The sequence below is a fragment of the Pseudovibrio sp. WM33 genome (assembly GCF_001623165.1).
GTDB lineage: Bacteria > Pseudomonadota > Alphaproteobacteria > Rhizobiales > Stappiaceae > Pseudovibrio.
On record NZ_LMCK01000153.1, the window covers coordinates 1 to 56164 of the forward strand.

Annotated in this window: 54 protein-coding genes and 1 pseudogene (1 of these 55 cut by a window edge); 29 read left to right on the forward strand and 26 right to left on the reverse strand. The window is 52.5% G+C overall.

Annotated elements, in window-relative coordinates:
• Positions 1–138: 138 nt before the first annotated feature.
• The 5 genes from PsWM33_RS25785 to PsWM33_RS25805 form a co-directional block, all read right to left on the reverse strand.
• Positions 139–1551, reverse strand: a complete 1413-nt coding sequence (locus PsWM33_RS25785) for a 3'-5' exonuclease (RefSeq protein WP_063302144.1) — start codon at positions 1549–1551, stop codon at positions 139–141.
• Positions 1551–2072: a hypothetical protein gene (locus PsWM33_RS25790; RefSeq protein ID WP_057462084.1), complete on the reverse strand. Its 522-nt coding sequence runs from the start codon at positions 2070–2072 to the stop codon at positions 1551–1553. Before PsWM33_RS25790 ends, PsWM33_RS25785 begins: the two co-directional genes overlap by 1 nt.
• Before the next feature lie 116 nt (positions 2073–2188).
• On the reverse strand, positions 2189–4018 hold the full coding sequence (locus PsWM33_RS25795) for a DUF294 nucleotidyltransferase-like domain-containing protein (protein WP_063302145.1): 1830 nt from the start codon (positions 4016–4018) through the stop codon (positions 2189–2191).
• Between the two features lie 105 nt (positions 4019–4123).
• Positions 4124–5911, reverse strand: a complete 1788-nt coding sequence (locus PsWM33_RS25800) for a sodium:solute symporter family protein (RefSeq protein WP_063302146.1) — start codon at positions 5909–5911, stop codon at positions 4124–4126.
• A gap of 14 nt (positions 5912–5925) precedes the next feature.
• Complete coding sequence (locus tag PsWM33_RS25805) at positions 5926–6186, reverse strand: DUF4212 domain-containing protein (protein ID WP_057462081.1); 261 nt, start codon at positions 6184–6186, stop codon at positions 5926–5928.
• A gap of 1151 nt (positions 6187–7337) precedes the next feature.
• Between PsWM33_RS25805 and PsWM33_RS25815 the strand changes: the two genes are divergently transcribed.
• Together PsWM33_RS25815 and betC are read left to right on the forward strand one after the other, a co-directional pair.
• Positions 7338–7886, forward strand: coding sequence for an RNA 2'-phosphotransferase (locus tag PsWM33_RS25815; RefSeq protein ID WP_063302148.1), 549 nt, complete (start codon positions 7338–7340; stop codon positions 7884–7886).
• 157 nt (positions 7887–8043) lie between these two features.
• Positions 8044–9552 (forward strand): choline-sulfatase, encoded by a 1509-nt coding sequence (gene betC / locus PsWM33_RS25820; protein WP_063302213.1) that lies wholly within the window; start codon positions 8044–8046, stop codon positions 9550–9552.
• A gap of 121 nt (positions 9553–9673) precedes the next feature.
• Here the strand turns inward: betC and PsWM33_RS25825 are convergent, their stop codons facing one another.
• Together PsWM33_RS25825 and PsWM33_RS25830 are read right to left on the reverse strand one after the other, a co-directional pair.
• Positions 9674–11191 carry a multicopper oxidase family protein gene (locus PsWM33_RS25825; RefSeq protein WP_153040019.1) on the reverse strand — a complete coding sequence of 506 codons (1518 nt, stop codon included), beginning with the start codon at positions 11189–11191 and terminating at the stop codon, positions 9674–9676.
• Between the two features lie 159 nt (positions 11192–11350).
• Positions 11351–12541 carry an MFS transporter gene (locus PsWM33_RS25830; RefSeq protein ID WP_082827163.1) on the reverse strand — a complete coding sequence of 397 codons (1191 nt, stop codon included), beginning with the start codon at positions 12539–12541 and terminating at the stop codon, positions 11351–11353.
• 216 nt (positions 12542–12757) lie between these two features.
• Here PsWM33_RS25830 and PsWM33_RS25835 point away from each other — a divergent pair, with 216 nt between their 5' ends.
• Positions 12758–13666, forward strand: coding sequence for a DMT family transporter (locus PsWM33_RS25835; RefSeq protein ID WP_063302150.1), 909 nt, complete (start codon positions 12758–12760; stop codon positions 13664–13666).
• 6 nt (positions 13667–13672) lie between these two features.
• Here PsWM33_RS25835 and PsWM33_RS25840 read toward each other — a convergent pair whose 3' ends face one another.
• Both PsWM33_RS25840 and PsWM33_RS25845 read right to left on the reverse strand, forming a co-directional pair.
• Positions 13673–14638 carry a D-2-hydroxyacid dehydrogenase gene (locus PsWM33_RS25840; protein WP_063302151.1) on the reverse strand — a complete coding sequence of 322 codons (966 nt, stop codon included), beginning with the start codon at positions 14636–14638 and terminating at the stop codon, positions 13673–13675.
• 4 nt (positions 14639–14642) lie between these two features.
• The gene (locus tag PsWM33_RS25845) at positions 14643–15032 is read right to left on the reverse strand and encodes a winged helix-turn-helix transcriptional regulator (protein ID WP_063302152.1); all 390 of its coding nucleotides are present in this window, start codon (positions 15030–15032) and stop codon (positions 14643–14645) included.
• A 236-nt stretch (positions 15033–15268) separates the two neighbouring features.
• Between PsWM33_RS25845 and PsWM33_RS25850 the strand changes: the two genes are divergently transcribed.
• Positions 15269–15832, forward strand: coding sequence for a histidine phosphatase family protein (locus tag PsWM33_RS25850; protein WP_063302153.1), 564 nt, complete (start codon positions 15269–15271; stop codon positions 15830–15832).
• Between the two features lie 11 nt (positions 15833–15843).
• On the opposite strand, the gene PsWM33_RS25855 is transcribed toward PsWM33_RS25850, so the two are convergent.
• The 3 genes and pseudogenes from PsWM33_RS25855 to PsWM33_RS25865 form a co-directional block, all read right to left on the reverse strand.
• Positions 15844–16692, reverse strand: a complete 849-nt coding sequence (locus PsWM33_RS25855; protein ID WP_063302154.1) for an NAD-dependent epimerase/dehydratase family protein — start codon at positions 16690–16692, stop codon at positions 15844–15846.
• Between the two features lie 18 nt (positions 16693–16710).
• Positions 16711–17037, reverse strand: a pseudogene (locus tag PsWM33_RS25860) (DMT family transporter); the annotation flags it as partial.
• Between the two features lie 205 nt (positions 17038–17242).
• Positions 17243–18061, reverse strand: coding sequence for a TerC family protein (locus PsWM33_RS25865; protein ID WP_063302155.1), 819 nt, complete (start codon positions 18059–18061; stop codon positions 17243–17245).
• 314 nt (positions 18062–18375) lie between these two features.
• Here PsWM33_RS25865 and PsWM33_RS25870 point away from each other — a divergent pair, with 314 nt between their 5' ends.
• From PsWM33_RS25870 to PsWM33_RS25880, 3 genes are all read left to right on the forward strand, one after another.
• Positions 18376–18912: a Crp/Fnr family transcriptional regulator gene (locus PsWM33_RS25870; RefSeq protein ID WP_063296086.1), complete on the forward strand. Its 537-nt coding sequence runs from the start codon at positions 18376–18378 to the stop codon at positions 18910–18912.
• A gap of 76 nt (positions 18913–18988) precedes the next feature.
• Positions 18989–19603, forward strand: coding sequence for an NAD(P)H-dependent oxidoreductase (locus PsWM33_RS25875; RefSeq protein WP_063302156.1), 615 nt, complete (start codon positions 18989–18991; stop codon positions 19601–19603).
• A gap of 122 nt (positions 19604–19725) precedes the next feature.
• A complete protein-coding gene (locus tag PsWM33_RS25880) occupies positions 19726–20226 on the forward strand; it encodes an AAA family ATPase (protein WP_057462069.1) in 501 nt (166 codons plus the stop codon).
• 115 nt (positions 20227–20341) lie between these two features.
• Here the strand turns inward: PsWM33_RS25880 and PsWM33_RS25885 are convergent, their stop codons facing one another.
• The gene (locus tag PsWM33_RS25885) at positions 20342–20959 is read right to left on the reverse strand and encodes a flavodoxin family protein (RefSeq protein ID WP_063302157.1); all 618 of its coding nucleotides are present in this window, start codon (positions 20957–20959) and stop codon (positions 20342–20344) included.
• A 99-nt stretch (positions 20960–21058) separates the two neighbouring features.
• Here PsWM33_RS25885 and PsWM33_RS25890 point away from each other — a divergent pair, with 99 nt between their 5' ends.
• The 3 genes from PsWM33_RS25890 to PsWM33_RS25900 all read left to right on the forward strand — a co-directional run bounded on the left by PsWM33_RS25890 (position 21059) and on the right by PsWM33_RS25900 (position 24978).
• The gene (locus PsWM33_RS25890; RefSeq protein ID WP_208994757.1) at positions 21059–21961 is read left to right on the forward strand and encodes a LysR family transcriptional regulator; all 903 of its coding nucleotides are present in this window, start codon (positions 21059–21061) and stop codon (positions 21959–21961) included.
• A gap of 160 nt (positions 21962–22121) precedes the next feature.
• Positions 22122–22559, forward strand: coding sequence for a DUF488 domain-containing protein (locus PsWM33_RS25895; RefSeq protein ID WP_063302214.1), 438 nt, complete (start codon positions 22122–22124; stop codon positions 22557–22559).
• A gap of 199 nt (positions 22560–22758) precedes the next feature.
• The gene (locus PsWM33_RS25900; protein WP_063302159.1) at positions 22759–24978 is read left to right on the forward strand and encodes a TonB-dependent receptor domain-containing protein; all 2220 of its coding nucleotides are present in this window, start codon (positions 22759–22761) and stop codon (positions 24976–24978) included.
• 41 nt (positions 24979–25019) lie between these two features.
• On the opposite strand, the gene PsWM33_RS25905 is transcribed toward PsWM33_RS25900, so the two are convergent.
• From PsWM33_RS25905 to PsWM33_RS25915, 3 genes are all read right to left on the reverse strand, one after another.
• Entirely contained in the window at positions 25020–26615 is a 1596-nt protein-coding gene (locus PsWM33_RS25905; RefSeq protein WP_063302160.1) for an ABC-F family ATP-binding cassette domain-containing protein, read from the reverse strand.
• A gap of 137 nt (positions 26616–26752) precedes the next feature.
• Positions 26753–27967, reverse strand: a complete 1215-nt coding sequence (locus tag PsWM33_RS25910; protein ID WP_063287906.1) for an MFS transporter — start codon at positions 27965–27967, stop codon at positions 26753–26755.
• 185 nt (positions 27968–28152) lie between these two features.
• Positions 28153–28473 (reverse strand): DUF1330 domain-containing protein, encoded by a 321-nt coding sequence (locus PsWM33_RS25915; protein WP_063302161.1) that lies wholly within the window; start codon positions 28471–28473, stop codon positions 28153–28155.
• 237 nt (positions 28474–28710) lie between these two features.
• Between PsWM33_RS25915 and PsWM33_RS25920 the strand changes: the two genes are divergently transcribed.
• The 4 genes from PsWM33_RS25920 (at position 28711) to PsWM33_RS25935 (ending at position 30450) form a co-directional block, all read left to right on the forward strand.
• A complete protein-coding gene (locus PsWM33_RS25920; RefSeq protein WP_063302162.1) occupies positions 28711–29064 on the forward strand; it encodes a hypothetical protein in 354 nt (117 codons plus the stop codon).
• Positions 29065–29117: 53 nt separating this feature from the next.
• Positions 29118–29588 (forward strand): DUF411 domain-containing protein, encoded by a 471-nt coding sequence (locus PsWM33_RS25925; protein WP_063287909.1) that lies wholly within the window; start codon positions 29118–29120, stop codon positions 29586–29588.
• Between the two features lie 149 nt (positions 29589–29737).
• Positions 29738–29965, forward strand: a complete 228-nt coding sequence (locus PsWM33_RS25930; RefSeq protein WP_063296096.1) for a hexameric tyrosine-coordinated heme protein — start codon at positions 29738–29740, stop codon at positions 29963–29965.
• 209 nt (positions 29966–30174) lie between these two features.
• Entirely contained in the window at positions 30175–30450 is a 276-nt protein-coding gene (locus PsWM33_RS25935; protein WP_063296097.1) for a hypothetical protein, read from the forward strand.
• 347 nt (positions 30451–30797) lie between these two features.
• Here the strand turns inward: PsWM33_RS25935 and PsWM33_RS25940 are convergent, their stop codons facing one another.
• Positions 30798–32033: a hypothetical protein gene (locus tag PsWM33_RS25940; RefSeq protein ID WP_063302163.1), complete on the reverse strand. Its 1236-nt coding sequence runs from the start codon at positions 32031–32033 to the stop codon at positions 30798–30800.
• 727 nt (positions 32034–32760) lie between these two features.
• Between PsWM33_RS25940 and PsWM33_RS27235 the strand changes: the two genes are divergently transcribed.
• From PsWM33_RS27235 to PsWM33_RS25960, 4 genes are all read left to right on the forward strand, one after another.
• Positions 32761–33072 carry a hypothetical protein gene (locus PsWM33_RS27235; protein ID WP_063302164.1) on the forward strand — a complete coding sequence of 104 codons (312 nt, stop codon included), beginning with the start codon at positions 32761–32763 and terminating at the stop codon, positions 33070–33072.
• 310 nt (positions 33073–33382) lie between these two features.
• Positions 33383–35017: a peptide ABC transporter substrate-binding protein gene (locus PsWM33_RS25950; RefSeq protein WP_244276747.1), complete on the forward strand. Its 1635-nt coding sequence runs from the start codon at positions 33383–33385 to the stop codon at positions 35015–35017.
• 353 nt (positions 35018–35370) lie between these two features.
• Positions 35371–38823: an indolepyruvate ferredoxin oxidoreductase family protein gene (locus PsWM33_RS25955; protein WP_063302166.1), complete on the forward strand. Its 3453-nt coding sequence runs from the start codon at positions 35371–35373 to the stop codon at positions 38821–38823.
• Between the two features lie 562 nt (positions 38824–39385).
• Positions 39386–41416 (forward strand): methyl-accepting chemotaxis protein, encoded by a 2031-nt coding sequence (locus PsWM33_RS25960; protein WP_208994758.1) that lies wholly within the window; start codon positions 39386–39388, stop codon positions 41414–41416.
• A gap of 112 nt (positions 41417–41528) precedes the next feature.
• Here PsWM33_RS25960 and PsWM33_RS25965 read toward each other — a convergent pair whose 3' ends face one another.
• Together PsWM33_RS25965 and PsWM33_RS25970 are read right to left on the reverse strand one after the other, a co-directional pair.
• Complete coding sequence (locus PsWM33_RS25965; protein WP_244276748.1) at positions 41529–41735, reverse strand: DUF1330 domain-containing protein; 207 nt, start codon at positions 41733–41735, stop codon at positions 41529–41531.
• 190 nt (positions 41736–41925) lie between these two features.
• Positions 41926–42495: a TetR/AcrR family transcriptional regulator gene (locus PsWM33_RS25970; RefSeq protein ID WP_208994760.1), complete on the reverse strand. Its 570-nt coding sequence runs from the start codon at positions 42493–42495 to the stop codon at positions 41926–41928.
• A 142-nt stretch (positions 42496–42637) separates the two neighbouring features.
• Between PsWM33_RS25970 and PsWM33_RS25975 the strand changes: the two genes are divergently transcribed.
• The gene (locus tag PsWM33_RS25975; protein WP_057462307.1) at positions 42638–43138 is read left to right on the forward strand and encodes a DUF417 family protein; all 501 of its coding nucleotides are present in this window, start codon (positions 42638–42640) and stop codon (positions 43136–43138) included.
• An 84-nt stretch (positions 43139–43222) separates the two neighbouring features.
• Here the strand turns inward: PsWM33_RS25975 and PsWM33_RS25980 are convergent, their stop codons facing one another.
• Entirely contained in the window at positions 43223–43843 is a 621-nt protein-coding gene (locus tag PsWM33_RS25980) for a TetR/AcrR family transcriptional regulator (protein WP_063302169.1), read from the reverse strand.
• A 413-nt stretch (positions 43844–44256) separates the two neighbouring features.
• Here PsWM33_RS25980 and PsWM33_RS25985 point away from each other — a divergent pair, with 413 nt between their 5' ends.
• The 5 genes from PsWM33_RS25985 (at position 44257) to PsWM33_RS26005 (ending at position 47733) form a co-directional block, all read left to right on the forward strand.
• Positions 44257–45087: a universal stress protein gene (locus tag PsWM33_RS25985; protein ID WP_063302170.1), complete on the forward strand. Its 831-nt coding sequence runs from the start codon at positions 44257–44259 to the stop codon at positions 45085–45087.
• 237 nt (positions 45088–45324) lie between these two features.
• The gene (locus tag PsWM33_RS25990; protein ID WP_063296109.1) at positions 45325–45921 is read left to right on the forward strand and encodes a HupE/UreJ family protein; all 597 of its coding nucleotides are present in this window, start codon (positions 45325–45327) and stop codon (positions 45919–45921) included.
• 145 nt (positions 45922–46066) lie between these two features.
• The gene (locus PsWM33_RS25995; protein ID WP_063302171.1) at positions 46067–46975 is read left to right on the forward strand and encodes an aminoglycoside phosphotransferase family protein; all 909 of its coding nucleotides are present in this window, start codon (positions 46067–46069) and stop codon (positions 46973–46975) included.
• 54 nt (positions 46976–47029) lie between these two features.
• Positions 47030–47365: a hypothetical protein gene (locus PsWM33_RS26000; RefSeq protein ID WP_063302172.1), complete on the forward strand. Its 336-nt coding sequence runs from the start codon at positions 47030–47032 to the stop codon at positions 47363–47365.
• Positions 47362–47733 carry a nitrile hydratase subunit alpha gene (locus PsWM33_RS26005; RefSeq protein WP_063302173.1) on the forward strand — a complete coding sequence of 124 codons (372 nt, stop codon included), beginning with the start codon at positions 47362–47364 and terminating at the stop codon, positions 47731–47733. Before PsWM33_RS26000 ends, PsWM33_RS26005 begins: the two co-directional genes overlap by 4 nt.
• 19 nt (positions 47734–47752) lie before the next feature.
• Here the strand turns inward: PsWM33_RS26005 and PsWM33_RS26010 are convergent, their stop codons facing one another.
• Together PsWM33_RS26010 and PsWM33_RS26015 are read right to left on the reverse strand one after the other, a co-directional pair.
• Positions 47753–48496, reverse strand: a complete 744-nt coding sequence (locus tag PsWM33_RS26010) for a DUF4344 domain-containing metallopeptidase (protein WP_063302174.1) — start codon at positions 48494–48496, stop codon at positions 47753–47755.
• Between the two features lie 106 nt (positions 48497–48602).
• Positions 48603–48965, reverse strand: coding sequence for a VOC family protein (locus PsWM33_RS26015; protein WP_063302175.1), 363 nt, complete (start codon positions 48963–48965; stop codon positions 48603–48605).
• A gap of 225 nt (positions 48966–49190) precedes the next feature.
• Between PsWM33_RS26015 and PsWM33_RS26020 the strand changes: the two genes are divergently transcribed.
• The 3 genes from PsWM33_RS26020 (at position 49191) to PsWM33_RS26030 (ending at position 52534) form a co-directional block, all read left to right on the forward strand.
• Positions 49191–51020, forward strand: a complete 1830-nt coding sequence (locus tag PsWM33_RS26020; protein WP_063302176.1) for a sensor histidine kinase — start codon at positions 49191–49193, stop codon at positions 51018–51020.
• Positions 51001–51681, forward strand: coding sequence for a response regulator transcription factor (locus PsWM33_RS26025; RefSeq protein WP_063302177.1), 681 nt, complete (start codon positions 51001–51003; stop codon positions 51679–51681). Before PsWM33_RS26020 ends, PsWM33_RS26025 begins: the two co-directional genes overlap by 20 nt.
• Positions 51682–51913: 232 nt before the next feature.
• On the forward strand, positions 51914–52534 hold the full coding sequence (locus PsWM33_RS26030) for a chloramphenicol phosphotransferase CPT family protein (protein ID WP_063302178.1): 621 nt from the start codon (positions 51914–51916) through the stop codon (positions 52532–52534).
• Here the strand turns inward: PsWM33_RS26030 and PsWM33_RS26035 are convergent.
• The 4 genes from PsWM33_RS26035 to PsWM33_RS26050 all read right to left on the reverse strand — a co-directional run bounded on the left by PsWM33_RS26035 (position 52515) and on the right by PsWM33_RS26050 (position 55013).
• Complete coding sequence (locus PsWM33_RS26035; protein ID WP_063302179.1) at positions 52515–53144, reverse strand: LpxA family transferase; 630 nt, start codon at positions 53142–53144, stop codon at positions 52515–52517. The genes PsWM33_RS26030 and PsWM33_RS26035 overlap by 20 nt on opposite strands.
• Complete coding sequence (locus tag PsWM33_RS26040; RefSeq protein WP_063302180.1) at positions 53141–53833, reverse strand: ceramidase domain-containing protein; 693 nt, start codon at positions 53831–53833, stop codon at positions 53141–53143. Before PsWM33_RS26040 ends, PsWM33_RS26035 begins: the two co-directional genes overlap by 4 nt.
• Positions 53834–53920: 87 nt before the next feature.
• Positions 53921–54634, reverse strand: a complete 714-nt coding sequence (locus PsWM33_RS26045; RefSeq protein ID WP_193778482.1) for a sulfite exporter TauE/SafE family protein — start codon at positions 54632–54634, stop codon at positions 53921–53923.
• Positions 54635–54761: 127 nt separating this feature from the next.
• Complete coding sequence (locus PsWM33_RS26050; RefSeq protein WP_063302182.1) at positions 54762–55013, reverse strand: hypothetical protein; 252 nt, start codon at positions 55011–55013, stop codon at positions 54762–54764.
• A gap of 232 nt (positions 55014–55245) precedes the next feature.
• Between PsWM33_RS26050 and dsrO the strand changes: the two genes are divergently transcribed.
• Positions 55246–55965 carry a sulfate reduction electron transfer complex DsrMKJOP subunit DsrO gene (gene dsrO, locus PsWM33_RS26055; RefSeq protein WP_063302183.1) on the forward strand — a complete coding sequence of 240 codons (720 nt, stop codon included), beginning with the start codon at positions 55246–55248 and terminating at the stop codon, positions 55963–55965.
• A gap of 3 nt (positions 55966–55968) precedes the next feature.
• Positions 55969–56164, forward strand: partial view of an NrfD/PsrC family molybdoenzyme membrane anchor subunit gene (gene nrfD / locus PsWM33_RS26060; protein ID WP_063302184.1) — the beginning only. It continues 788 nt past the right edge of the window; the window shows 196 of its 984 coding nt (coding positions 1–196); its start codon is at positions 55969–55971; its stop codon lies off the right edge, out of view.

The window sequence follows — 56164 nt, forward strand, 5'->3', positions numbered from 1 at the left end:
CCACTTTCACAACCTGTCCAAATTTCCCGAGCCAGCTCTTAAATTGAAAGTATCAAGTGCGAACACAGGAAAGGTGGAGAGGCCGTAAGGTAAAATTTTCCTAGCTTCATAATAGTCGACTGGCCAACACCCACAAATCTAGTTCATATCCTTCAACAGCCGCCCATGTTTCCTCGTTTGCTCGATGACTTCTCCGAAGGTGTTGAGGCCGTGGGAGGATAGGAGGGGGAGGAGTTTGCAGAGGGCTTGGGCGGTGGCCTGGGCGTCGCCGAGGGCTGTGTGGCGCAAAGCTATGGGGATTTCTATGCCAAGGCGGGTGCAAAGGGCGTCGAGAGTGTGCACCTGATCTGCGCCGAAAACGACCGCAGACAAGAGGACCGTATCAAGGATCGGATGGTCCCAGGCATGGCCGGACAAGTGGCCGTATCGATGTAGGAATGCCATGTCGAACGGAGCATTGTGCGCGACAATGACGGAGTCTTTGGCGAAAGCATGGAACTTAGAAATTGCAGTGATCGGGTCTGGGGCATTTGCCACCATGTCATCTGTGATCCGGTGAACTCCGGTTGAGGCAGCCGGAATGGGTCTGCCTGGATTGACGAGTTGGTCCACTGTTTCACCGGGAATGACACGTCCGTTGACAACCCGCACGGCCCCAATCTGGACAATGTCGTCCTTGTTTGGCATGAGGCCAGTTGTTTCTGTATCGAAAACGACGAAGCTCAGATCACGTAGTGAGCGTTCCTCAATTTCCTTTTCAAAATGGTGCTGGGCCGCTTCAAAATCATAAATCAGAGGTCGCGGGGCCTCTGGTGCGATGCGGGCGGTCGCATCGTCAATCAGGATCATGTAGCCCGACATCCCTCTGAGTTTTTTAAGGCGCAATTGAAAATTGAGGTTGCCACGGGCTCCTTTCACATCAACAGCAATTTCTGTTTTCAATTCGATCAACTGATCGTAGGCAGCGCGCACCTCTTCCTCGATAAAATAATCAAAGATGGATGCACTCAAACGTGGAACATGAACCTGCTCAAGAATGTCTGCGGCTTGACCGTCATAAAGCATGATTTTGTGCGTAGAGCTGACGAGCACGATGGCGACGGGGATCTCAGTTAACAGCAAGGCCAGCTGCTCGCGCTCGCTCGCCAGCTGCGCCGTTGCATCAGAAACCAACTCATCAGTTTCTGCACTGTCATTGGTTAAACGCCAGGCAACCGCATGAGCCGCAGGCGCAAGGTCACCAAGGTATTTCGCTTCTTCAAAATCAATTGAGGCATCAACATTAGCATGAGCTGTCGTGCGGATGGCAGCGGAGAGACGTTGCACTGGTTTGGCAACATTTTCGTCAAACAGAAGCCAGATGCTGACTGAGATCGCAAGAAGACCGAAAATGGATAGAATACCGGCCAACAGGAAGCCTGAGGCCGGTGTTGTTTCTGCAATACGGGTGTATCCAAAATAAAGCGCAGCCCCGACAACGGCACAGCTTGCTGCGGCAACACCCGCGAACAAGAGGAAAATCCGAAATCGTAAACTGAGGCCTGTTAACATTACCCCGCTCCGCATATTGTTGAGGTGATCCTGTCATTTTCGGGCACTGACACCCACTGAGCCCCAGAGATGCTTCCACCTTCCTCAAAAATGATACCGTCAGCCAATGCTGCCCGTCGGCTGGTGGCGCAATCGGTAAGCACAGGAAGCTTGTTCACCGGAGACCAGCGGCCAAAGAAGTAAGCTTGCGCCAGTTTCATGCCCGGCTGCTCTGGATGTGTCTGGATCGTAGCAGTATCAATCGCGACAAATCTTTCCGTGAAGGGAAACAGATAGGTCCATGGACGATAGAAGGCTTTGCTTTCTACAGTTTCAGCAACCACTATGCCATCAGGGAGCGTATCTTTGGTGCGCGAAAACCAGCTGTACTCGCTGGAGATTGTTGCCAGCAACATGGCAGCACCGGCAGCAACCGGGGCAAACCAGCGCGGCAAACGCCCACCAAGAACATGATTGATCAACATCACAAGACCAGCTCCGGCAACGCCTGCAATGAAGGTCCCGATCAATTCAAGAAACATGTTATTCCTCCCAGGTGACTGTGGTCGCTTTTGTCTCACCACAGCTTTGATTATTATTGGTCTAGAGCGGAGCGAATTCTTGTTGCTTGATTGAATCCAATCAAACAGAACGCCCTCTAGCTTAGCATTCCACGGCCATGCCCAACTGCTGACTGCATGGTTTTAACAACAACAAACGCATCCCGGACATGGGAGCGTTCAAAATCTGACAGGCTAGAAGGCTGCAGAAAATTATCGGGTTGAGCGCCTTGTTTAACCAGATCGGCCTGATGCTGGATTCGCGTCTCGGCGATCAGGTCATAAGCATCCAGAAGATCTCCTGCGCCTGATTTGCTCAGTTGGCCACTCTCACGAGCTTCTTCCAGCCGTGCGCGGGTATTAACCGCCCCGATCTGTCCTTGCAGCGCATAGATCCGAGCCAGATCAACCACTGGCACCACGCCGTTATGCTTCATGTCCAACGTGTTCTTATGCTCACCAGAGCGGATGGTTGCCAATCCGCGCAGCAGGCTGAGTGGCGGCGTATGCTTCAACGAGTTACTGACCATGTGCGCCACGAAAATCGAGTTACGGCTTGAAGCTTCCAGTGTTTGTGTTTGCAGGTCCTCAAAGAGCGAGACTTCGCCGCCAATTGGCCTGAGGTCAAACATGACAGAACTGAGCATCTGCGCTTCTGGGTCCGGTTTGTTGATCCACCCTTCAAAATAGGTTTTCCAGACAGATAACGGCTGGCTCCAGCGCGGGTTCGTCGCCATCATGTCACCTGGGCAGTAGATGTAACCACTGGTGTTCAGGCCATCACACACAAACTTTGCCAAATCAGCAAAGTACCCAAGCCGTTGCTCGTCGGTAACGTGGTCATCCAAAAACAGACAATTATCCTGATCACTGACCCCGGTCTGTTCGCGGCGCCCTTGCGAGCCACAGGCAAGCCAAAGATACGGGACGGGCGGAGAACCAAACTTTTCTTCCGCCAGCTTCAGCAAGCGACGGGTTGCAGCATCAGCAATATCAGAGATCAACCGTGTGACTATTTCGTGCCGACTGCCACCTGCCACCAGCTGCACCAGCAGGTTGGGTATCCGTGCCGTCACCCGTGCTATGTCATAGGCATCTTTGGCCCTGGCAACTTCGCTGACCAACTCAGCTGAACTGATGGCCTGAAACCGTGTCAAATCCGTTTGCGTCACCATGCCGACGAGGCGCTCACCCTCCACGATTGGGACATGACCAATGCGCCGTTCCATCATCAAATGTAAAAGATCCGACCCGATGGCTGATGGTGCAAGCACAATGGGATTAGCCGTCATGACAGCTTCAACCGGTGTCTCAACTGATAAAGCAGATGCCAAAACCTTAAAGGAGAGGTCCCGCACCGTAATGATCCCGATCAGCCCACCTTTTGCATCTGTCACACACAGCGAAGAAACGCGGGCATCCCTCATCTGCTGGGCAGCATGTTGCACTGTGTCGTCAGGACGACAGGTAATCGGGTTGGGCGCCATAAACGATTCAATTGGAATGGCGGCCAGATCATTTTCGCGGGTCCGCGGCTTCTGAGTCCGGTCAAAGAAACGGGCAACGGGTTGATGTGCTGCGATCAGCTCTGTCAATAATGCAGGCGGGAGCACCAAAAGGACGGTTGGCTCACCGGCTTTTGCGGATGTAACCGCGCGTCCGTCCAGAAACAGACCGCGCTCCCCAAACGAATTGCGAATGCCAAGACGGCTTATGACTGCATCATTCTTATCCCGGATTTCAACGCCGCCCTCGTAGATGAGAAAGAGCCCCGGCAGTTGTTCTCCAAGCTCATAAATATCAGCGCCGTGGACACGCTCCCACACTGTTATCTGATTGGACAACGCCTCTTGATCTGTTTCTGGAAGAACATCATAGGGATGCACGGATTTCAGAAACTGCAGGACTTGCTCTGATGTAAGAGGCATGGCTCCGCCTTCAGCTGGAAGAAATAAAGTCCTGCCCAGCATAGGCCGGGCAGGACAGGATCAAAAGACAGCGGGTTACTGAGGTTCAGCAACCCGCGTCAGTTATCAATGGTCCTGAGCTGCACCGGCTCCACGAGGGATGCGTACGCTTTCCACGAGGTCCTTGATCACCTGAGGTGTTTCCTTCGTCATGCCTGCAACAAAGTAAGCAACAGCGAAGTTCACAGCCGCACCAATCGCACCAAACGATGTGGACTTGATCGTACCAAGCAGCGGATCAGCATCAGAGAAGCTGGCGGTTCCTGGAATGAAGAACCAACCCTTGTGCAGGAAGATGTAAACAAGGGTCACAACCAGACCAGACAACATACCTGCAACAGCGCCAGTGTTGTTGATGCGGGTTGAGAAGATACCCATCATCAGCGCAGGGAAGATGGATGCTGCAGCAAGACCGAAGGCCAGTGCCACCGTTTGCGCCGCAAAGCCCGGAGGATTGAGCCCCAGATAGGTTGCCACTACAATCGCAACCGCCATGGCCACTCGGGCAGACATCAACTCACTCTTTTCTGAGATTGATGGCTTAATTGCCCCCTTGATCAAATCATGGCTAACCGCTGAGGAGATTGCGAGCAAGAGCCCTGCCGCTGTTGAAAGGGCCGCTGCCAAGCCGCCTGCAGCGACAAGACCAATCACCCAACCTGGCAGGTTTGCAATTTCCGGGTTCGCCAGCACGAGGATGTCACGGTTGAACTTTGTCAGCTCATTTCCAACCCAGCCTTTTTCGCCGGCAAGAGTTTGCATTTTTTCTCTCTTGTCGTTGTAGTACTGGATTTTGCCGTCGCCGTTCTTGTCTTCCCAAGCCAGAAGTCCTGTCTTTTCCCAGGTGTGCATCCAGTCGTATTTTGGGTCGTTCTTAATCTGTGCAACTTCAACAGCACCACCATTAATGCCGCCGTTTGGCCACATCATATCTGTGATGTTGAGACGTGCCATCGCGCCAACTGCAGGAGCGGTGATGTAAAGCAGTGCAATGAACACCAGCGCCCAACCTGCGGACCAGCGTGCATCAGCCACTTTAGGCACGGTGAAGAAGCGCATGATCACGTGCGGCAGACCAGCGGTACCGATCATCAGAGACAGCGTGAACAGCACCATGTTGAAGGTGTCAGCATTGTTCGATGTGTATGAGTTGAAGCCAAGCTCAGTCACCACCTGATCCAGTTTGGTCAGAAGTGGTTCGCCACTTGCAACATCATTGCCGAACAGACCAAGCCCTGGAATTGGGTTGCCAGTCAGCTGCAGCGAGATGAAAACTGCTGGAATGGTATAAGCGGTAATCAGCACCACATACTGAGCGACCTGCGTATAGGTAACGCCTTTCATGCCGCCAAATACAGCGTAAGCAAACACAACACAGGCACCGATCAGCAGGCCTGTTGTGTTGTCAACTTCCAGAAAGCGGCCAAAGGCAACGCCAACACCCGTCATCTGACCGATCACGTAAGTGGTTGACGCAACAATCAAGCAAACCACAGCAACAATACGAGCGGTCTGACTGTAGAAGCGATCACCGATAAACTCAGAGACGGTGAACTTGCCGAATTTGCGCAGATACGGAGCAAGAAGCAGTGCCAACAGCACATAGCCACCGGTCCAGCCCATCAGGAAGGATGAGTTGTCATAGCCGGTAAACGCAATAAGACCGGCCATGGAAATAAAGGATGCCGCAGACATCCAGTCAGCTGCAGTTGCCATGCCATTGGTGACAGGATGGACGCCGCGGCCCGCAGCGTAAAATTCAGATGTGGAACCCGCACGGGCCCAGATCGCGATGCCGATGTAGAGCGCAAAGGAGCTGCCCACAAATAGCAAGTTGATAGTAAACTGATCCATGATCTGAAAAGCCCCTATTCTTCTTCAACGCCGTGTTCACGGTCGAGACGGTTCATGCGCCAGGCGTAGAAAAAGATGATCGCCAGGAAGACCAGAATGGAACCCTGTTGTGCGAACCAAAACCCCAGATCAGTGCCGCCAACACGAATGCCGCTCAGCAGCGGGCGCAGCAAAATGCCAAACCCGAACGAGACCAGAGCCCATATAACGAGGCTTATTTTGATGATACGCATATTGGCAGCCCAATACGCGTTGTTGGATGAGTTATCTGACATGCTCTCCTCCCGTTTGGGCCGGATGAAATTCAACCGGACGGCATATGCCCCCAAATCTCAAACTGGATTTGCTGTTGATGACCAGTACCTCCCACTGGTCAGCTGGCTTGGAGAGTATTTGTTGATCTTGTTTGGCCTAACAAACCCCATCAAGAAAAGCCGCTCAGATGACGTTGAATCCCATCAAAAACATCACCTTTTTTAGAATCTAAGCTTTACATTTGCGTAGAGTTACGAGCTCGCAGACTTACACAGCTAGCCACTTGCTCCCTTAAACCCGCCCCACTTCATCAGGAGGGCGTTGCGTCAGTTCCCCAAAGCCGGAACTGAGCTATCACAAGATCCTCCAACGACTCCCACACAAGCCACCTTCAGCACCCAGTTTGTTCCCCCAAAGTCAACTTGTACACGCCTACTTACGTAGAGAATACTTATGTATTACAACCAAAGACTTTGAAACTACTTGCAACTTGGCAATCTCTGTAGGGGGCATATGTAGGTGAGATTGGTGAAGAGGTTGTCGTGTAATGTAACAAAAAAATTCAGTCTGCTTAAAGTGATCGAGTTAATGCTGCGATTGGTAGAAAAGAGACAATTTTAACATTGGTGATGGATCGATACCATTCAATATTTGATCAAAGCGACGAAAATCCAGTTCCAAAAACGCTTGCTGACGGAGTCACTACGAAGTACGCTTCATAGCATTAGTGGAGGAGGAAGAGTGCCGAGAGACGGCATCCTTTCATCCATCGAATGCTTCTGAATGTGTGGTTGTTTATCGGGATCTGGTAATTTAAGTGGGTGGGGCACTGCAGGGAATTTATGTTTCTGACGATAATCGTAGGTAGGTGGTTTGCACCAGCGCACCCAGGTCATGTGAGGGCGTTGACCGGCCCATGATAAAAAACACGAGCATCAGAGTGATGCACGTGAGCAGGGCAGATCTCAGCAATGTCATTAAACGAAACGGCATGCAGCTGTCGGTCAACTCTCAAACAAAGAATGGCGCAGAATAGTCAGAGGACTATGGCAATACCATGGAACTTGGCAGAGAAAAAGACAGGAAAGTTGAGTGCCTTGGAAAACCCATGCTACCACGATAGCTTATCAATGATTCTCGTATTTATTGCCAAGAAAAAGTTAGAAGCTTCATGCCCAAAATAAACAATACCGATGCCGTTGCGGCCAGCAAGTACCTAAGTTTCATCCTTCGACATAAGCCAGAGGAAATCGGTTTGCAGCTTGACCCGGAAGGTTGGGCAAACATCAACGAGTTGATCGAACGTGCAAAACCTCAGATCGAGCTGACATTTGAAATGATTGAGCAGGTGGTGATTGAAAGCGACAAGCAACGTTTTAAGCTGTCAGATGATAAAATTCACATCCGCGCAAATCAGGGACATTCCGTCAAAGTGGATCTGAAACTTATCCCCGTGACGCCGCCAGCCGTCCTTTATCATGGTACAGCTGAGCAAAACTGGGACTCAATTATGAAGCAAGGCCTGAAGGCCCAATCGCGTCATCACGTTCACCTTTCCCAAGACAGAGAGACAGCGATCAAAGTTGGTCAACGCCATGGCAAGCCCATTGTGCTTCTGATCGATTCAGAACGAATGCATCATAGCGGTGTGCAGTTCTATCAATCCGACAACGGGGTATGGCTGACAGATGTTGTCATGCCCGAGTTTATCTCGAGATAACCTTCGCTTAGGGTCTCTATTCATCGCCCGACTGACGTTGTATGCATAGGGGGTATTACTGACTCGCGTTTCAGATCTTGCGCATGGCGATGATGTCAGAGCGCAGGTGATTGAGCGTGCAGGTCACTCCTTCTCACCAAATTTCAGCCGGTACCCAATGAGCAAACCAAACATTCTGATATTTATGGTCGATCAGTTGAACGGAACTCTGTTTCCTGATGGTCCGGCTGATTGGCTGCAGGCGCCGAACCTTAAGAAGTTGGCGGAGCGTTCGACACGCTTCAAGAATGCCTATACAGCGTCGCCGCTTTGCGCACCGGGACGGGCCTCGTTTATGTCAGGTCAGTTGCCAAGTGCTACTGGTGTTTATGATAATGCGGCAGAGTTTGCATCCTCCTTGCCGACGTATGCGCATCACCTGCGCCGGGCGGGTTATCAGACTTGTTTGTCGGGTAAGATGCACTTTGTTGGCCCTGATCAGCTTCACGGGTTTGAAGAACGACTGACCACCGACGTCTATCCGCCTGATTTTGGCTGGACGCCAGATTACCGCAAGCCTGGGGAGCGGATTGACTGGTGGTATCACAACATGGGGTCAGTGACCGGATCAGGTACTGCTGAGATCACCAATCAGCTGGAATATGATGATGAGGTTGCCTACCACGCCACGCGCAAGGTGTACGATCTGGCGCGGGGCAATGATGAGCGGCCATGGTGCCTGACGGTATCGTTCACCCATCCCCATGATCCTTATGTGGCACGGAAGAAATACTGGGATCTCTATGAGGACTGTGAGCATCTTCTGCCGCAGGTTCCTGCAATGCCTTACGAGAACCATGATGCGCATTCAAAGCGCATCTTTGATGCCAATGACTGGCGCTCCTTTGATATCAAAGAGGAAGATGTCCGCCGGTCTCGCCGCGCTTATTTCGCGAATATCTCGTACATTGATGACAAAATCGGCGAGGTCATGACTGCACTGGAGAGCACGCGGCAAGAGGCGATTATCCTGTTCGTTTCGGATCATGGCGATATGCTGGGTGAGCGCGGTTTGTGGTTCAAGATGTCGTTCTTCGAAGGTTCAGCGCGTGTGCCGCTAATGATTTCAGCCCCACAAATGGAGGCTGGGTTAGTCACGACACCCGTCAGCAACATTGATGTGTGCCCGACGCTGTGTGACTTGGCTGGCATCAGTATGGCAGAGGTGATGCCGTGGACTACCGGAGAGACGCTGGTTGGACTGGGTCAGGGAGGAACGCGCACCTCTCCCGTTGCGATGGAATATGCGGCAGAAGCCTCTTATGCACCTATGGTGTCACTGCGAGAAGGCCATTGGAAGTTCAACAAATGCCTGTTGGATGAAGATCAGCTCTTTGATTTGGAAGCTGACCCGCATGAGCTTCACAATCTGGCTCAAAACCCTGAATATCAGAGGGTCACAGACGAGTTCCGTACAAAAGCCGCTGCGCGTTGGGACCTGGAACGCTTTGATGAGAATGTCCGTGCCAGTCAAGCGCGCAGGTGGGTCGTGTATGAAGCGCTTCGTCAGGGCGGGCACTACCCTTGGGATTACCAGCCCCTGCAAAAAGCCTCCGAACGCTACATGCGCAACCACATGGATCTGAATGTCCTGGAAGAAAGCCAGCGGTATCCGCGGGGGGACTAAGTTCAGCCGAACAGACAAAGATCTGCACCGCATTATACCGGAGCAACTAAGGTCAGTTGAGTAGCCCGATGAAAACGAGTTCCTCGGGCTATTCGATCAATCAATACACCTTAAGTGCAGATCAGACTGCTACGGGAGCTGAGTAGGGTGTGGCATGATCTTCAACCGTGAACTGACCCATCATGCCGCAATCCTCATGCTTAAGGATGTGGCAGTGATACATATACGGGGTCTTGCTGTCTGCTTTATGGTCGAACTTGACCAGAAGCTCTGAAACTGAGCCGGGAGCAGCATAAATCATATCCTTCCAGCCACTTGCGTAATCAGGCGGGGTAACGCCCATTTGCTTCAAAATGCGGAAGGAACACCCGTGAATGTGGAATGGATGGGCTCCATCTTGTGAGGTTACTCTCCAGATTTCGTATTCACCTGTGGGTACAGCTTCATTGATGAAATTCATGTCCATCGGTCGGCCATTGATCCCCATTGCGATTTGGTTTTTGCCATAACACCGATTGCCAAGGGTTGGAGCGATGGACGAAAAACGCTGAGGCACGTTTTCGCTTAGGTCAAAGCTGCGAATACGTTGAGCTGCTTTCGGTTCTGCAGCTGGCAATACGGAGAGATTGGTTGGGAGCGAACCTGTAAAACCACGTTTGTTTTTATCCGGAACGAGTGCGACAGCCATTACAGGTGTTGTTTTTGACGTTGTATCGACAATGCCTGGCTTTGCGATGATTTCCTCATCGTCAAAACGAACGGTCATCAACGAGACAGGATGACTCGCATCCACCAATATCTCATAGCGTTCGCCCGGAGACAGGATGATGAAGTCGGTGCTTACTGGTTTAGTCAGAAAACCACCGTCTGATGCAATGACATGCATAGGCTGATTTTCTGAGAGGGACAGTTTAATAAATGCGCCGTTGGAGGCGTTGAGAACGCGCAAGCGCACGAGGCCGGGTGCAACTTTCTGAAGCGTTGGAGCAAGGGTGCCATTCACCGCAAGTGTATCGTTGACGTTGGATGGTGAGAAAACAACACTGCCCGTTGAATCCAGCTTTTTGTCCTGCAATACGAGCACAAAATCATCGACACCCATCGTTTTGGGCAGGTCCGCTGCAAGGCTGTTATCATCCTCCACAATGAGGACGCCTGCTAAGCCTTGATAAACCTGATAGCCCGTGCTGCCATGTGTGTGGGCATGGTAAAAGTTCAACGATGCAGGATTGGCAATTGGCAAAACAGGTTTCCAGGTCGCTCCCACCTCCAGGGCCTGATGAGGGCCGCCGTCTAAACTTCCGGGAATATGCAGACCATGCCAATGGATTGCGGCTGGCTCATTAATTTTGTTGGTCAGCTCAAATGCAGTTTCCTGCCCTTTTCTGACGCGGACGATAGGCCCTAGGTATGTGCCGTTGATGCCAAACGTGTCAGAAAGCGTGCCATTACCAAAGTTGTGCTGTGCCATTTGCAGGTCAAGCCGGACAGGTGTCTCCGCAGAGTTCAGTGTGTCAATTACAGGAATGGGTTTGAGCGAGTGGTGACTGTTGTTGTTAAACGCCCAGCTTCGAGTTGCCAGCAGGCCACTTGTTGCAGCGATCCCGGCCATGAATTGGCGTCTTGTTGTTGTAATCACGAAGGTCTCCGTTCTAATCTTAATTGAGGTCGATAAGAAATGAAGGTCGACCCGCGAATATCGGTAAGGATGTTTGCCGACGGTGATTACAATGACCGTGAAGCTTAAGTGTATCTTAAGTGCTCGTTACCTTGGGCTTGCTTGAGAAACTGCTCATATTCATGCGTGTTCCTCGCGCACCTCTAGTATTTGGTTGTTTGTAATGAACAGCAAAATGACATGCCCTAGAAGTCCACAGGCACTTATGGCGAAGACGAACCAGTAGTAGTTTGCTGCGGGAAACCCAACGATGAGCAGGGAGAGCAGGAAGCCGAAGAGGGTTCGTTGGATGTAGGTCAGGGAGCTTATTACGGACAGGTAGCTGCCAAAAATGTCCTTTTCAACCATACTCATAACATATGTATTGAAAGCGACGCGTTCGGCAGATCCCATAGCACCAAGTATTCCCATGCCAATTACAATGGTCGGTAGGGTTGGAAACAGGCTGATTGTGAGTAGCGTTAGGGTATAGATAACTAGGCAAATTCTCATGGTCATCAGAGCAGATTGAGTGGTAACGATCCGGCTAACGAGAAAGCCAGAGAGTGCTGCACCTAAGCCAAATGAGATAGAGAGTTTAGCAAGGTCGGAAATATCCAGTTTGAGTACGCTGCTCAGATAGATAGGGTGCACTACGTTGAGCATCATAATAGCAACGTATGTAATGTTGGCGCAAATCCCAAGCAGTACCAAATCCTTCCGTTTGAGAATACTGCGGAAGACCATGCGCGAAACGCGTGCACGGGCCGGTCTTGCTTGCTGTGTATAAGGAATGAAGCACAGCAGAAATGCGGAAAGCAACATCAGGCCGCTGTTCAGCTGCAATAGGAACTGGAAGTCGTTGCTGTTCACGGCGTAGATCATCAACAGACCCACCACAAAGGTAGAAACCTGCATTTCCACCTGCATCCAGCCGTTGACTTTTCCGCGCTCACTTTCCGCAAACACTTCCTGAATGAACGCTGTCAGGGCGTTGTAGAAGAACAAAAAGAAGACCTGTGAGGCGAAGTAGAACACGCTCAAACTGGCGACTTTAAGAAATGAATTGCCATAGGCGACGGATGCAATCTGTAAGACAATCGCCATCATCACGATGCAAACCATCAGGGTTGATCGTCGTGAAAATCTGTCCACCACTCTGCCGGAGACCGGTGCTAGAAAGATCAGTAAAGCAGTGGCATAGGTTGCTGTAAAGGCGAGAACTTTCTCACCGCCAAGTGACTTCGAGAGCTCCCAGGGGACGACCGTAAGTGCGATCCCCATGGCAATGGATGCTATAAAATTCGAGAAGGTTAAAACAAACAATTTCATATCGACGTCCCCCTGCAGCTCAAAGGAACACATTTAGAAAGAAAAAACTATCTTTATTTGATAAAAATGATATCTCACACTAAAATATGACCCGAATAATTGTTCTATATTTCTCAATAGTAAGTGAGTTTGCGGACTGTTCAGCCTCAAGAAACCTATGGAGTCTATAGGCCCCTGTCCCTTATGCTGGATGTGTTGGGTTGAGGATATATCAAAATGGAACTTTGGATTCCGATCACCATTGCAGCGGCGTTTAGCCAGAACTTGCGTTCGGCGCTGCAAAAGCATCTAAAAGGTAAAATCGGAATCACCGGAGCCACGTTTATCCGCTTTGGCTTTGGTTTCCCCATCGCGGTGTTTTATCTTGCGGTGATCCTCAAGATAACCGGAGAGTCGGTTCCTGATGTGGGAACGACCTTCTACTGGGCCGCCGCGTTTGGTGGCTTAGCGCAGATTATTGCCACCTTTTTGCTTGTGCACCTGTTCTCCTATCGCAATTTTGCAGTCGGCACGGCGTATTCCAAAACAGAACCGGTTCAGGCAGCGTTGTTCGGCTTCATCTTGCTGGGAGAGCAATTGACACCGCTCGGCATGGGCGCGATTGCGTTGGGGATCATCGGCGTGTTGTTCATCAGCTTTGGCAAGCAACGTCCATCGGGTTCTATGGTGCTGTCTACGCTGGTTGGTAAGCCAGCGTTGATTGGCTTGGCGTCAGCTGCATTCTTTGGGGCATCGGCTGCGTTCTACCGCACAGCTTCACTCTCCGTTGAAGCCGACTCCTTCTTGCTGCAGGCGGCATTTACGCTAGTGTGTGTGACGGCCTTTCAGACCGTTGTCATGGGCAGTTGGATGACTGTGACGTGTCCTGCAGAGTTACGCGCAGCGATACGAAACTGGCGCTTGTCAGGTCTGGTTGGGCTTGCGGGCATTGCCGGGTCCATCGGCTGGTTTACGGCAATGACATTGCAGCAAGTGGCGTATGTGCGCGCGCTGGCTCAGATTGAGCTGGTGTTTACGCTGGCCGCATCCTGGATGTTCTTCCGTGAGAAGATTACGCCGATTGAGCTGGCAGGGTGCGTGCTTGTTGCCCTTGGTGGTGTCGGCATTGTTATTGCTGCCAGCTAAAGGGCTTTAACTGCCTGTACGACCAACAGCGTTGGTTGGCGTGCCCTTCTGGAAGCTTTCCATGTGAGAGATCAGCTGATCCCATAGGGTCTGCATGGCTTCTTCTGAAGCCCAGGCTACATGTGGGGTTACGATCACGTTTGGCCGCTCCAGAATGCTGAGCAGGGGATTATCCTCCTGCGGTGGTTCTGTGGTGAGCACGTCAAATCCCGCTGCTGCGATTTTCTGCTTGTCGAGCGCCTGAACCAGTGCAGCTTCATCCACCAGTCCGCCACGAGATGTGTTGATGAGGATTGGCTTTTGAGGCATCGCCTCGAACTCAGGCGTGGAGATGATACCGCGTGTTTCTGGAGTTAGCGGCGTGTGCAGGGAGATGACATCACTGCTGGTGATCACCTCTTGCCAGGCGGTGTAACCAGAGCGAACCTCCGTTGCACCCTTACGCTCGGCAAACACAACGTCCATGCCAAGAGCTTCGCCAATGCGTGCGGTGCCCTTGCCCAATGTCCCCGAGCCGATTATGCCTAAGCGGGAGCCTGCGAGATCCTTGATCGGGTGATTGAAGAAGCAGAACTTCCCGGACTTCTGCCATTCGCCGTTGATCACGTCTTCGCGGTATCCCGACAGCGAGCGCCGCAAAGCGAAAATGAGAGCGAAGGCATGTTCCGGAACGGTGTTGACCGCGTAACCGCGCACGTTGGACACCACGATGCCCAGCTCGTCACAGGTTGCGATGTCCACCTTGTCGTAGCCTGTTGCTGCAATGCAGATCAGCTTCAGGTCTGGCAGTTGCTTCAACACGTCGGCGGAAAGAGGCACCTTGTTGGTGATGCAGATCTGAACCCCGTGCAGCTTCTCCAGCACTTCCTCAGGAGAGGTGTTGTCATATTCCACCCAGTCATGCGGAAAGGTTGGTTTGGAGGTGTGGACGCTTGGTCCAATGGTCCCGCGGTCCAGAAAAGCAATCTTCATATGGTTACCCTGAAAATGTTGGAAGCAATGCGTCAAAGATGGAGGATGGTTCGGTGCTCTCATCATCCACGCCATTGCGGGCCTGCCCCCAATCGCTCAGGGCGTTGAGAACCGGAATAAGCGACAAACCGTCTTTGGTCAGCGAATATTCCACGCGCACGGGCACTTCAGCAAATACCTCACGGCGGACGATGAAGTGTTCTTCCAGTTCTCGAAGAGAACGGGTCAGCATCCTGTCGGAGGCGCCGGGCATCAGTTTCTTCAACTCGGAAAAACGCTTGGAACCGGTTACGAGATGGTAGAGCAGGATCGGTTTCCACTTGCCGCCGATGATTGCTACGGTGGTGGCGACTGCTTCTATTGAGCCGATATGAGCTGCACTGTCACTTGTCATTTTTGCTTACACGCTTGTTCGTATCACTCGTCATGCGGGTAGGACGCACACTTACAGGTGCTATATCAGCTTTTAATCAAAATCAAACGAAGTTTCAGTGAGCTAGAGCTGAATAAGCTCAGCCTAACAGTTAGCCTTGCGTAAGGCTTGAGCCCTCTCAAAACGCTCTGGACACGCCTTCAGGTTCCCGCCAATATCCGTAGCTTCGATTTATATGATTTGAGTTGGATGGTCCTTTGACGAGATACCCGGAAATTTTCGTGCTTCGGCATGGTCAAACAGAATGGAACGTAGCGGGCAGATTTCAGGGGCACCAGAATTCTCCACTTACGGAGAAGGGCAAGGAGCAAGCTCTGCTGCAAAACAAGCTGCTCTCAGGTGTTGAAGCCCTGCCAGCCACTGCGTTCGTCAGCCCGCAGCCCCGCACGGTGCATACAGCACAGCTTGCTCTGGGGCCTCAGGTTGAGCAGAAGCTGGATGATCGACTGAAAGAAATCAACTTCGGTGCTTGGGAAGGGCTGACCAAGCAAGAAGTAAAAAGTCTGGTCGGAGATGACTTCGAAAGCGGCCTCTGGCATTTTCAGAGCCCGCAGGGTGAAACCTTTGAGGCGATCTCAGGCCGCGTTCAGCATTTTCTGGAGGAGCTGACCGAGCCGGCCGTTGTTGTCACACACGGCATCACCTCCATCATCCTGCGCGGGCTCTATATGGGGCTCAACACACTGGAACTCCTGCAACTCCCCCGCAAACAAGGCTGCATCTATCACCTTTCCAACGGGTCAGAGCAGGTGCTGGAATAAGAACCTGCTTATCAGAGAGCGTTATGCATGGCAGCGAAATCGAAGCTGTCGTGCTTGCTCTCCCAGTTCAGCGCTTGCTTCGCATAACTGGGGGCGTAAACACGGTCGATTGACCCGGGCAGTGTCCAATCTTGCGATTGAAATAGTTTTACAATCGCGGGGGATCTCCGGGTGATAACGGCAGGTGCATCTGTTTTAAGCTCCTCTGCGTCTTCGGGCAGGAAGGGCGTTTGGCCGGAGATGATGAAGCGGTCAAAATCGTTGCCGTCATCAGTAAGTGCAGCCACGTGCGCTGCCGCAACGTCTCGTTTGTCGATCCCGCGATGGAGACGATAGGCAGCCATAAGAGCAGGAGCCTCCGGAAAACAACGGGACATACGCAGGGCTCTCACCTTAAACTCACTGCTTGCCAGTGGAGCCAAACGGTCTTCTGCTTCAAGTTTGGTGCGGTGGTAGACCGTGCGCCGCTGGGGTGTTGTCTGCTCTGTAACCCAGGCTGCTGTATCAGCAGGTGTACTGGCAAAACCATAAAGTGCTGTCGTGCTGGTGAAGATGAAGCGTTGAGCACCCTCAGTCCGTGCCGCGCGTGCTAGGGCGACAGTGCTCTCAACATTGATATCGTGAAACTCTTCCTCTGAGAACACATCCACATGTGGTGCATGGAGAGCGGCTGAGTGTATCACCGCGAACGCACCCTGACAGAGGTGCTGCATCGTCTCTGCATCAGAAATGTCAGCAATGTGTGTTGTTGTTGGTGCAGCGACACGGTCTACGCTAACAACGCTGTAAAATGGCTTGAGAGCAGAGACGACCTCGCTGCCAATGCGACCGGAACTTCCTGTAACAATGACTTTCTGCATTTCTGGTGTTCCTGAAAGTTACCGCACCATCAAATAAGCACCGGAGATCAGCAGCATGGCGGCGAGGGCGCGGCTGAGGTCTATGGAGCGGATGGGCAGGTTGAAGAGACCGAAGTGATCGATGACCATACCAGCCATTAATTGCCCGACGATGATGAGCAGCACGGCAGAGGTTGCCCCCAACTTTGGCAGAGTCTGGGTGATGGTGAGGTAGAGGATCAGGCCAAAGACACCGCTGGCCAGCATGTACCATGGGATGGTGCGCCACTCGCTGATCTGCTCACCCTTGCGCGCAAATAACAGCGCGAGGGAAGCGATCAATCCGCCTGCATGGATGATGACGCTGGCAGCAACTCCACCAACGCGTTAGCCCATAATACCGCCCATTGGCGCTTGCAGGCCAACGGCGACACCGCCGAGCAGACCGATAAAGCAAATCGCGAGTAGTTCCAGCACAGATAGAGATCCGATTCTTGTAGAGATTAGAGCAGCTAATCCCCTCTGTATCGGTCTCCACCTGCTCTGCCTATGCAGAAATGCTGATCAAACCCTATAGGTTCGCTAAACTGCCGAAGCGGGTTGCTTGCCTGTTTTCCACTCGGCCTGGCCTTGAAGGTTTGGTCAGGTACCGGATGTTGGATTTCCGGCGTGCCTGAACAGCCTTTATCTTCTTGCTCAGCTGAATGTGAACGATCTCCAACAGCAAACCAAAAGCCATCGCAAAGTAGACATAGCCCTTGTTGATGTGGATCTCGAAGCCCTCAGCCATGAGAAGACCACCGAGCAGAATAAGGAACAGCAGGGCCAGCGCTTTCAGGCCCGGGTGCTTTGTGACGAGCTGGTTGATTGCACCAGCTGTCAGCACCATGACAACGGCAGATGCCAGAATTGCCGCGACCATGATGGGCAAATCATCTGTCAAACCAACAGCGGTGATCACCGAGTCCATGGAGAACACGGCGTCCATCGCCACGATTTGCAGCAGCACGACTGTCATGCCGTTTGCCAGGTGAGGTGCGTGTTCAGTATCACTCGCCACCAACAGGTGTTTCAACTCCGCCACGCTCTTGGCCAGCAGGAATGCACCGCCGCCAATTAGGATTAGGTCACGACCGCTGATATCAACGGTGCTGACCTGAAACAGCGAGTAGGTGAGGGACATCACCCAGCTGATGGAGAACACAAGACCCACACGAGCAAGCACGGCCAGTCCGATACCAAGGTTTCGGGCAATAGCGCGTTGGTGTGCAGGAAGGCGCTCACACAGAACCGAAATGAACACGACGTTATCAACGCCCAAAATCAGCTCTAGTCCAAACAGGGTAAGAAAGATTAGCCAAACCTGTGGCTCAAGGAGAAGCTCTATCATTGGTAAGGCTCCCTGATCAGAACCTCACCGGTGATCGGTCGACAACCAGAAGTGTCGTCCATTGTTTTTTGTACCTCGACAAAGGAAGATAGCCATATCCGCTGGCATTTGGGGCCATCACCTTGTGCTTCACTTGCCAGCGGCGGGCATATTCGTGGATTTTCTGATGTTGATAAATAGGTGTAACTACCTATTTTACTGAGGGGCGTCCTTAAGGCATCTAGAAGAAGCTTGGGAAGCAAACTGCCAGGAAATAGTGAGATTTCTGGTCGGAACAACAGCTCTCACACAGCAAAAAGACCAATGGAACCAATATGCAAGAGCTGCAACGCAAATTGATGGATTACCTCCGCCCTAACGTGACACGCGTTGAAATGGGCCGAAAAGCATCTTTGCTGGATCAGGGCGATGTGAGTCAAAAATTGTTCTTTGTCGAAGCGGGGTGTCTGAGGCTTTACCGCGTGGATGAAGAGGGCGAGGACACCACTCTGTTTTTCTTCATGGAAGGGGAAATGGTTGCTTCATTTGAGAGCTTTCTGCAGTCCGAGCCCAGTGAATTTGGCATAGAGGCCGTGGCGCCAACCATAGTTCAGTGCATTGAAAAGACAAGTGTTTTTGAACTTCTCGATAAAAATCTTGAGTTTCGCACTCTCACATTCGATATGCTTATCAGCCGATTGGCGTCCTATCAGCGTTTGTTTCTCAACACGATCAGAAACAGTCCGCAAAAGCGCTATGAAGATCTGGTGAAGTCCAATCCAAAGCTCTTTGAAACGGTTCCTCAGCACTACATCGCGTCTTATCTCGGCGTGACGCCGGTTTCGCTGAGTCGCATTCGGAAAAAAGTTTGAGCGGCGTTAACAAAGGATAACGCGGTTTGCGACAACTCCAGTCTAGTTTTGCAAAAAAGCAAAACAGGAGTGAGACATGCGTGTCCTTATCGTCTTCAACCACCCGTATGAGGGCAGTTATTGCCATGCGGTCCTCGGTTCCGTCATGAAAGGTTTGCTCAGTAATGATCATGAGGTGGATCTGATCCACCTGGACAATGATGAGTTTGATCCGGTGATGAGATCGAAGGATCTGAAAGCCTTTGTTTCAGCCAGAACTCAGCCGCAGGAATCCGCAGAATTGCTGGACCCTCAGGTGCAGGACTACAAGGTGCGTCTGCAAAGGGCAGAGCATATCATTTTCATCTTCCCCATCTGGTGGGAGCTGATGCCCGCGCTCACGAAAGGCTTTATTGACAAGGTGATCTTTCCCGGCATTGCTTACGACTATAATGAGCACGGTACGCGGATGCTCTGCAAGCTGTCTGAGCTGCGGGGCGTCACCATGATCACCACCATGAACACACCCGGTTTTGCCTATCGCTTGATCTTCGGCAACGCGATCAAAAAGGCCGTGCTGACTGGTACATTCTGGAAGATGGGCGTTAAGAACCGCCGATGGGTCAACCTAACCTATGTGAAGTTTTGCAAGGAGCGCAAACGGAAGAAATGGCTCTCCGATATTCAGCGAAGCATGGCCAGACTGACCTGAGTTAATCTCGCTGCAGTTTCGCGCGATTTCGGGGTGCTATGTCGCATTGTATGACCCATGGGGCATGAGGCTATGATAGCCTTATAGATATTTTGACGGATTGATTTGCAAGGGAGGTAATTATGACTGCTCAGGAAACAAAACTGCTTCTGGTGTGCGGAAAGATTGCCTCCGGCAAATCCACTCTTCTCACGCATCTGGTGAATGATCATCATGCGGTGCTGATCAGCGAAGATCATTGGAACGCTACGCTCTTTCCCGATGAGTTGAATACGTTGGAAGACTACGTGAAGTATTCTGCCCGCGTGAAAAAAGCGCTTGGCCCGCACATTGTGGGTCTGCTGCAGCACGGTGTTTCTGTCGCGCTGGACTTTCAGGCCAACACGGTGCGGGATCGCAAGTGGATGAAGAGCTTGTTTGAGGCTGCTAATGTCGCCCACGAGCTGCATTACCTCTCCGTGCCTGATGAGGTGTGCAAGGAACGCCTTTGGGTGCGCAATGAGGCAGGCGAGCATCAGTTTACGGTCAGTGAAGCTCAGTTTGAGCAGTTCACCAAATACTTTCAGGCGCCAACTGTTGATGAAGGTTTCAATGTCATCCTGCACGATTTTCAGGCCGCCTGACGAAAAAGGCCCCTCGGCAAAGAGGGGCCAGTTTTGCAAAAGTCGTTTGCCGTAATGAGTTTCTCTCATCGCTTAATGTTGCTGTAGGGCCGACTTCTACGTTTTGCGAATGTTTTTAGGCTGTTGCTTCCAACTCTTGCGGTTGGGTGGCAGGTGCCTTGCCCCAGCGCAGAGACGCTTCTGCAATGCGTTTACCAAAAGCTTCTGCGGTGCGATGGTCCGCGTTTGGTGGCGCGACCTCAGGCCCTTCGTCCACGTTGGCCTGCGCCATCATGCCCTGATAAGCGCCAAGGCGGTTGATGGAATCTGCGGTGCTGGTGCTGGAGTTGTTGCCCGGTGCATCATTTGCACCCACCCAGATCATGCCGTGCTGAGCTGCAAAAACAGACATCTGGATGATCGTGCTCTGCTTATCACCCGCTGGGGAGGCTGAGACAGTAAAACCCGCTGCCAGCTTGTTCTGCCAGCCGCGGTGCATCCAGATCTGACCGGTCGCATCCATGAACATCTTAAAAGGACCGCTGACAGACCCCAGATAGGTTGGTGAGCCGAAGACGATGGCATCGGCGTTGTTTAGAACTGTGAAATCGTCATTCAAGCCATTCACGTCAACCAAAACACCATCTGCGTCTTCAACCGAGTTGATGCCGTTTACGACAGATTTCGCCAGCGTTTCGGTGTGACCAAAACCAGAGTGGTAGGCAACAGCGACAGAAACTCTCTTATCCTGCATGTTTTGTTCCTTTGAAATTGAGAGTGTGCATTCTGCCGATACATGAGGGGCTGGCTTAATGAATACAAATGCATTAATTCAATAAGAACTATGCAGAAAATGAATTATTTAGGACTTGATGGCCGCGCCCTGATGATGTTGAAGCTGATCCATGAAAGCGGATCAGTGACGCAGACTGCCCAAATGCTGGGCGTGAACCAGTCCACCGTCAGCCATGGATTAGAACGGGTGCGGGGGCTTTTGGGAGACCCGCTGTTCGTCAAAGCAGGCCGCAACGTGGTGCCGACAGAGCGTATGGATGCTCTGATGCCCATGGTGGAAGAGCTGCTGCAAACGCTGGCGTTGATCGGTGAACCGTCAAAATTTGATCCGTCCACCGCAACCAACCGCTTTGTGATTGACTGCCGTGATGAAGACCATAACCTGCTGATCCCCTCAGTAATCAAGCGCTTACGGCAGGAGGCTCCTGGTGTAACTCTCCGTTGTCGCCTGTCTCATCGTCACGAGGTCGCCTCTCTGGTGGATGGCGATGCCGATTTGCTGTTCACCCCGCTGCCACCACCAGACTCCCATGAGTTTGTTGGGCAAACGCTGTTTGATGATGAGTTTGTGGTGTTCTACGACCCTAAAACGCGAGATGCTCCGGACACGCTGGAGAAGTATGTCGCGGCACCGCATGCCAACATGCTGGTAACCGCTGATGAAGTGACATTCATTGACCGCGCATTGGCTGAGTTGGGCCACAAACGGCAGACGGTCTATTCCGCCCCCAGCTTCAACGCCCTTGCTGCGACACTGCCAGGTACAGACCTGATTGCGACCATGCCCCGCAAACTGATCTGCGGTGGCATAAAGTCCGGCCTCGCCTCCTGCAAGTGCCCAGCCCCTGTCGTCGACGTTGGCATCAGCGCCATCTGGCACATCCGCAACCGTACCTCCCCCGCCCACAAATGGTTCCGCGACCTCATCCTGTCTCAGGCACAAGCGCTGTTTGGAGGTTGAATCTTTCCGCCGTTCTGCTGAAACGCACCCGAACCAATTGCGAGGCATTGAGGGGACGCTGGAGAAGGAGAGCATGTTTCTGCTTTTGATCACGAACATGGCGCCTGCATTGCGGATGAACTAAAACAGGCTTGCTTGGCTGAGAGATAAAGTGATTGATATGACCCTGACAACAATCGGTTTCACCAAAACAACAGCAGAGAACTTCTTTGGCCGCTTGCAAAGTGCGGGCGTCAAGAAGGTGATTGATGTGCGCCTCAATAACACTTCTCAGCTGGCCGGTTTTGCCAAGTCCAATGATCTGGCCTTCTTTCTGGAAGCCATTGGCGGCATTGGCTATGAGCACGAGCCATTGCTGGCACCGGATCAGGATATGTTCAAAGCCTTCAAGAAAGAGAAGGGCGACTGGACCATCTTCAAAGACCGCTTCATGGGCCTGCTCTCCCAGCGCAAGGTGGAGAGCAAGTTCAAAGCAGATATGTTCGAAGGCGCCTGTCTCCTCTGCTCCGAACACTTCCCCCACGAATGCCACCGCTCCCTCGTAGCCAACTACCTCAACAGCCGCTGGGGCGGAGCACTGAAGGTGACGCACCTTTGACTTCGGGGAAGCTGATTGGTTTCAGATTTCGTGAGTGCATCAATCATCGCAGAACTGCAGGAATCGATTTCTACCACTTGCAAGTGTTGAGAAATATTTATCCAAAACTCCAAAAATAAAACTTGATTATATTGCTCATGTTTTATAGTTAGAGGCCAGCCGCAAGCCAATCTCTCTTTCTATAAACATCGGTAATATAATGAAGTTCTCTCCGAGACCGGAGCAGGCTTGCAGCACCCTAGTGCTTGTCGCCTGCGCTTTTTCACTATCTGTGCAATCTGCTCAAGCTCAATCCAATAAATCGAAAGAAGGCGAAGATACCGACGCGCTGGACCCGATTGTTGTGACCGGGTCTACAGACAACAAAGACACTATTGCGCAGTCCGAAATCACAAGTGACCTGATTGACCGCACTCTGTCCGCGACGATTCCTGGCTTGCTCTCCAGCCTCCCTGGTATTGAGTTGATCGGCAACAGCCGTGTTCTGGGGCAATCCATCAACATGATGGCTTTTGGCGACTCTGAAGATATTGAAATCACCATTGATGGCGCTCAAAAGTCTTTTGAGAAGTACCAGCAGGGATCGGTCTTTATCGACCCAGAACTGCTTAAGGTCATTGATATCACCAAGGGTACTTTTTCCGCCGAAAAGTATGGTGCATTCGGAGGCTCTGTTGAGATGACAACTAAGAGCGCTTCGGACATGTTGCGTGATGGCCAGTCGTATGGTGCTTTTGCGAAAGTCGGCTTTGCTTCCAACGGCAATGAGCTCGTCAAATCAGCTGCCACCTATGCCCGCTTGGAGGAGCAAGGCTTTGAAGTGTTGGTTGCCGGAACGCACCGAACCAACGACGACTACTCAGTTGCAGGTAATGACGAAGATCTGACGCTTTCTGCAGGCAGTATGTTGACAGGCCACTTCAAAGCAAGCCTGGAGCGTGAGGACCACTTCTTTGAGTTAAGTGGCATACATTCTTACAGCGATGACTACAAACCATGGGCTGCCAGACGTGGTTTGATAACGGCTTCACAGTGGTCTTTGAATAAGTATGGCTCTTTGGAAGAATACCTGAAAACTCAGGCTGTTGACCGTGAGATGAAGGATACTTCATTGAGCGGGACTTATGAATATAACCCAGGCAGCGATCTTATTGATTTGGCGTTCAAGGCTTCTTACTCCAAGACAGCCCAGCATGACACGCGTCGGGTACCCGTCTCTGATCCGGACTACAGCGCAGGCCTTTATGTTGGGGGTGACGACAGCACACTGGACTATTCCATCTACAAACTGGACCTTCAAAACACCTCTGCCTTTAATTGGGGTGACTTTGAAAATACGCTGAAATATGGCGTGCAAATGCGCCACGAAATTCGCGACAGTATGGCTTTTAAGAAGAGTTATGTCGGGCGGCCTGAGTACAATGATGGGCACTTGCAGCCTTATAATATTCCGAGTGGAACGCAGACAATTTGGTCCGCCTGGGGTGAATACACGATCGGCTTTGCTGGATTAGAACTGACGCCAGGGCTGCGTTATGACTACATTCATTCCAAAGGTGAAACCAACCTTGCACCTAAATATAACAATCCGGAGATGAACCATGATTACGGTACTGTAGAGCGCTTTGGATTCTCTCCAAGCATTAGCGCAGTTTACTCTCTGACACCTAACATCAAACTCTTTGGTGACTATGCTTATAAGCTTCGCGCCCCACTGGTTGATGAGTTCTATGATGTAGGCAGCTCCCGCGCGACGGCAACGCAACTGCAAAATGAGCGTGTTTCTGCCAAACGCATCGGTGTGGCTTCAACCTTCAAGAATGTGCTGATACAGAACGACACGGTCACGGGTCGTATGGCGATCTACCGCAATGATGTCTCCAACAACATCTACCGATTGTTGAGTGAGAACTCGAGAAACTATGACGCTCCTGCGCCAACATATGGCAATCTTGCTGGCTACTATACGCAGGGCTTTGAAGCCGAGTTGTATTACGACAGTGAGCGGTTCTTCGGCAGCATTGCGTATTCCAGAATGCAGGGCAAACATGATGGGACGCTTAGAGATGTCAATGCAACGACGGGCCAGTATGTGTCTGAAGTTGCTCCAACAAAGTTGATCGTTAGCCTGGGTTACAAGGTGCCAGAGGCGGACATCACATTTGGTTGGAAAGGTCGTTTTGTTGATGCTCAGGACCGGGTGCCAGACAACCACACCAGCCTTTATAGCCCGAGCAAAGGCTATGCGGTCCATGATGTGTTTCTGGCATGGACTCCAAAAGAGGGGCGTTTTGAGGGATTGGAGGCCCGTGCTTCCATTGAGAACATGTTCAACAAAAACTACCGCCCTTATTTTGCTGATGGAGCAGCGCCTGAGAAGGGCGTCAACTTCAAGAGTTCAGTGAGCTACAAGTTCTAAGCGTTTTGAGAGCGGAGGTGATGAGCCTCCGCTTTTTTGTTTCACACCCTCACCGTCTCCCCCAACACCACCTCTCTTGTCACCCCAATACTCTCCAGAAACGTGGCATCGTGGCTTACTAGAAGGAGGGCGCCGTTGTAGGTGGTGAGGGCGGATTCGATGGCCTCAATGGCGGTGAGGTCGAGGTGGTTGGTGGGTTCGTCCAGGATGAGCAGTTTGGGGGGCTGGGCTGCGCCGAGCACGCAAGCGAGGCCGGCGCGCAGCATCATACCACCGCTGAGGGTTTGGACCTGCTGTGTGGAGGCATCTCCGCGGAAAAGAAAACGGGCAAGGATAGCACGGCAGGTGTTTTCATCCTGCTTCGGGTTCAACACGCGGAAGTTTTCCAGCACCGACAGGTCTGGGTTCAACAGGCTGACACTTTGGTCCAGCACGCGGGCAGAGGGGTGAAGCTGACAAGTGCCGGATAGGGGCGGGAGCTTACCCGTTATCGTCTTTAGCAGCGTTGTTTTGCCAGACCCATTCGCGCCTTTAATGGCAATGCGTTCTGGTCCTGTTATCACGAGTGAAAAATTGCGGAGCAAGGGCTGGTTTTTGTCATAGCCAACACTCAGTCCGTTGGCTGCCAGCACCCGTTGGCCGTTCGCAATGCCAGAGGAAGCGACGCTGATGCTCAGCTGTTCCAGAACTTCGATCTTCTCGCGGGCGGCTTTGGAACTTTGCTCTGCCTCCTCGCGCATTCGAGATGCAAGATTGGCGTTTTCTCCAAGGCTGTTTTCAGCCTTGTTGCGCATGGCGTTGAGAAGGATCTTGGGCTGGTCGCGCTTGGCGCGGGCGCGTTGGCCAGCTCCATCCTTGCGAGCTTTGCGCTCGGCAACACTCTGGATTTTGCGGTTCAGGTCGCCAATGCGTTTTTCAGCAGATGCCAGATCTTGCTCAGCGGCTGCCAGTTCCTGTGCTTTTTGCGCCTTGTAGAAGCTGTAGTTGCCGCCAAACACGGAGGCACCCAGTGTGGTCAGTTCTACAATGCAGTCCATTTGCTCCAGCAAGGCACGGTCATGGCTGACGATGATCGCACCTTTGCGCCACTTGGCGAGGAAGGTGCCTAGAGCCTCCCGGCCATCTGCATCCAGATTGTTGGTGGGCTCGTCCAGCAGCAGAAAATCAGCATCATGAAACTGAAGAGCCGCCAACCTGCAACGGGTGATTTGCCCGCCTGAGAGGGCGGAGAGTGGGTGATCAGTGGAGATTTCCAGCCCCATCTGGGCAAGGGCCGCTTCCATGCGACTTTCCAGCGTCCAGTCTGCGTGAGCCAACTCGTCCATACTGGCAGTTCCTGCCTCAGCCTTTTGCAGGACGCGCAGAGCTTCGGTGATGCCAAACAGGTCTGCGAGTGTTTCTTGTGGCCCGCTTTGCAGCTGCTGCTTTAGCAAGCCGATGGACCCTTGCACGGAGACTGAGCCGGAAGCAGGTGTCAGCGCACCGCTGATGAGGTTCAGCAGTGTTGTTTTGCCAGTGCCGTTGCGGCCAATCAGGCCAGTGCGGTGTTGAGAAAACTGAAGGTTGAGATCAGAAAAAAGCGCAGTACCGTCAGGACGTGCGCAAGACAGATGATTGAGTGAGATAGATAAAGGCATGGCGATGAACTCTTACAGAAACAGGGCAGGTTGAATGTGTTGTCCTGTTCTTGTTCATCGCTTTATCTCCTCGCGTTTTGATCGGGCGAGAGATTATGCGGTTTGCACGGGAAGTCAAGGCACATACAGCTTGCCCGTCATTGCCCCGCATCCTGTGTTGCTTTTGCCTCACTCCTCTGTGCGCTTAGCGCAAGCAACAGAAGGAGGGAGATGAAGAGCACCACAACGCCGGGAATGATGGAGGCACTGGAGAGGCTGAGGGTGGTGATCAACACGCCGGTTATAAGACTGCCAACAGGAGCACCGCCTTCATCACCCAGATACATGACGCTGAGCACGCGGGATTTGTGGGTTGAGGGCGCTTGTTCCTGCAAGATGGTGCGGCTCATGTTGAGGCAGATGCCACCGCCAACGCCCCAAAAGAAGATGCTGCCAAGAAAAGCCCAGTAAGGTGGAGACATCGCCCAAAACAGCAGTGCAAAGCCGCCCATACTGTAACCCACAACAAGCGGTGGGACTGGATTTCTGATTGCTCCCAGTTTGAGGAGCAAGCCGCTGGAGCATGCCCCGCCAACCATGAAGACAGCGAAGGCAAATGCGAAGTCAAAACCTGTGGCGTGATAGGTATCCCGTAACATAAGCGGTACCAGAACGGCATAGGGACCGCCCAGTATGAGGCCGGCTGAACTCATCAGAAACACAGGCAATCTCAGAGTTTTGGAAGACAACACCAAAGCCAGTCCCTCACGAATTTCACTGAGGATGCTGGGTCTGTCTTTTTCCGCAAGTGTTGGCGTGTCTGGCAAACGCAGGCTTGTTGTAATGCCAACCAGAAAGAGCGTGCTGGAGATGGCAAGCAACGGTGCAACACCAACCCACTCCACACTGCTGGCAAGTGCAAAGCCTGCCAGCGTGACGAGGTAGAGCATCCCCACGGAAAGCGTCACGCTGCGCCCGATGTGCATGGATGAAATGTGGTTGAGCATGCCATCCAGCGTAGGCTGAACGAATGCCAGTGTGGTGCCAAAGAGCAGCGCAAAGAGGAGCAGGCCTTCAAACCCGATAAAGCCGAGATGAAGCAGCACAGTCAACGCTATTACGGGGACCGCATTGGCGATGTGTAGCAAAACAAGCAGCTTGCGCTTGTTGAAGCGATCAGCGACGGCCCCGGCAAACAGCAGCACAAACAGGTTGGGCAGCATAGAAGCCGTCATTGCATAGCTCACCCGTTCCGGGCTCTCAGCAAGGTAGACAGTTACAAGGTAGGGAAACAGTACACCCAGCATAGCACGGGGAAAGTGAAAGCTGGTGAGGCTGAGTTGATAAAACAGGATGGGGCGTGCAACAGACATCAGTAAAATCTCAAAGAAATAATCTTTGAAGACTATCGGCAGATCATGGCCCTGTCTGCAAAACCCAGCGTTTCTGCGAAATAAAGCACGTCTGTTGCCCGTACAGCACGCTTTGCGTGAAGGCAGGCGCTCTGTCGTATTCTTGGGGAGGACAGAGCGCCCTAATGCCTTTGGGGGGATGTGATTTAGATGCTGGATTCCACAGCAATCGTGAAGTTTGGCGGGATTACGTCTGTGCGAAGGTGTTTGATTGCCTGGTATTCAGGGGAGTTCCAGAGCGTCATGAGCGCGTCCATGCTTGGGAACCGGAAAAGCGTCAGTTGCGCGTTTGTGTTCCATACGCCTTCCAGATGTTCAAAAGGCTGATCGGGTCCGCCAAACACGATGCATTCTCCACCAGCAGCTTCAATAAGAGGAACGGCTTTTTCGCCGTATGCGTCGATAGAGCCATGCCCTTCTGGCATGAAGCTGCTGGCAACAAGGTAGGCGACTTTTGGTTCACTCATGTCAGTACGCCAGTTTTGTCAGGTGAGGCAAAAGCACAGAATTGCGCCAATTGGGGGGAACAGCCTCAGCCCGCTTGTGATGAGATGACACTCAAGTACTTCCTCAAGTTAAGTTGAGGTCAAGCGCTTTTTCGGGAGAAATGAAAAATCTGGTGCGCATAAATGTCACGCTGTCCTGAGCAGGAGATTACAACAGTTTAACTTGAAACTGCCGTAATGTGCCCTTAGGTTGCAGCCATGTTTCGTGTGCTGATCATATTATTGACGCTGTTCGTCACCACGCCTTATGCCATGAGCATGCAGGGTGAGATGGCGTCTAACAGTGCAGCACAAAAGCTCGCTCTGGCTGAGCAGAATGCATCAGCCATGGAGCATATGATCTCTGACAAATCATCTTGTTGCTGCTGTGAAACAGAGACAGCCATGGCAACAGGTATGACTGCCTGTATGGCGACGCTTGGGCTGCTGGATCAGACCAATGCAGTCTCTCCTTTATACCGCAGCTCCAGCATGTCTGTGCCGGTTTTGTTACCGTTGTACTCTGCTCAAACCAGCGGTATAGACAGGCCTCCAATCCATTCAGTTGCTTAGACCTCAAAACTCTAACTAACTGAAATAAATAATAAACTGGATTGGATAGACTCATGATCTCCAAGGGTAACCTACTTGCTGGCGTGTTCACTGCTGTTCTTGGTGCAAGCGCTTTAACGCTGCCTGCTCATGCTGAAGGCGATAAAGACGTCACGCTTTACAAATCTCCAAATTGTGGATGCTGCACGGCTTGGGGCAACGCTCTTGATAAAGCGGGCTTCAACGTGATCGTGAAAAAGACGGATGACCTTTACCGCGTCAAGCAGCAGGTGGGCGTACCAGAAGATTTGGAGGCGTGCCATACCGCGATCGTGGATGGGTATGTGATTGAAGGACATGTACCGCTGGATGCTGTAAATCGCATGCTGACGGAGCGTCCGGACATCAAAGGCCTCTCAGTTCCAGGAATGCCAATGGGGTCTTTGGGCATGGGTGAGCAAACTGAAGACACTCAGTATACTGTGTTTGCAATCCCATCCGTGCTGGGCGGCAAGCCTGCTGTTTACCAAAAAATCGGCAACTAATCTCTAGAGTTTGCAGGCAGGAGTGGCGTTGCTTCTGCCTGTTTCTTTGAGGATCCCCTCCTACAAATCCCAATGGAAATTGGGGAGATTGCGCTTGTCTCTTGCCTGTTTGACTCTTCCAAAATCGCCAAATCAAAAGGATGCGAATTATGGATGAGAACTGGCTCCCAACGCTGCAAACAGCCAACCCGCAAGAGGGCTATGAGCTTGCAGTAAAACTTTCCCGCATGGCGATCAAATTCATGCAGCCGGATGCCGAAGTCCGCTCTGCCATGCGTTTGATGTATGAATATGATTCAGAGGCGCTGATCGCTGCTTCGCAAACCATTGCTGAGCACTTCAGAACTGTCGCTGCGGCCAACAACTACTGGAAATAAGCTGGTTTTCTTGCGCTGAAATACATCCCCGATGACCATGCGGTTTTCGGGGAACTGTTGTGTCATGCTCCAACGAGGGCGGGAGATTTCAGCTCGCACAGGTTCCCATCCGGGTGCAAGTTAGGTCGTCTTATGGGCCTAGCTAAATGGGCAGTCGGGAAGCCATCGCGCAATTCCAACTAATCATCAATAAAAAGGAAAAATGAGTTATGTCAGACATCAATAAAACCCGAAATCTGCCCCGGATTTTGTTGCCAAATCTCATAGGCAACCGACGCGTAATGATCCTCGGATCTATGGCTGTTATCGGTGCTGGCTCTGCCTTCAATTGGAACTGGCTGACAGCTGTCGGCGCAGCCCCCCTTATTCTTGCCCTAGCCCCCTGCGCCGTTATGTGTGGCTTGGGAATGTGCATGACGGGCGGTTCGAAGTCTTGCAGCAGCAAGACCAAACTGGCTGAAACGCCGGATCTTGAAAAAGACTGATATCTACGTTGGCGGGCACTTCAATTGGGAAAGAGCGGTGTTGTACAGTTCGAACTTAGCTCAACATTTGCCCAACCCCAAGAACTTGATTACGCAGAAATCTTCTCGAACACCGGGCGTATAAGTAAACTCACTTTGTTCAAGACGGAGACGACAATGTGCGCCTCCGTCTTCTGAGTGGCTAGAATGTACTGGTTTCGCGCAGCAGGATCGCCTCCACCTGAAGGTTGAGAACAGCTGTTTTGGGTGGTGGTATGATGGCCTCAACGATGCCAAAACGAGCTGTCAATTCTTGTCGCGCTGCCCATTCATATTAGTTCTGCGGTTGAATGAAGACTGCGTATTGCTTAGTCGGCATCTTCCATTGTTCCGTCAGGAGCATCGGCAGTCCGTTTCCAGGCTTTAGCAACGCTGGAGTAATTGAGCTTGGGTGCTTGCTGCTCAACGGGGTATTCAGCAGGCTTTCCCCACCACCAACCGCGATTGTCCCACATAGGGTACTTCGTCGCGGCCTTTCCGTTGGTGGATGGACGGCCCCAACCTGTATCTGGGCCAAAGCGCATTACACCGAAGGTTTCTTCTGCATCCTCCTCCCAAGGACGTTCTTCATTAAGGAACACGCAAGCACCAAGCATGTTGCCTTCAGAGCTGCCGGGTTTTGACGCTGCAATTTGCTCGCTCATCCACTTGGCTTGGTTCTCCTCGCTCCCGGTTTGCTTAATGCTGGAGCCCAGTTCTGTGAACATCACAGGGGGTGAAGGAATGCGGTTCTTCTTCCAGTATATGGGCAGGCGGTTCTCAAGGTATTGCTTGATATCACTACCTGGGTTTTGTGGGTTGGTTGCAAAAACCATGCGATTGCGCCAGAAGGCCGCCGCGTTTGTTGGGCCTATGTTTCCCCAGCGCATCATCTCGTCGTAAACATCGCGCATATAACCTGCGCCTTCAATGCCGTCTTTCATCCCAAATGATGTGCAGACCATAATGGGCAGGTGGCACTCATCGACAGGAGTATAGGCATCGAAGTCTGCTATCATCTCAAGAACATCAACCACATACTTTGGGTTGCCTCCATACGAAAGCTCATACTCGTTGAAGACCTTGATCATCCCCGCCGCAGGATGCGGATCGCTTCCTACTTCTTTCAAGATGGCTCGTACGTTTTCTTCGGCAATTGGGCGGTTTCCTCCGGCTAGCAGCTGCAATGTGTAATTGCTGATCGGAATCGTCATCTTCATTCCAAGACCGTTGCATGCCTTCCAGAAAGGCTCATGGACCAGGAGTTTTACTTCGTTTCCATGCGCATCCTTTTGAACGATAGGTTGTGACCAGTCGTAACCATGGATGAAGTTTATGCCCAATTGCTCTTTGAAACGAAGCAGATCCCCACGACCCTGCACGCCGTTTTCGTTGGGTTCGGTCGACCATAGCTGTGTGAACATATTGTTGTAAAAATCGGACCATGCATACAACGTGTCAGGTGCGACACTCTTTGAGTAGTTACTGGGTCCGGGGTGATAAGCCATCCCTTGAATATTATCGACACCGAAGTATTTGCAGCGTTGCAAAGCCGTCATTACCATAACAATACCTCCCAAAAATATCCGTTTAGAATATGAGGCTTAGCATCTGGATGAGAATGGTATGTCCAGCGGTGACAGAGAAGCCAAGCTTTAAGAACTAGCTGGTGGCAGGAGTGTATTCCCTAAGGATTTTGGCAGGTATTATTCATATTGCGTTGGTCATCAATCGCATTGCCTGTCGTGTCAGGTTTTACTTACCCAGCTTGGTACCCCCCCCAAGTTTTATGGGCGCTGCAAGGTAGAAAAATGCCGCTACTGTGAAACTGGTGGTCGGGATGACCAGAACGCCATGGAAGGAGAAGAAGAGTTTGAGTGGAAATAATGATTAATATCAGATGTTTAATAGGTAACCGTATGATTACCTTACCTGTGAAATTTTAGAGGCGATCAGGGCGCGCTCCGAACCAATGAGTTCTCATGTCATCTGCCAAGGCACCATTAAAACTTATTATTTTCTTGTCCGCTTCGGCTTGTGCAAGTCATCAGGATAAGCATGGGTTGTTTGATAGTCCATCCATCAAAATACGGGCCGCCAGTCAGGCTCCGTTGGAGGAGGGTACCAAGCTCCCATCCGCATTCCGCAAGTAATAAGCCCCCCCGAAAACATTTACGGCGGTGGAGGTTTTGTCCTCTCAGTAGCAAGATGAGAACTACCCAGTCAGTAATGTGGCCCCAGCAACTGGCGCTTTATTACATTTGCGGTCAAGATTAATGATGGTGCTAGTCGGTGCGGGGCGCTGATGTTTTGCTGGAGCATGCCGCAATGGCGACAACACGGCCTCAGGCGTTTTCCGCGCTTATCGTCGTGGAGATGCTGGGCCTCTTGCATGACCTCGTCTGTGTGGAAAATCATCACAGCCTTGTGGTAGTGCACCAGTCCAACGGGCATGCAAACATCGTGTTGCCCTATGATTATATGAGCTGGACACAGTCCAACTTGCATAAAATCTGGACAATGACACGAAGTCTTCGGGCAGCAGATGTTTCTTCAAAAAATATAGATTTTGTGCTTGCCGGAGACCTTTCCGATCAGAGCTAGAAATGGAGCGTCCGGACTTTAAAGCCGGACTATGATTCTGGCAGGGATGTTTGGTCATGGTGGTCTCCTATTCTTGGCATCATGTAAGTTTCAGACGCTGAATCCACTTAGACCACCTGTCCAAATAAACTGAACCACCTCTGTCTGTTAAATAGTTGTGTAAGTAATAATCTGAGATGTTAGTGTATTTTAAAGGGAATCTCTCTGTTTAAAGAGAAAAATTGGATAATATGATAAGTTAATATCTAGCTATGTGGATATATTTACGTGAAAAATATTCATGTTACTAGAGTGATTGGGAGGTGATATTTTGAAATTACTTTATTGGAGTTTGGTAGCCTCAACGGCCTTAATGGGCTCAACCTATGCCGCTGATCGTTCTGCAATTGTTGCTGAGTTGGAAGCAAATGGGCAAACGCTGGCACAGCAGCAAAGCTTCACGTTTCGCCTTTTCGATGAACCGACATCCTTGGATCCCGGCTTGCTCCAGGATGCTATTGGTGCAAATGTTGCTCGCCAATTGTTTGAAGGTCTTTACGAACAAGACAATAAAGGCAACATTATTCCTGCTCTTGCTGTTGAACATGAGGTCACACCTGACAAGAAAACCCATGTTTTCACATTACGCCGTGATGCGCGCTGGAGCGACGGCAAACCGGTAACAGCCCATGATTTTGAATATGCCTGGAAGCGGGTTGCAGACCCGGCGACAAATTCGGAAGTTTCCTGGTATATCGGCCTTATGTCGATCAAAAACGCGCAAGCTGTGATTGCTGGAAGTAAACCGCCTGAAGAGCTGGGAGTTGTTGCCGTTGATGATTACACACTTCAGGTCGACCTCGACACGCCCATTTCATATTTTCCTCTCATGTTAACACTTTCTACGACGTTTCCTGTCCCGGCCTGGGCGATTGAGAAGCATGGCGATAAGTGGGTACGCGCTGATAATATTGTGACAAATGGCGCTTTTAGACTTGAGGCGCATGTTCCAAGTGAACGTATTACGATGGTCCGTAATGAAACGTACTGGAACAAAGAAAATACCATTTTGGACAGGGTCAATGCTCTTGTCATTAATGATGCAAACATTGCGCTTACACGGTATCTTGCCAACGAATTAGACTGGACTGAAGCCCCTTCAGGACAATTCCCGCGCTTGAAAGAACAGTTTCCAGATGAAGCAATAGCGTTTGCCCGGTTTTGCACCTACTACTATGCATTCAACCGAAGTGAGACTGGGCAGCAAGAGCTACAGGACGTCCGCGTTCGAAAAGCGCTTTCCTATGCTGTTGACAGGGAAATTTTAACTGATCAGGTTTTGCAGGGTGGGCAGGTTCCAACATATACATTTACCCCAAAATTTACGGCAGGTTTTACTGCACCTGATTTGCCGCATGAGGGGTGGACTCAGAAAAAACGTAATGAAGAAGCCCGGAAGCTTTTGGCTGATGCAGGCTTTTCCGAAGACAATCCACTTAAACTAAACCTGCTTTACAATACCGGGGAAGAGCACAAGAAGACCGCTGTTGTGATTGCACAAATGTGGAAGCAAATTCTGGGCGTTGAAACCACGCTTGAAAATCTGGAATGGAAAACGCTCCTGAACAGACGTTCGCAAAACAACTATACACTGACACGTCATGGATGGTGTGGTGATTATAACGAACCCTCAACCTTCCTGAACTTATGGTCTGATGTGCCTGATGAAAATGTTGGAGGGTTCTTTGATCCGGTCATTGACGGGATTATGAAGGAAGCCAAAACCCTTGATGATCCGCAATCTCATTACACCACTGTTGAGGCGATGTTGCAGGATACGGCGGCGATGATCCCACTCTACAATTATTCTGTTGCTTTCATGCTTAAAGATAATTTGAAAAACTGGCCTTTGCAGAACATGGAACAACGTTGGTATGCTAAGAATTTCTATAAAATAGTAAAATAATCAATATGTTATCTCAGTTCAGTGGGTTTATGATCGTAACCTGACAGCAAGTCAATATATAGCCTAAGCGGAGTTATGATGTTATTTTGACATCATAACTCTTTATAGAACGTCGCGTTCATTTGCTCTGAGCACCCTGCCAGTTTTAGGTGCTAAATCCACTTAGACCACTTATCCTAAATCCTGAGGCGCTCTTATTGTACATCCGCTGATATTTCATGCAGTATGGGTCTACGTAATATTGCGAGTAGGCCGCACCTCATAATCAAATCTCCAAAAAATCTTGGGTCTTTTCATCGCAGATAATTTCCTGCCGCACCCCGGCAACGCCAGACATTTGTGAGAGTTACCTGATGGTTTCTGAAGAAAAAAGCAGTGTGCCGACCCCGTCCAAGAGCCACAACGCCCCGTCACTGGATGACAAGTACACCCAGACCAGCGGTGTTGTCTTTCTCACAGGCAATCAGGCACTGGTGCGCCTTCCGTTGCAGCAGCGCATGCGTGATGAGCTGGCGGGGCTGAATACGGGTGCTTTTATCTCCGGTTACCGCGGCTCTCCGCTTGGGCGTTACGATATGGAGCTGTGGCGGGCGCAGTTGCATCTGGATAAGCACAGCATTGTATTCCAGCCGGGGGTGAATGAGGATCTGGCGGCAACGGCGATCTGGGGCTCACAGCACGTGGGCAACATGAAGATGCGCAACAAGGATGGCGTGGTTGGCTTCTGGTACGGCAAAACGCCGGGGGTAGACCGTTCTGGCGATGCCTTCCGTCATGCCAACTTTGCAGGCACCCACCCCAAGGGCGGTGTTGTGGCGCTGTGTGGGGATGACCACGCGGCCAAGTCCTCCACCGTGGCAGGCCAATCGGACCATGCGTTGATTGCCTCTGGCATTCCGGTGCTTTACCCCGCCAACCCGCAGGACATTCTGGACTACGGCATTCTGGCCGTGGAGATGAGCCGTTACAGCGGATGCTGGGTGGGTGTGAAGCTGGTGACGGATGTGGTGGAAAGCGCCTCCACCGTGGAGGTGGATCTGGACCGCATTGAGGTGGTGAAGCCGGACCTGAAAGACCCGCAGGGTGGCGTCTGGATTCGCGAGATCGATCTGCCCGTGCAGCAGGAAAAGCGACTGCTGGAAGAGAAGATTCCACGCGCGCTGGCCTTTGCGCAGGCCAACAACATCAACCAGATCACCCACGATGCGCATGAACCGGAGGTGGGCATCATCGCCTCGGGCAAATCCTATTCTGACCTACGCCAAGCCATGAATGAGTTGGGTTTGACCTCTCTTGAAACAGAAAAGCGCCGCATTCGCATCCTGAAGATCGGCATGGTGTGGCCGCTGGACCCGAAGATCATCGAGGGCTTCTCCAAGGGCCTGAAGAAGATCCTCGTGGTGGAGGAAAAACGCCCTGTTGTTGAGGACCAGCTGAAAACCATCCTGTTTGATGCCGGTATTTCGTTAAAGGTGCAGGGCAAGGGCCTGTTGCCGAACTCTGGCGTGCTTGCTGCCAATCAGGTGGCCTCCGCCATTGCAGAGTTTTTGGAGGATGACGGGCTCAAGGCCAAAGTGCCGGTGCCGATCAAGCTGAAGCCGGGGCCGGTGCGTCGTCCCTCGTTCTGCTCCGGTTGCCCGCACAACACCTCCACCAAAGTGCCGGATGGAAGCCGTGCGCTGGCGGGTATTGGCTGCCACACCATTGCGTATTTCAATGACCCGGTGAAGACCAAGGCCCCCTCCCAAATGGGCGGTGAGGGCATGCACTGGGTGGGGCAGGCGCCGTTTACGGATGAGCCACATGTGTTCGCCAACATGGGCGATGGCACCTACTTCCACTCCGGCTTTCTGGCCATGCGTCAGGCTGTGGCCGCTGATGCAACCATGACCTACAAACTGCTGGTTAACGGCTTTGTTTCCATGACAGGCGGACAGCCCGTTGATGGCGAGCAATCCGTGCCGCAGCTCATCACCGCCGCGCTCAATGAGGGCGTGAAGAAGGTGGTGGTGGTGACCGAGGATGTGGAGCGGGTGCAGGCTCAATCCATTCCGGCTGGCGTTGAGGTGCACCACCGCCGCGAGCTGGAAGCGGTGCAGCGAGACCTGCGTGAGATACCGGGCGTGACGGTTCTGATTTATGATCAGGCCTGCGCTACCGAGCGCCGCCGCTTGCGCAAGCGCGGTAAGTGGGAGGATCCGAAGGTCCGCACCTACATTCACCCGGATATCTGCGAGGGCTGTGGCGATTGCGGCGAGAAGTCGGGCTGTCTTTCCATTGAGCCACTGGAAACGCCATTGGGTCGCAAACGCCAGATCAACCAGTCCAGCTGCAATAAGGATTTTTCCTGTGTTGAAGGCTTCTGTCCAAGCTTTGTGACCATTCACGGTGCAGAGCCGAAGAAGGCCACCACACCTGCGGAGCGTCAGGTGGAAAGCGTGGGTGATGAGTTGCTGACAGAGCCGGAACTGCCCGCCATCAACGGTGCGACTGGGCTGCTGGTAACGGGCATCGGCGGCACAGGCGTTGTCACCATCGGCGCGATCCTCTCCATGGCTGCGCATTTGGATGGCAGCCGCGTTTCCACGCTGGACCTGACGGGCCTTGCGCAAAAGTACGGGGCGGTGATGACGCATATGCGCATCGCCAACTCCGCCGATGGGCTGCAAAGCGCACGATTGGCGGTTGGCGAAGCGGATGTGGTGATCGGCTGCGACTTGGTGGTTACAGCAGGTGACGAGACGCTGACAACACTGCGCCAGGGCTCTGCTCAGGTGGTGGTGAACACGGAAGAAGTGCCGACCATTGACTTTTCCAAGAACCCGGATTGGGACATCAACACGCCCAACCTGCAGGCGCGGCTGAGCGAGGCTGTTGGCGACCGGCTGGATTACTTCGACACCACGCAAGCGGCGAAAGACCTGTGCGGCGATGCGGTGATGGCAAACATGATGCTGTTTGGCGCGGCCTGGCAGTGCGGCCTCATTCCGGTGACACTCGGTTCCATCCGTCAGGCCATTGAGCTGAACGGTGTGGCCCGCGACAAGAACTTCGAGGCCTTCAACTGGGGCCGCCTGATGGTGCTGGACCCGGAGCGGGTTGCCAAAGCACGGGCACCGGTTGCGCAAGTGGTGAAGCTGGATCGTCCGCTGCCGCTGGAAGAGCTGATTGAGGACAGGGTGAACCGCCTCAAGGATTATCAGGGCAGCAGCCTTGGCAGGTTTTACCGTCAAAAGCTGGTTGCGCTGAAAAAGGCTGGAGCAGGCGAACAGATACTTCGCACCGCCGCGACGCAATATTTCCGTCTGCTGGCGCATAAGGACGAGTTTGAAGTCGCGCGCCTGTTCTCACAGCCACAGTTCAAGCAAAGCCTTGCGGAAACTTTCGAGGGTGATCTGGAAGTGCGCTTCCACATTGGCGGCGGCCCCTTTGCTAAAAAAGACCGTGTGACCGGCCTGCCAGTGAAGACTGAGTTCGGGCCGTGGATGATGAAGTTATTCTCGGTCCTCTCCAGCCTCAAAGGTCTGCGCGGCTCGTTCCTTGATCCGTTCCGCAACAATGAGGAGCGCGTTCTGGCAAATGAAATGCGCTCCTCATATGAGGCGGACATGGATCTGGTCTGCACTCGTTTGGCGGAGGCTGGTGAGAAAGCGGCGCATGATCTGCTGAGCTGGCCAGTGAAAGTGCGCGGGTACGGCCACGTCCGTGCGGGCAATGCGGAAAAAGCGTTGAGGCTGCGCGAGCGACGCAAAACAGCGCTTAGCAACGCACAAAACAACGCAAAGCCGGAGAAGGTGCCTGCATAAGCGTAACGTAATGATATGTTTGATAGAATTGGGGTGAGGCCTGCGGGTTTCACCCCGTTTTGGTTTTGGAGCTTACATAGCAACGCAAACGGGCTCAGCGATTTTTTTTAGAAAATTGGCCCCCTCTGCAGGATCGCACAAGATCATGCAGTTATTCCCTCACTTCAAGACATGCAGCGGAGTTGTGGCAGCAACCTGCCGTTGATGAGATGCCCTGAGCGCAAGATGTAGGTACTAATACCATCTTAGTTTTGAGTTTTTCAAAGATTAATTCCAAAATGTGTATTATGCACTTATGGATAAACCCTAATAGTGATCCCAGTTTTATTTTAGTAGTCTCCAATAAAACGGGTTCTCTGTCAGGGGTATAAACTGATTTAAGCTTATCTTTATTATGTATTGTGATGATAAATTCAGTTAAATATTAACAAAACTATAATAATAGTGACTGTTGTATTTACGCAAGGAGAGGGTTAATCAACCAGAGGTGGTTGAAACCAGCATCATATGAGTGAGAGATGGCGGAACCCGTACTGATTTCTACAGTATGGCGAAGCAGAAAATGAAACTAAGTCATCGCATTGTCAGCGCATCAGCAGCGGTTCTTCTCGTTGCCTCATCGCTCGTAATTTCGATCGGAACCTACCTCAGCATGCAAACCGCTGAGCAAGACAGCCGCGCATTATTCAACTCGGTTGCGTCCGGGCTGGCTGTCACAGCGCAGGATCTCTTAAAAGAGTCACAGGTTATTTCCACAACGCTTGCAAACACTTACGGTGCTGAGATCGACAGTGGAAACGCTTCGCGTACCAATATCGCTCAGATGACCGAAGCAGCTTTGCGCGGCACAACGGACATTCTCGGCATCGCCGTCTTCCTTCAGCCAGATGTTGCAGGCAAGGATGCTGATTACGTTGGCAAGAAGTATGCTTCTGATACCGGCCAATTCGTTCCTTACTTCTATATGGAAAATGGCAGTGTCCAGTCCCTGACAGCAGACATTGGACGCGCTGATGTTCAACGGCGTATGCGCCGGGCGATGCAGCAGAAAAGCCAATTCGTGACTGAGCCTTACACCTTTGATGTTGAAGGCAAAAAAATCCTCTCCGCCTCCGTTCTGGACCCAATCCTGAACGCAAAAGGCGACGCTGTTGGTGTTGTGGTGATTGATGTTGATTTCGACAAGCTGCAAGAAAAAATGGGCGCCGCCAACTTCTATGACACTGGCCGACTGGCCGTGGTCAGCGAAGACGGACTCTGGGTCAGCCACAGTGACCGCTCTGTTCTGGGCGAGAAAGTCCGCCCGGTTATTGAGAGCATCATGAACGGTGTCCGCGACAAAGCGAACGTGCAAGAAGTCGGAGACCGCCTGTTTATTTTTGAGAAGTTTCAACTGGGTACGACGGATCAGTACTGGTTTGCCGGTATGTCCGTTACCACTGAGGAGCTGACAGCTGGTGCCCGCAACACCCGCGATATGGCGCTGATTGCAGCAGTGGTTTCCGGCCTGATTGGTTGCATCATCTTATGGTTCATCGGCAATTCCATTGCCCGCCCAATCGTCAACCTGACACACCGCATGCAGTCTCTTGCAGACGGCAATGTCTCAGATGAGGTGCAGTACACTGGCCGCTCTGACGAAATCGGCCAGATGGCTAACGCCTTGAAAGTGTTTGTAACTGCGGTCTCTGAACGCCAGAGCTTGCAGTCCGAGGCCGAGAAAGAGCATTTGCGCGAGGCGGAGCGGCAGAAGCAATCGGCCAAGCTGATTGAGGCGTTCTCCGGCACTGCAGAAAACGCTTTGACGGTCATTCATGGCCGGTTTGACGAGCTGGAGCAGACCTCTAAAGAACTGGCGGATATTGCCGAGAACACAACCGTCCAAACCACAGCAACCTCTGCGGCCTCAGAAGAGGCAACGGCGAATGTGCAAACGGTGGCCTCTGCTTCTGAGGAGCTTTCAACCTCCATTGAAGAGATCGCGCAGCAGATCGCCCGCACCAACAAGGTGATCACTCAAACCAACGATGCAGTACAGGCCACCAACACCAAGGTGCTGGATCTGGACGGCACGGCGCAGCGCATTGGCGAGGTGGTCAATCTCATTCAGGACATTGCCGAGCAAACCAACTTGCTGGCGCTCAACGCGACTATTGAAGCGGCCCGTGCAGGTGAGATGGGCAAGGGCTTTGCCGTTGTGGCAACCGAGGTGAAAGAGCTGGCGAGCCAAACCTCCAAGGCGACTGAAGAGATCTCTCAGCAGATTGCGGAGATTCAAGGTTCTTCCAAGGATGCTGTTGAAGCTATTCAGGAAATCACCTCCAGCATCCGGCAGGTCAACGAGTTTGCATCCAATATTGCGGCCTCTGTTGAGCAGCAGGGCGCGGCCACTGCCGAGATCACTGAGAACGTGCATCAGGCAGCAACGGGCACGCAGAACGTTTCTGAAAACATGGTGCTGGTGGCACAAGCTGCAGAGAAAACCAACCAGTCCTCTGATCTGGTCTCCAAAACCGCATCGTCCGTGCGGCAAGAGGTTGTTGACCTGCGCGAACAGATCGACGACTTCCTGTACAAGGTACAGTCCGTATAGCGCTGTAGCATAACGATAAATCAGGCTGGTGAAGTGATAGGCTTTGCCCGCCTTTTTTGATGCCGGGATAAAGCGGCTTGCACCTATCCCTCGCTTCATCTGCGATATGAGGTCATCTCGTGAAATAGCCTGACTTCACAACGCTTTCTGTTTCCGAATGACCCGGGATAACGGTCGCAAATCCCTCGATGACCTGGCTGCTGAACTTTCTAAGCTCGATCATTTCTTCTGAATTGTAGAACGTCACAGCAGCTTCAAAACTCTCGAATCTGTACATCACCATATTCGTGTAGGATGTTGACCCCGCAAGGGTTTTCATTGGGCTTGCGACGATCAACTCGCCACCATATTTTCGATAATAGGAAGGGATCTGGGGCCGAGTTCCTCAATGCGTGACCTGTCGATAATGTTGTAGTGGTGAAGAACATAACCAGCCATTTAAAGTGTCCTGAAACTATAAAGTGAGGCGACGCATACATCACTGCGCCTGCTAAGCAAGCCCGGTTCGCCTAAATGGTGCTGGCCAGAACAGTGACTGTCTCTTCCAGCTCTGCCAAGGGCGTGCCGCCGCGCACCATGACCCGCAGGCCGAAGTAACCTGCAGCCAACAGATTGGCCTTCTGCTTTCGCAAAGCATCATCACTCTTGTAGGGCTCGGAGACGGCGAGGGCGGTGTTGAACAGGTCTTGCGTGCTCTGGATACCTTCCTGCGCGTTGAGTTGGATCTGCGGATCATCATGGGCGTGCTCAATTGCGGAGTTGCACAGAAAGCAACCGCTGCGGTCGCCGTTGCGCACGGGCTCCAGCACAGCCTCAAACAAATCCACAAACCGTTGTTTTGCGTTGGGTGCCCGGCAGATGACCTGTGCCAGATGGGTGATATCTCGCTCGTGATAGAGCTTCAGCGCCCGCGCGTACATGGCGTCTTTATTGCCAAATTCCCGGTAGAGCGACTGCTTCTTCAGCTCGGTTATCCTCTCCAGGTCCTGCATGGAGGTGCCATGATAGCCTTTTTCCCAAAAAGCTCTCTGTATTCTGTCCAACGCAGTTTTGGGGTCAAATTCCCGAGGTCTCGCCATCACATTAATTCCCGCTCACAACAATGTTACCGATCAGTCCGTAATTCATTATGGACACATCGGTCCGTAATACATATACCTAAGCGCACAGGCTGGCAAGACCCGCCGCAACACACTACCAAATTCAACACAGGAGGTTGAAATGACTGATCTTACTCACGCGTCTGCCACTCAATCAGATGACAACGCCGCCCTGGGTGCTTTGTTCTCCGATATTGCGAAAAACGGAATCTTCGCCGCCCTTATTCTCGTGTTCCTTTGGTTTGGTGGCATGAAGTTTACGGCTTATGAGGCCGGAGCAATTCGCGGACTGGTCGAGAATTCTCCCTTTCTTGGATGGCTTTACTCATTCCTGTCCGAAGGAGCTGTGTCCAAACTCATCGGACTTACAGAGCTGACCATCGCGGCGTTACTCACCACCCGCTTCTTCGCGCCTAAATTCGCGGTCTTCGGTGCGCTTGGTGCTATCGGCACGTTTCTGTTGACCTTCAGCTTCTTCTTTTCCACGCCGGGTGTGTTCATTCCGGACACTGGCGTGCTGGCGATCTCCGTTATTCCGGGACAGTTCCTTTTGAAAGATATTGTCCTGCTGTTCGCATCCGTGTTCGCCTTGGGCAATGCCCTCAGTGCAACTGCAAAATAAAGAACTCCTCACTGTGCACTGAAATGGGGGCGTCAATGACGCCTCCATTGGGCTGTCTGCTGTATGCTGGTTGAGAGAGGGGGATTACTTTCCGCCCGTCTTCATTCTGCTCCCCAGCACCTCCAGCGTAACCTCAATTAATTTAAAGAGTTTTTCTTGCGGCGTGCCGAACTTCACCATCTCATACATCCCCTCAAAGACCATAATAAAGTAGGTGGTGAGGATTTCGATGTCTTCCGGGTTCTTCAGCTCATCCTGACACTGAGTCAACTTATCCCTGATCTGATCTTCCCAATCAAACTGCAGGTTCTGAAACTCCGTCCAGAGGTTTTCGTCTACATAACCAAGGTCCACAAGTGTGGGCCAGAAAAGACCTTTTTCGGCTTTCTGGTCATCGCAGCACAGCTCGGTAAACTCCATCAGCACCCCTTGCAGCGCCGAGTATGCATCCGAATGCATTGCCATAACCGACTGCATTTGCTGGCTGTATTTTAGGTAGTACGACCGCAGCGCAGAGACCGCCAGCTCCCGCTTTGACCCAAAAGCAGCATTGAGTGTTTTCGTAGAAACACCAACAGCTTCAGCCACATCGTCCATAGTGGCCGTTACAATTCCATTCCGCAGAAACACACGAATACTCGCGTCAAACAGACTTTCGAGTTCGGGGATTGGAATGTCTGGTTCAATTGGTTCATCCGAGCTCATTTTGAGACTATTGATTATTCAAAAATGCCCTCAACACAGATGCTCGGCTTTAGAAAAAGAAACGCAAATCCAATGAGCTGGATACATTTCAATTTATGCCAATTCCGTTGAACTCCACCGGACCGACTGCACAATAAGGCAGATTTGTGTTGTTTATCTTTAAATACTAAAAATGTAGAAACGGCCTGTTACTCCGCGTCTCTATGTCTATCATAGGTTGACTTAAGGTTATCCTGCATACGCAGGGTTATAATATTTCGCAGAAAGCTAAGTATAGCACCCAATTTACTTGCGGCTGTTTGGGGGCAACTATCACTCAATGAGGCGGGAAGGGTATTCTTGGCAACTCGACCTACAGGTGGGTGCTTTTCGCGTTCTGCGCTTCATGATTTGAGTCAATTGGAGGTTCAGATATGTCTATCAAAACAGTCGTCACCCTTACCGACACGTCCGGTGATCAGGTTGCATCCCGCGTTGCCGTTGAACTCTCCAAGCTGACAGATGCCTATCTGATTGGCGTCGTGCCCAACTACGAGACCTCCTACTACCTGTGCACCGCTGGACCAATGCCGCCAGATTATGAACAGCGCTTGCAGGAGCAGTCCGCCGCGACACTCAATAAGTCATTGGAAGGATTTGCAAAACACTTCGATGGTGCGGGCATAGATGGTGAAACGCGCGTCACAGACATCACCCTTGGCGGCACGTTTGACGAGCTGATGCATCTGGGGCGTTTGAGTGATGTTATCGTGATACGACAGGACGATCCTACCAAGCCGGAACCGATGCGTGCTGCCATGATTGAAGCGATGGTGTTTGACACCGGTGTCGCGACACTTATTGTGCCGCATGCATATGAAAAAGCGTTTGCGCCCAGAAATATAGCCGTGGCTTGGGATGGCTCTGGTCCTGCATCCAACGCAGCGCATGCCTCCATGTCCATGCTGCAAAATGCAGACACTGTTTCCGTGGTGATGATCACGCCGCATGATGAGCCGAAGCACTCTGAGCTGACAGACATCCGCAATTACTTTGAGCGCCATGGCGTGAACATTCATCTGGAAGTGATGAGCAACGTCTCCGGCTCCGTCTCAGAAGCGCTGTTGAGCACGGTAGAACGCCTCAATGCCGACATGCTGGTTATGGGCGGATACGGACACAGCCGCTTAGCGCAGTACCTGTTTGGCGGGGCGACACGCCGGGTGCTGCACGAGATGAAGATCCCGGTGCTGATGACCCACTAAACCCAACTCAGAAAGGGGACCTCACAGGTTCCCTTTTTTACTGCATCCTCCTCTCTTTACATTTCCCATGATGTTTTCTACAGGCAATCCGGCGTGTTTTTCCCAAAAGAACGCGGTTTGATTGCCAGTCTTCAGAAAACAAGTCAGTTTGGCGTCACCTTGTGGAGGCACCTTGCTCCACACCTGACGACGTAGACTGCGCGTGGCATTGCGCGCTCAATATTGGAAATTGTACTTATGAAATTGAGAGAGACTGCCGGTTTAACGGGTCTTCTGGCAGTATTGATGTTGATTGCTCTGCCTGCACACGCCGCTGCCTTTTCAACTGCGCAAGCCAAAGCGGATTTTCTCCACGGTCTGTGGCATCCCCTTGGTGGGCTGGACCATATCCTCACAATGGTTGGTGTCGGTGTCTGGGCTGCGCTGGTGCTTCTTAAAAAGCGTTTGGTCTGGCCGCTGGTGTTCACGCTGGTCATGTTCATGGCGTTCTGGGCACGCTACATGGGCGTTGTTGTGCCGTATGTTGAGACAGGCATCCTCGCCTCTGTCATCCTGATTGGCTTGCTGGTCGCGTTTGCGCTCAAAGTTCCGGTTGTCGTGGGTGCGCTGGTTGTTGGCGTGTTTGCCGTCTTTCACGGTGCTGCACACGCAAATGAGGCGAGTGCAAGCAGCCTGCTGATTTACGCTCTTGGCTTCTCCGTTTCCACGTTTGCGTTGGGTCTTGCTGGGCTCGGCCTTGGCTCCCTGACAGAATGGAACAGCGGACGCATGTTCCTGCGAGCCCTCGGCGCTATCACAGCGTTGTTCGGTCTCTACCTGATGTTTGTTGCCTAGTGTCGCTTTAAGGCGACAGTTCTCGAGGGATTGCCTCAGTTTTGAGGCTTCCCCTTCGCAAGCTCACTCATTTTTGCTTAGGTTAAGGTGCGGTCCCGACCGCGCCTTTTTTAGTGCTGATTTTGATAAGTGATTGCGAGTTTCAATGAGTGATGGCCGTTTGATGATAGCGCCCGAAGTGGTGCGCAAGATGCTTGATGAGCAGTTCCCCGAGTGGAGCGACCTGTCTGTCAGACGTGTTGAGCAGGACGGCTGGGACAACAACACCTTCCGCCTTGGCAACGAGCTGAAGGTGCGTTTGCCGTCTGCAGCGGGTTATGTTCCGCAGGTCGAAAAGGAGTTTAACTGGCTGCCGAAACTGGTAAAACATCTGCCTGTCGCGGTTCCTGAGCCTGTTGCTCTTGGCAAACCGAATGCAGATTACCCATATCCGTGGTCAATCTATCGCTGGATCGAGGGTGAGACAGCCTCTGCTCATTCTGTCCGTGATATGAACGAGTTTGCGAGAAATCTCGCGGCCTTCCTGCATGCGCTCTGGGCTGCCGATACCACAGGGGCGCCGGAAGCTGGAGATCACAACTGCCACCGTGGTGGCGACCTCAGCGTCTTTGATGAGGAGACACGCTTCTGCCTCTCGGGCGTGACTGACCTGATCGATGCTGATGCCGCACTGATGATTTGGGAGAGAGCCCTCCAAACCAAATGGACGAAGCCTGCAGTTTGGGTGCAGGGAGACCTCTCAAACGGGAATATCCTCACACGGGATGGCCGCCTCAGTGCCGTTATTGATTTCGGCTTATGCACGGTTGGCGATCCCGCCTGCGACTTAGTTATAACCTGGAAGTTCTTTTCCGGCGTCAATCGCGAGATTTTCAAAACCGCGGTCAATATCGACCAAAATACCTGGGATCGCGCCATAGGCTGGGCTCTCTGGAAGGCAGTTCGCACGCTCTACTACGCCAGAAAAGACAATATCGCTGAGGAACAAAGAGAAGCAAAAGCAGTAATTGAAGTCATCCTCTCAGATGCAAAACTTGTTACCACGAAGACTTAAGGTCCTGCCTTTAGGCTCTTTCTGATCTTATGCAGTCAAACAGGAAGAGCAGCAATGGAAAGAGACTTTGAGTTGTTGTTGACCCAGCGCATGTGGGAGGATCCGGCATTCGCGAAACTGGCGCAGCGCGATGCAGCTGCTGCGCTTAAAGAGCTGGGAGTGAAGGTTGATCCCAGCGTTAAAGTCCGGATCATCCAGCAGCGCAAAGACACGCTTTATCTGACTATTCCACCTGCCAAACAAGAGGGTGCACTTGATACAACATTGGATCTCAACCAGATGGATTTGTGGTCCAGCGGAGATATGTTTGTCTGGGTTGCCTCGGTTTATAACAAGGTCAAGCTGCTCGGCATCCGCTCTTCCATCGCGAAAGGGAAGAGGGAAGCATGACAGACCGCGATAACAGCGACTTTGCGGAGCAAGACTACCGACGGATGATCAACGATCCTGCGTATCGCCAGCGACTGAATGCAGATCCGAAAGGAACACTTGGCGAAACAACGGGTTATGAGTTTGATGCAGGCGTACGCGTTGAGGTGATTGAGCAAGAGCCCGACACCATCTGCATGATGATCCCCATTAAGCCGGAGGGCTCTGCTGATGAGGTTGAGCAGGCGCTGCACAAATCTACCGAGCGCACGTATGACCTGCTGTTTTCCTCTGGCATCAGCGGGTATTTCATCCCGAGTGATGAGCTGAAATGGACTCTTCGAGATATGCGCCACAGTTGGATCAGCAAACTGGGGCTCAAGTTATGACCCCCAGTACACAAGCACATCAGTTCTGCAGATTGGACTGATAGAGGGATCTCAGATGCGGGATGAACTCGGTGCAGAAGGAGATGGAGACCTCCTCAGGATCGTAAAACGCGTTCGGCTCACCACAGCTTTCCACCTTTACGATGACCTCGTTGGGCAGAGACATGTCGTCTTTTAGGCTTTTAACTTCCTCAGAAAGTACTTGATTGATGACCTCGGCGTCCGCGCCAGTCCCGGCATGAAAAGTCATTGCGACACCGGAGTCTGGCGTCATCTCATCAAACACAGCGCCCCAACTGCTGGCCGCTTGCTCGTATTCTACAGGGCACATCTCCGCCCGGTCTTCCGGTAGGTCCAAATCTTCGGCCAGCCCTGCACGGTTATCCGGGTCTGCACCATAAAACAGGCAGACGTGGTTGTAGTAGCGTTGCTGATCTGGCCCATGCAGATCCCACCACGCCACCTCTTCCTCCCCATCGGGATCGTTGATGTAGCCAAACGCGCTGTTGACTGCGAGCTCCTGCGCGGCCTCTTCCTCATAAAGCCAGTCAATCATCAGCACGGAGAGCACATCTGCGGCGTCTTCCTCCTGCCCGAAGATTGGCACCTGCATCTGGTCAATCACCGCGTGGCCAACCTCGTGGTAGAAGATCGACAGGATGTTTGCTTCCACAAAGGCGTCCTCTGATTCATCAGCCTGCGCACCAAGAGGGGACAGCAGCGAAACTGTGCAAGTTGCAGCGAGAAGAAGAGAACGTAACATTGGCGGCCTTCCGTATGAGCACTTGAAATCTTTGAATAATCATTCAAGTGCCACGTATACGCAGGTTCGCCAAGCCCTTTGTGCTATGTGATACATCTGAAGGGCGTTAGCAGTGGAAGTTGAGCTTGTTGCCATCCAGATCACGGCAATAAGCCCCATAAAACGCCTCACCACGCGGGCCGGGAGGGCCTTCATCTTTGCCGCCCAGTTGTAGAGCAAGTGTATGCAGCGTCTCGACGGTTTCGCGGTCTTCCACCCGCAAAGCCACCATGGTGCCATTGCCGATGGACGCGTCCTGACCGTCATACGGGGTGTTGAGGACGATGAGCGGTTTGCCCTCGCCAAAGCTCCAGGCATAAAGCCGGTTGTTTTCAAAGACCCGTGTTGCGCCCATCTTCCCCAAAATGGCGTCGTAAAACGCGCAAGCGCGGTCTAAATCGTTGGTACCCAAAGTGATATAGCCGATCATATGGTATCCTGATCCCAATAAATTGCAGTCAATGACAGAGCGTTCAAAATCAGTAGAGGTGAATGGTTCATTCCCCTGAGTAAACTACAGGGCACGCTCCAAGTAAATGCAGAAGAGGCCTGGGCTGCCACGCTTCGTCGCCCTAGGTGAAATACCTATTGCAATCGAGTGGGATCACTGTTTGTTTCGAATTATCTAATATACGTTGAGCCTAGGAATTGCTGCATGCGAGGCTTTCTTCAGCGCATTGTTTGTGTTGCCCTTTTTCTTGCTGTGTTGGTTGCAAACCAACTGGCGGCAAGCCCGGTGTTCGCGCAATCTGAAATGGTGCGCGTCGGCATCCTTTCCTATCGTGGCAGCTTGGAAACTCAGCGTACATGGGCGCAGACCATTGAGCATCTGCAACGTGAACTGCCGGACGTGGAGTTCTCCTATCTGCCTCTGACGCTTCAACAGATTGCTGAGCAGGCGGACCAACTGGACTTCATCATCACCAATCCGGGCCACTCGTTTCAGCTGGAACGGATTGCGGGCGTCAGCCGCATCGCCAGCGCTCTCTCTCACGTTAACAAAAGCGAGATGCAGGATCTTGGATCGGTGATTTTCACGCGAGCAGACAGCGGCATTGGTGGGTTGACTGAGCTGAAAGGTGCGAGCGCGGGCGTGGTCTCCACAGAAGCTTTCGGCGGATATCTCGCAGCCAAACACAGCCTGCAGCAAAGCCTTGGCACTGAGCCTGACTTGCGCGTTAAACCTCTGGGCTTTCCGCAGCAAACAGTGGTCGAGGCAGTGGTCAATGGGGATGTGCAGATCGGCATTGTCCGCGCTTGCCTTTTGGAGAGCATGAGTGCGGCTGGCAAGCTGGATAAAACGCAAATCCGTGTGTTGGGCCAGCAGTATGACCCGGAGTTTGCTTGCGCCAGAACCACGGAGCTTTATCCGGGTTGGGCGTTTTTGAAGGTGCCCGGCGTCTCTCCTCAGCTGGCAACACGCATTACGCAGGCCCTGCTATCCATGCCGGACGGTGCCTGCACGGATGAATGGCTCGGCCACGCCACCTGGATTGCACCTGTTTCTTATGCTGCGGTTGAGCGGGTTTACCGCGATCTGGCGCTCTACCCCTACAACAAAGACCTGCGGCAAATCCTGAAAGACTGGGTGGAGCGGAACTACTTTCTGCTTGGTGTTATCATTTTGCTCAGTGGAGCCTTTCTGCTGCATGTCGGGCATGTGGAGTTTTTGGTCCGCCGCCGCTCACGGCAGCTGGAAACAGCCAGTGGCAAGCTGGCCAACGCTCTGCAACGCAACCTGATGCTGGAGAGTGAGCTGGCCCATGCGGGGCGTGTGTCTTCCATGAACATCCTTGCAGGCAGTCTGGCGCATGACCTCAAGCAACCGCTTGGCGCCATCTCCACCTTCGCCCATAGCTTGCGGCAGCGGTTGGACCGTGGCACAGCGGATGAGGAAACACTGCAGAAGCAACTCACCCGCATCTCAGAGCAAGCCAATCGGGCTTCTGACTTCATCAACTCCATGCGCAGCTTTCTCAATAAACAGCCAGAAGCGCGGCGGCGTGTGGACCTGCGCGATCTGGTGGATGAAACCGTGATGCTCATGCGCACCTTTGCCGCCAAGCATGCCTGTCAGCTGCAATGGGACCCACCGCAAGAGCCTGTGTTCGTTTGTTGTGATGATGTGCAGCTGCGGCAGGTTATGGTGGTTCTTCTGCAAAACGCGCTTGATGCCACGGTGGAAGCTGGCCTTGAGGATGGAGTAATCTCCGTCCAGCTGGACCATACAGCAGAAGCCTGTGAGCTTAGGGTATGCGATCAAGGTGCTGGCATTCCAAAAGAGCTGGAGGAGAAGGTGTTCGAGCCGTTCTATTCCAGCAAGGGGAGTCTGGGGTTGGGACTGGCGACTGCGCTGAGCATTGTTGACAGCCACGAAGGGGATTTGACCCTGAAACCGATGCCTGAAGCAGGTACATGCGCAACCGTGAGACTGCGGCTGAGCCGCTCGCAAACAGAGGGAAACCATGACACAGCAACCTGTTAAACCGCTTTACGGACCTGAGGCCGAACCTGTCATCATCATCATTGATGACGATGATGCCATGCGGGAAGCACTGGTGTGCCTGGTGGAGTCCGTCGGGTTGAAGGCCGTTGATTTTGAGCGTGCCGATGACTTCCTGAACTCTGACCTACGTCCTTGCGTTGGTGTTATCATCACCGACATGCGCATTCCCGGCACCAGTGGTCTTGGGCTGCTGGAGAAGCTGCGTGCTTCCGGCCAACACTTGCCCGTTATTGTCATATCCGCCTTTGCCAACCTGCGTGATGGCGTACGTGCCATGAGCCTTGGAGCCGTTGATGTGTTGGAGAAACCGTTTGACGAGCAAAGCCTGCTCGATAAGCTGCAGGACTTGATTACGGAGACCCGAAACCGCGCCAGCCAATGCTGCCTGACTGCGCAAGCCAAAGTAAAGGTAGACCGCCTCACCAACCGCGAGCGTGAGGTGATGGGGTATCTGGCACAAGGCCTGCAAAACAAAAGCATTGCCAATGCATTAGGCCTTAGCGTCAAAACCGTAGAAATCCACCGCCACAACGTCCTCGCCAAACTGGAAGTGCAAACCCTCGTCGACGTTTACCAGCTCACCCAAAGTGCCGACCGCGCAACGGGGTCTGGCCGGTGTTGCGGCGTGGAAGAGGCTTAAACGCGGATTTCGGAGGCGTTGAAGCTGGACTCACTGGAAGATACACCGCTGGAAGAAAACCTGTTTGGCCTCCACATTTCTATGGGCGTGACCCTGTTTATCAAAAAATAGTAGCGCCGGGGGGGAGCTGATCTCAACCCTAACGCCGAGGGTGTATTGGGGGCAGTCCCTCGGCATCCGCTGTCTCTCCGTGCAAATCTGTTATGCTGATGGCAACGGGGAGGACTGGTGAATGGAAACAGGGCGGGTTGTGTTGCTCAATGGAGCGCCAAGATCAGGCAAAAGTTCCATTGTATCAGCACTGCAAAAGCAGGCAGATGAGCCCTGGATAAATCTCGGTGTGGACGTTGTCGGCAAGCACATGACGCCGGAATACATGAAGCCGGGGATAGGGCTGCGTCCGGGAGGGGAAAGGCCTGATTTGGAAGACTTTATCTCCCGCTCCTATCATGCGCTTTACAGAAGCATCGCAGCTCATGCCGAACTGGGCTTTGATGTCATCGCTGATCTGGGCCACCACAACAACTATGCGGCGCTGGACGGCAACTGGAGGCATTATCTGAAGGAGCTGGAAGGGCTGGACGTGATGATTGTCGGCGTCTTTTGCCCACTGGCAGAGATCATGCAGCGCCGAGCTGGCAGTGATGGGACTTATCTCACGGCCAATGAGGAAGGCAAAATCCCGTTACCCGTCCTTCGCTGGCAGGAAGAGGTTCATAAGCCGGGGATTTATGATCTGGAACTGGACACTTCGATGTTGAGTGCGGAGGAGTGTGCGGAAAGAATTCTGAATGTGATTGCGTCAGGCGCAAAGTTTAATGCCAGAGACAAGCTTATAGCATCGCAGATATGAGCTGCTTCGCCTGCTGATCGACCGAGGTCAAGCGGGGGATGACACTGTCGGGTTTGAGCAGGGTGCCAGAAGCGAGGACTGAGTTTGCGCCGACCTTGCTGTTGTCACCGATCAGGGAGCCGAATTTTCTCACACCTGTCGATATCTCGTTGCCATCCTGAAGGAGCGTAATCTCTTTCCCAGTCCATTCATTGCGGTGATTGGCGACCACAACGCCGGCTTCCAGATTGACGTTTTCGCCTAAAATGGAATCTCCCAGAAACCCGAGATGGGCGAGTTTAGAGCCTTTGAGCATGAAGCTGGACTTCACCTCACAAAACGGGCCCACCGCGCAGCCTTCATCCAGAAACACGCCTCCGCGCAAATAACTGCGGGAGGACACAAAGGCGTTGGGCCCGATGATCACTGCGTCTTTCAGTGTCGCCCCATCTTCCACCACGGCGCTTTCGTGAATAGCGATGCTGTTGGTGACGCGGTACGAGCTATCAAGGCGAGAGATCATGCCCTGAATGATGCTTGCAGCGTTCGTCGTCATTGCCCACGGTGTGTGCCCAAGTTCTGCGAGTGGTGAGTTCTCCCAGTTTGCAATGTAATCACGCAACCGGATCATTGAGCCTTTCCTTGTGGCGGCATCTTGAGAACCAGCGCTGCGAGGAGGAAGCCGATCATCAGGCCGTTGAGCAGGTGCCACATGAAGTGGGTGCCGAAAGCGACGGAGAAGCAAAGGGCCATGTCCACGGTTCGGAACATCAAAGAGACTGCAAAGGTCGCCGTGGCGAGCGTGATGTAGGCCCGGGCCGGGTGCTTGCGCAGGTGCATCAGCAGGGTTGCGATGAGCAGAGCGACCATAGCTGGCAGGTATTGCAGAGAGCCGTTGAACGGATCAGGACCAGCATCGATATCCGTCAGTACAGCATCCGAGCTGAACCAGAAAATGGCTGCGGTGATGCCCACAGCAATGGCACTGGCACGCAAGGTGCGGAACAGGTTTTCACCGGTCGCACGATAGATCACCGTGATGATGTAGAAGGCAACAAAACTCCAGATTGGGACAACGTCCGCCAGCTCTGACCAAGTGTTTGCAAATGTATGAAACAGGAATGAGCCAACGCCAATAGCCGCTGCAAGCGCGATCAGCAACAGCTCTGCGATGCTCGGGTTGCCCCGTTTACGCACCAGATAAAGCGCGATCAGAGCAGCCACAATAAAGCTGAGATTGCTGAGCGCATTCAGCGGTTCATTCCAGAACCCCGGCGCGGTTCGCTCGCAGTAAAGATCAATATAGTCAGCAGGAAGCATCGCAATGTCTCGATGGAAGTCAGAGGCTGAAAGAGCAGAAAGACTAAATCTGTAAGTGTGCTGATTGTAGGGTGCGACCTGCAATATTCAAGGCATAATCATGGAAATGCCGGAGCCCGCCAGAACCAGATCAATCATCCGGTCATGCTGCTTGGAGCTGAGCTTGTTCAATATGGTTTTAGCCGCATAGGTGCCAAGGGTGATCGACCCGCCCACCAGCGCCCCACCAATGAGGATGTCCGTGCTCATGACGTTCAGATAACTGAAGGCCGCAGCCTTGGAGCCGAACACGAACAGGGAGGCCGCCGCCTCTGTTGCGATCAACGCGCTTTTGACGAGGCCGAAAGACGAAAACACGGCAAGGCTCAGTGGGCCGGAAGAGGCGACCAGTCCGGTGATGAACCCGATGAGCGTTCCGCCAAACACAAGGTGGATTGGCTTGGAACCGATGTTTTTGGAGCGCAGCAGATAGCGCACGGGAATGAGCACCAGAAAGAACAGGCCAAGGATGGTGCTGCCAACGGATTCCGGTATGGCAATCAACAGGTTCGCGCCCAGAGCAGCCATGGGAATGCTCGGCAGTGCGTAAAAGAACACCGCGCGCCAGTTGATTTCACTCCACCACACAATCACGCGCCCGCAATTGGCGATGAGTGCGGCAATCGCCATGATGGGAATGGCTGCCTTAGTGCCAAACACAGCCACCAGAATAGGCAGGAGAATGATGGATGACCCCGTGCCAACAATGCCGGACAATACCCCGGCAAGCATGCCAGAAACGGCAATAATCAATATGCTCAAATGAGGAATCCTTGGAGAAAAGAACATTCTGAAAAATCTTCTGATCTGTATAAGAGCGACTGCCTCATGATGCAATTTGCTTGAAGAGAAGCTGCATTAAAAAATACAGCTTCGCTCCTCTAAACGGTTAAACAGAGTTTAGGCGGACAGGGTTGGGCGAGAGCGGAGAGACGCGCGCCTGATAGGTGGATTGAACTGGCACAGTAAAACGACCAGAAATCGGGCGGTCACCAGCTCCCGGTGCGGACCGCACCAACGGGATTGAGGCAATTGATGTTTCGCGATCGATGTCTCTCCAAACACCAGCGACCTGATGTTGAGGTTGCCAGACGCCTGAAGGCACGGCCTGCCAGGCAGCGGTAAGATTGATAGCGGGCATTATTGTTTTCCTTTATTCACCACGATCATTTGTTTGTGCAGCATGCTTATGTGCTGCTCTCCTATGGACGAATGAGACGCGCATCTGTGATGACTAAGGGTTTGTTCTCTGGTGTTGCCCCGCCCCATCTAGGGGAACTCCCCTAAGCCCGCAGATAACCTCCCCAATATTTTTGTTGTTGGCCTCCCGGTAGCTTGGGAACAACCCAAACCGTGACACTCCGGGGGGAGACATGAATTCAAGACGTGAGTTCCTCAAACTGGCCATGGCAGGCTCAACAGCTGCAGTGGCAGCGCCGGCAGCTGCAAGCGCACAGGCAAAGCCCAAGCGCTGGGGCATGCTGGTGGATCTGCGCAAATGCATCGGCTGTCAGGCCTGCACCGTGGCCTGCACCATTGAAAACGACGTGCCCGCAGGCCAGCACCGTACGGCTGTTCCCATATACGAGCTGGATGGTCCGGATGGTCCAAGTCAGGCCGTGTTACCGCGCTTGTGCAACCATTGTGACGAGCCGCCGTGCATTCCGGTGTGTCCGGTCAATGCCACCTATAAAACCGATGAGGGCGCTGTGGTGGTGGATGCCGAGCAATGCGTGGCCTGCGGCTACTGCGTGCAGGCGTGCCCTTATGAAGCGCGCTTCATCAACCACAAAACCGGCGTTGCAGACAAGTGCACGTTTTGTGTGCATCGCACGTCCGTTGGCTTGCTGCCGGCCTGCGTTGAAACCTGCGTTGGCAACGCCCGCGTATTTGGCGATCTGAATGATCCGGAAAGCGAAATCCGCAAGCTGATGGCGGAGCATGAAACCAAGGGCCTGCGACCTGAGTTCAAGACAGGACCAAACGTCTATTACATCGGGCTGGATGACAGGCTTGCCTCAACCGTAGCGGTTGGTGGTGGTGCCCGTGATTTGCGCCAAGGTCTTGAAACGCCTGCACATGGGGAGGTGTGAGTTATGCCTGCTGTTGATCTGATGTCTTTTGATCATGAAGCCGTTTGGCGGCCCTGGGCGGTCGCGTACTTCCTGCTGGTGGGTACGGGGGCAGGTGCTGCGTTGCTGCTGGCTTATGCTCGTCTTGTGCGCGTTGCAGAAGCCAAAGGCGCCCTGATTGTCGCCACCAGTTTTGCATTGGCCTCCGGTTTGCCATTGC

What these genes read in the sequence shown, in the direction of transcription:
- PsWM33_RS25785 (WP_063302144.1), bottom strand. Translation starts at nt 1,551, where the DNA reads ATGTTAACAGGCCTCAGTTTACGATTTCGGATTTTCCTCTTGTTCGCG.
- PsWM33_RS25790 (WP_057462084.1), bottom strand. Translation starts at nt 2,072, where the DNA reads ATGTTTCTTGAATTGATCGGGACCTTCATTGCAGGCGTTGCCGGAGCT.
- PsWM33_RS25795 (WP_063302145.1), bottom strand. Translation starts at nt 4,018, where the DNA reads ATGCCTCTTACATCAGAGCAAGTCCTGCAGTTTCTGAAATCCGTGCAT.
- PsWM33_RS25800 (WP_063302146.1), bottom strand. Translation starts at nt 5,911, where the DNA reads ATGGATCAGTTTACTATCAACTTGCTATTTGTGGGCAGCTCCTTTGCG.
- PsWM33_RS25805 (WP_057462081.1), bottom strand. Translation starts at nt 6,186, where the DNA reads ATGTCAGATAACTCATCCAACAACGCGTATTGGGCTGCCAATATGCGT.
- PsWM33_RS25815 (WP_063302148.1), top strand. Translation starts at nt 7,338, where the DNA reads ATGCCCAAAATAAACAATACCGATGCCGTTGCGGCCAGCAAGTACCTA.
- betC (WP_063302213.1), top strand. Translation starts at nt 8,044, where the DNA reads ATGAGCAAACCAAACATTCTGATATTTATGGTCGATCAGTTGAACGGA.
- PsWM33_RS25830 (WP_082827163.1), bottom strand. Translation starts at nt 12,541, where the DNA reads ATGAAATTGTTTGTTTTAACCTTCTCGAATTTTATAGCATCCATTGCC.
- PsWM33_RS25835 (WP_063302150.1), top strand. Translation starts at nt 12,758, where the DNA reads ATGGAACTTTGGATTCCGATCACCATTGCAGCGGCGTTTAGCCAGAAC.
- PsWM33_RS25840 (WP_063302151.1), bottom strand. Translation starts at nt 14,638, where the DNA reads ATGAAGATTGCTTTTCTGGACCGCGGGACCATTGGACCAAGCGTCCAC.
- PsWM33_RS25845 (WP_063302152.1), bottom strand. Translation starts at nt 15,032, where the DNA reads ATGACAAGTGACAGTGCAGCTCATATCGGCTCAATAGAAGCAGTCGCC.
- PsWM33_RS25855 (WP_063302154.1), bottom strand. Translation starts at nt 16,692, where the DNA reads ATGCAGAAAGTCATTGTTACAGGAAGTTCCGGTCGCATTGGCAGCGAG.
- PsWM33_RS25865 (WP_063302155.1), bottom strand. Translation starts at nt 18,061, where the DNA reads ATGATAGAGCTTCTCCTTGAGCCACAGGTTTGGCTAATCTTTCTTACC.
- PsWM33_RS25870 (WP_063296086.1), top strand. Translation starts at nt 18,376, where the DNA reads ATGCAAGAGCTGCAACGCAAATTGATGGATTACCTCCGCCCTAACGTG.
- PsWM33_RS25875 (WP_063302156.1), top strand. Translation starts at nt 18,989, where the DNA reads ATGCGTGTCCTTATCGTCTTCAACCACCCGTATGAGGGCAGTTATTGC.
- PsWM33_RS25880 (WP_057462069.1), top strand. Translation starts at nt 19,726, where the DNA reads ATGACTGCTCAGGAAACAAAACTGCTTCTGGTGTGCGGAAAGATTGCC.
- PsWM33_RS25885 (WP_063302157.1), bottom strand. Translation starts at nt 20,959, where the DNA reads ATGCAGGATAAGAGAGTTTCTGTCGCTGTTGCCTACCACTCTGGTTTT.
- PsWM33_RS25890 (WP_208994757.1), top strand. Translation starts at nt 21,059, where the DNA reads ATGAATTATTTAGGACTTGATGGCCGCGCCCTGATGATGTTGAAGCTG.
- PsWM33_RS25895 (WP_063302214.1), top strand. Translation starts at nt 22,122, where the DNA reads ATGACCCTGACAACAATCGGTTTCACCAAAACAACAGCAGAGAACTTC.
- PsWM33_RS25900 (WP_063302159.1), top strand. Translation starts at nt 22,759, where the DNA reads ATGAAGTTCTCTCCGAGACCGGAGCAGGCTTGCAGCACCCTAGTGCTT.
- PsWM33_RS25905 (WP_063302160.1), bottom strand. Translation starts at nt 26,615, where the DNA reads ATGCCTTTATCTATCTCACTCAATCATCTGTCTTGCGCACGTCCTGAC.
- PsWM33_RS25910 (WP_063287906.1), bottom strand. Translation starts at nt 27,967, where the DNA reads ATGTCTGTTGCACGCCCCATCCTGTTTTATCAACTCAGCCTCACCAGC.
- PsWM33_RS25915 (WP_063302161.1), bottom strand. Translation starts at nt 28,473, where the DNA reads ATGAGTGAACCAAAAGTCGCCTACCTTGTTGCCAGCAGCTTCATGCCA.
- PsWM33_RS25920 (WP_063302162.1), top strand. Translation starts at nt 28,711, where the DNA reads ATGTTTCGTGTGCTGATCATATTATTGACGCTGTTCGTCACCACGCCT.
- PsWM33_RS25925 (WP_063287909.1), top strand. Translation starts at nt 29,118, where the DNA reads ATGATCTCCAAGGGTAACCTACTTGCTGGCGTGTTCACTGCTGTTCTT.
- PsWM33_RS25930 (WP_063296096.1), top strand. Translation starts at nt 29,738, where the DNA reads ATGGATGAGAACTGGCTCCCAACGCTGCAAACAGCCAACCCGCAAGAG.
- PsWM33_RS25935 (WP_063296097.1), top strand. Translation starts at nt 30,175, where the DNA reads ATGTCAGACATCAATAAAACCCGAAATCTGCCCCGGATTTTGTTGCCA.
- PsWM33_RS25940 (WP_063302163.1), bottom strand. Translation starts at nt 32,033, where the DNA reads ATGGTAATGACGGCTTTGCAACGCTGCAAATACTTCGGTGTCGATAAT.
- PsWM33_RS25955 (WP_063302166.1), top strand. Translation starts at nt 35,371, where the DNA reads ATGGTTTCTGAAGAAAAAAGCAGTGTGCCGACCCCGTCCAAGAGCCAC.
- PsWM33_RS25960 (WP_208994758.1), top strand. Translation starts at nt 39,386, where the DNA reads ATGAAACTAAGTCATCGCATTGTCAGCGCATCAGCAGCGGTTCTTCTC.
- PsWM33_RS25965 (WP_244276748.1), bottom strand. Translation starts at nt 41,735, where the DNA reads ATGAAAACCCTTGCGGGGTCAACATCCTACACGAATATGGTGATGTAC.
- PsWM33_RS25970 (WP_208994760.1), bottom strand. Translation starts at nt 42,495, where the DNA reads ATGGCGAGACCTCGGGAATTTGACCCCAAAACTGCGTTGGACAGAATA.
- PsWM33_RS25975 (WP_057462307.1), top strand. Translation starts at nt 42,638, where the DNA reads ATGACTGATCTTACTCACGCGTCTGCCACTCAATCAGATGACAACGCC.
- PsWM33_RS25980 (WP_063302169.1), bottom strand. Translation starts at nt 43,843, where the DNA reads ATGAGCTCGGATGAACCAATTGAACCAGACATTCCAATCCCCGAACTC.
- PsWM33_RS25985 (WP_063302170.1), top strand. Translation starts at nt 44,257, where the DNA reads ATGTCTATCAAAACAGTCGTCACCCTTACCGACACGTCCGGTGATCAG.
- PsWM33_RS25990 (WP_063296109.1), top strand. Translation starts at nt 45,325, where the DNA reads ATGAAATTGAGAGAGACTGCCGGTTTAACGGGTCTTCTGGCAGTATTG.
- PsWM33_RS25995 (WP_063302171.1), top strand. Translation starts at nt 46,067, where the DNA reads ATGAGTGATGGCCGTTTGATGATAGCGCCCGAAGTGGTGCGCAAGATG.
- PsWM33_RS26000 (WP_063302172.1), top strand. Translation starts at nt 47,030, where the DNA reads ATGGAAAGAGACTTTGAGTTGTTGTTGACCCAGCGCATGTGGGAGGAT.
- PsWM33_RS26005 (WP_063302173.1), top strand. Translation starts at nt 47,362, where the DNA reads ATGACAGACCGCGATAACAGCGACTTTGCGGAGCAAGACTACCGACGG.
- PsWM33_RS26010 (WP_063302174.1), bottom strand. Translation starts at nt 48,496, where the DNA reads ATGTTACGTTCTCTTCTTCTCGCTGCAACTTGCACAGTTTCGCTGCTG.
- PsWM33_RS26015 (WP_063302175.1), bottom strand. Translation starts at nt 48,965, where the DNA reads ATGATCGGCTATATCACTTTGGGTACCAACGATTTAGACCGCGCTTGC.
- PsWM33_RS26020 (WP_063302176.1), top strand. Translation starts at nt 49,191, where the DNA reads ATGCGAGGCTTTCTTCAGCGCATTGTTTGTGTTGCCCTTTTTCTTGCT.
- PsWM33_RS26025 (WP_063302177.1), top strand. Translation starts at nt 51,001, where the DNA reads ATGACACAGCAACCTGTTAAACCGCTTTACGGACCTGAGGCCGAACCT.
- PsWM33_RS26030 (WP_063302178.1), top strand. Translation starts at nt 51,914, where the DNA reads ATGGAAACAGGGCGGGTTGTGTTGCTCAATGGAGCGCCAAGATCAGGC.
- PsWM33_RS26035 (WP_063302179.1), bottom strand. Translation starts at nt 53,144, where the DNA reads ATGATCCGGTTGCGTGATTACATTGCAAACTGGGAGAACTCACCACTC.
- PsWM33_RS26040 (WP_063302180.1), bottom strand. Translation starts at nt 53,833, where the DNA reads ATGCTTCCTGCTGACTATATTGATCTTTACTGCGAGCGAACCGCGCCG.
- PsWM33_RS26050 (WP_063302182.1), bottom strand. Translation starts at nt 55,013, where the DNA reads ATGCCCGCTATCAATCTTACCGCTGCCTGGCAGGCCGTGCCTTCAGGC.
- dsrO (WP_063302183.1), top strand. Translation starts at nt 55,246, where the DNA reads ATGAATTCAAGACGTGAGTTCCTCAAACTGGCCATGGCAGGCTCAACA.